The 57,171-nt window shown below is 72.2% G+C and carries 52 protein-coding genes and 1 tRNA gene (1 of these 53 only partly in view); 22 read left to right on the top strand and 31 right to left on the bottom strand.

What is annotated here, in order from left to right; genetic code table 11:
- On the bottom strand, window positions 1-943 hold the 5' portion of the coding sequence (locus JL106_RS11570; RefSeq protein WP_205261015.1) for a SulP family inorganic anion transporter. It extends 599 nt beyond the left edge of the window; the window shows 943 of its 1,542 coding nt (coding positions 1-943); its start codon is at window positions 941-943; its stop codon lies off the left edge, out of view.
- A gap of 230 nt (window positions 944-1,173) precedes the next feature.
- Between JL106_RS11570 and JL106_RS11565 the strand changes: the two genes are divergently transcribed.
- A complete protein-coding gene (locus JL106_RS11565) occupies window positions 1,174-1,590 on the top strand; it encodes a MerR family transcriptional regulator (RefSeq protein WP_205260879.1) in 417 nt (138 codons plus the stop codon).
- A 111-nt stretch (window positions 1,591-1,701) separates the two neighbouring features.
- Here JL106_RS11565 and arsM read toward each other — a convergent pair whose 3' ends face one another.
- Window positions 1,702-2,649 (bottom strand): arsenite methyltransferase, encoded by a 948-nt coding sequence (arsM, locus tag JL106_RS11560; protein ID WP_205260878.1) that lies wholly within the window; start codon window positions 2,647-2,649, stop codon window positions 1,702-1,704.
- Window positions 2,650-2,733: 84 nt separating this feature from the next.
- On the opposite strand from arsM, the gene JL106_RS11555 reads away from it, so the two are divergent.
- Both JL106_RS11555 and JL106_RS11550 read left to right on the top strand, forming a co-directional pair.
- Window positions 2,734-3,096, top strand: coding sequence for an ArsR/SmtB family transcription factor (locus JL106_RS11555; protein WP_205260877.1), 363 nt, complete (start codon window positions 2,734-2,736; stop codon window positions 3,094-3,096).
- A gap of 158 nt (window positions 3,097-3,254) precedes the next feature.
- Window positions 3,255-3,626 carry a dihydrofolate reductase family protein gene (locus tag JL106_RS11550; protein ID WP_205260876.1) on the top strand — a complete coding sequence of 124 codons (372 nt, stop codon included), beginning with the start codon at window positions 3,255-3,257 and terminating at the stop codon, window positions 3,624-3,626.
- Here the strand turns inward: JL106_RS11550 and alc are convergent.
- From alc to aceB, 3 genes are read right to left on the bottom strand one after another with little or no spacing between them, the layout of a single operon-like run.
- Entirely contained in the window at window positions 3,596-4,687 is a 1,092-nt protein-coding gene (gene alc, locus JL106_RS11545) for an allantoicase (protein ID WP_205260875.1), read from the bottom strand. The genes JL106_RS11550 and alc overlap by 31 nt on opposite strands.
- Window positions 4,684-5,979 carry a DUF6986 family protein gene (locus JL106_RS11540; RefSeq protein WP_205260874.1) on the bottom strand — a complete coding sequence of 432 codons (1,296 nt, stop codon included), beginning with the start codon at window positions 5,977-5,979 and terminating at the stop codon, window positions 4,684-4,686. Before JL106_RS11540 ends, alc begins: the two co-directional genes overlap by 4 nt.
- Before the next feature lies 1 nt (window position 5,980).
- Window positions 5,981-7,615, bottom strand: a complete 1,635-nt coding sequence (gene aceB / locus JL106_RS11535) for a malate synthase A (RefSeq protein ID WP_205260873.1) — start codon at window positions 7,613-7,615, stop codon at window positions 5,981-5,983.
- A 137-nt stretch (window positions 7,616-7,752) separates the two neighbouring features.
- Here aceB and JL106_RS11530 point away from each other — a divergent pair, with 137 nt between their 5' ends.
- Window positions 7,753-8,553 (top strand): IclR family transcriptional regulator, encoded by an 801-nt coding sequence (locus tag JL106_RS11530; RefSeq protein WP_328842134.1) that lies wholly within the window; start codon window positions 7,753-7,755, stop codon window positions 8,551-8,553.
- Between the two features lie 207 nt (window positions 8,554-8,760).
- On the opposite strand, the gene JL106_RS11525 is transcribed toward JL106_RS11530, so the two are convergent.
- From JL106_RS11525 to JL106_RS11515, 3 genes are all read right to left on the bottom strand, one after another.
- Window positions 8,761-9,540: a sulfite exporter TauE/SafE family protein gene (locus JL106_RS11525; protein WP_328842132.1), complete on the bottom strand. Its 780-nt coding sequence runs from the start codon at window positions 9,538-9,540 to the stop codon at window positions 8,761-8,763.
- A gap of 59 nt (window positions 9,541-9,599) precedes the next feature.
- Entirely contained in the window at window positions 9,600-10,277 is a 678-nt protein-coding gene (locus JL106_RS11520; RefSeq protein WP_205260872.1) for an NAD(P)-dependent oxidoreductase, read from the bottom strand.
- Window positions 10,278-10,355: 78 nt separating this feature from the next.
- Window positions 10,356-10,443 (bottom strand) — tRNA-Ser (locus JL106_RS11515).
- A 289-nt stretch (window positions 10,444-10,732) separates the two neighbouring features.
- Here JL106_RS11515 and JL106_RS11510 point away from each other — a divergent pair.
- The 4 genes from JL106_RS11510 to JL106_RS11495 are packed head-to-tail and all read left to right on the top strand — an operon-like array spanning window position 10,733 to window position 13,282.
- Window positions 10,733-10,876, top strand: coding sequence for a hypothetical protein (locus JL106_RS11510; protein ID WP_205260871.1), 144 nt, complete (start codon window positions 10,733-10,735; stop codon window positions 10,874-10,876).
- A complete protein-coding gene (locus JL106_RS11505) occupies window positions 10,873-12,009 on the top strand; it encodes a PRC-barrel domain-containing protein (RefSeq protein WP_205260870.1) in 1,137 nt (378 codons plus the stop codon). The genes JL106_RS11510 and JL106_RS11505 overlap by 4 nt, the downstream gene beginning before the upstream one ends.
- The gene (locus JL106_RS11500; protein WP_205260869.1) at window positions 12,009-12,440 is read left to right on the top strand and encodes a PRC-barrel domain-containing protein; all 432 of its coding nucleotides are present in this window, start codon (window positions 12,009-12,011) and stop codon (window positions 12,438-12,440) included. Before JL106_RS11505 ends, JL106_RS11500 begins: the two co-directional genes overlap by 1 nt.
- Before the next feature lie 47 nt (window positions 12,441-12,487).
- Window positions 12,488-13,282, top strand: a complete 795-nt coding sequence (locus JL106_RS11495) for a glycosyltransferase family 2 protein (RefSeq protein ID WP_205260868.1) — start codon at window positions 12,488-12,490, stop codon at window positions 13,280-13,282.
- A 14-nt stretch (window positions 13,283-13,296) separates the two neighbouring features.
- Here JL106_RS11495 and larC read toward each other — a convergent pair whose 3' ends face one another.
- Both larC and JL106_RS11485 read right to left on the bottom strand, forming a co-directional pair.
- Entirely contained in the window at window positions 13,297-14,562 is a 1,266-nt protein-coding gene (gene larC, locus JL106_RS11490) for a nickel pincer cofactor biosynthesis protein LarC (protein ID WP_205260867.1), read from the bottom strand.
- Between the two features lie 95 nt (window positions 14,563-14,657).
- Window positions 14,658-15,683, bottom strand: coding sequence for an alpha/beta fold hydrolase (locus JL106_RS11485; protein ID WP_205260866.1), 1,026 nt, complete (start codon window positions 15,681-15,683; stop codon window positions 14,658-14,660).
- A 155-nt stretch (window positions 15,684-15,838) separates the two neighbouring features.
- Between JL106_RS11485 and JL106_RS11480 the strand changes: the two genes are divergently transcribed.
- The 4 genes from JL106_RS11480 (at window position 15,839) to JL106_RS11465 (ending at window position 19,387) form a co-directional block, all read left to right on the top strand.
- Complete coding sequence (locus JL106_RS11480) at window positions 15,839-16,423, top strand: ASCH domain-containing protein (RefSeq protein ID WP_205260865.1); 585 nt, start codon at window positions 15,839-15,841, stop codon at window positions 16,421-16,423.
- Window positions 16,424-16,473: 50 nt separating this feature from the next.
- Window positions 16,474-17,040: a hypothetical protein gene (locus JL106_RS11475; RefSeq protein WP_205260864.1), complete on the top strand. Its 567-nt coding sequence runs from the start codon at window positions 16,474-16,476 to the stop codon at window positions 17,038-17,040.
- A gap of 69 nt (window positions 17,041-17,109) precedes the next feature.
- A complete protein-coding gene (locus tag JL106_RS11470) occupies window positions 17,110-18,270 on the top strand; it encodes an epoxide hydrolase family protein (protein ID WP_205260863.1) in 1,161 nt (386 codons plus the stop codon).
- A gap of 91 nt (window positions 18,271-18,361) precedes the next feature.
- Window positions 18,362-19,387, top strand: a complete 1,026-nt coding sequence (locus JL106_RS11465) for an LLM class flavin-dependent oxidoreductase (protein ID WP_205260862.1) — start codon at window positions 18,362-18,364, stop codon at window positions 19,385-19,387.
- A gap of 178 nt (window positions 19,388-19,565) precedes the next feature.
- Here the strand turns inward: JL106_RS11465 and JL106_RS11460 are convergent, their stop codons facing one another.
- Both JL106_RS11460 and JL106_RS11455 read right to left on the bottom strand, forming a co-directional pair.
- Window positions 19,566-20,240: a zf-HC2 domain-containing protein gene (locus JL106_RS11460; RefSeq protein WP_205260861.1), complete on the bottom strand. Its 675-nt coding sequence runs from the start codon at window positions 20,238-20,240 to the stop codon at window positions 19,566-19,568.
- Window positions 20,237-20,800, bottom strand: a complete 564-nt coding sequence (locus JL106_RS11455) for a sigma-70 family RNA polymerase sigma factor (protein ID WP_205260860.1) — start codon at window positions 20,798-20,800, stop codon at window positions 20,237-20,239. The genes JL106_RS11460 and JL106_RS11455 overlap by 4 nt, the downstream gene beginning before the upstream one ends.
- Window positions 20,801-21,080: 280 nt before the next feature.
- Here JL106_RS11455 and JL106_RS11450 point away from each other — a divergent pair, with 280 nt between their 5' ends.
- Together JL106_RS11450 and JL106_RS11445 are read left to right on the top strand one after the other, a co-directional pair.
- Window positions 21,081-22,043, top strand: coding sequence for a DUF4394 domain-containing protein (locus JL106_RS11450; protein ID WP_205260859.1), 963 nt, complete (start codon window positions 21,081-21,083; stop codon window positions 22,041-22,043).
- Between the two features lie 122 nt (window positions 22,044-22,165).
- Entirely contained in the window at window positions 22,166-23,902 is a 1,737-nt protein-coding gene (locus JL106_RS11445) for a glycoside hydrolase family 13 protein (RefSeq protein WP_328842124.1), read from the top strand.
- Between the two features lie 303 nt (window positions 23,903-24,205).
- Here JL106_RS11445 and JL106_RS11440 read toward each other — a convergent pair whose 3' ends face one another.
- From JL106_RS11440 to JL106_RS11430, 3 genes are all read right to left on the bottom strand, one after another.
- A complete protein-coding gene (locus tag JL106_RS11440; protein WP_205260858.1) occupies window positions 24,206-26,668 on the bottom strand; it encodes an MMPL family transporter in 2,463 nt (820 codons plus the stop codon).
- Between the two features lie 64 nt (window positions 26,669-26,732).
- Window positions 26,733-27,353 (bottom strand): TetR/AcrR family transcriptional regulator, encoded by a 621-nt coding sequence (locus JL106_RS20975; RefSeq protein WP_328842122.1) that lies wholly within the window; start codon window positions 27,351-27,353, stop codon window positions 26,733-26,735.
- A gap of 212 nt (window positions 27,354-27,565) precedes the next feature.
- Window positions 27,566-28,309, bottom strand: a complete 744-nt coding sequence (locus JL106_RS11430; protein ID WP_205260857.1) for a GAF and ANTAR domain-containing protein — start codon at window positions 28,307-28,309, stop codon at window positions 27,566-27,568.
- Between the two features lie 186 nt (window positions 28,310-28,495).
- On the opposite strand from JL106_RS11430, the gene ypfJ reads away from it, so the two are divergent.
- The 4 genes from ypfJ (at window position 28,496) to JL106_RS11410 (ending at window position 32,015) form a co-directional block, all read left to right on the top strand.
- Window positions 28,496-29,476 (top strand): KPN_02809 family neutral zinc metallopeptidase, encoded by a 981-nt coding sequence (gene ypfJ, locus JL106_RS11425; protein ID WP_205260856.1) that lies wholly within the window; start codon window positions 28,496-28,498, stop codon window positions 29,474-29,476.
- 93 nt (window positions 29,477-29,569) lie between these two features.
- A complete protein-coding gene (locus tag JL106_RS11420; RefSeq protein ID WP_205260855.1) occupies window positions 29,570-30,586 on the top strand; it encodes an NAD(P)H-quinone oxidoreductase in 1,017 nt (338 codons plus the stop codon).
- Between the two features lie 29 nt (window positions 30,587-30,615).
- On the top strand, window positions 30,616-31,173 hold the full coding sequence (locus JL106_RS11415) for a bacterial proteasome activator family protein (RefSeq protein ID WP_205260854.1): 558 nt from the start codon (window positions 30,616-30,618) through the stop codon (window positions 31,171-31,173).
- An 80-nt stretch (window positions 31,174-31,253) separates the two neighbouring features.
- The gene (locus JL106_RS11410) at window positions 31,254-32,015 is read left to right on the top strand and encodes a DUF1345 domain-containing protein (RefSeq protein WP_205260853.1); all 762 of its coding nucleotides are present in this window, start codon (window positions 31,254-31,256) and stop codon (window positions 32,013-32,015) included.
- Between the two features lie 3 nt (window positions 32,016-32,018).
- Here the strand turns inward: JL106_RS11410 and JL106_RS22520 are convergent, their stop codons facing one another.
- Complete coding sequence (locus JL106_RS22520; RefSeq protein WP_205260852.1) at window positions 32,019-32,393, bottom strand: DUF3253 domain-containing protein; 375 nt, start codon at window positions 32,391-32,393, stop codon at window positions 32,019-32,021.
- 32 nt (window positions 32,394-32,425) lie between these two features.
- Window positions 32,426-33,919: an NAD(P)/FAD-dependent oxidoreductase gene (locus JL106_RS11400; RefSeq protein ID WP_205260851.1), complete on the bottom strand. Its 1,494-nt coding sequence runs from the start codon at window positions 33,917-33,919 to the stop codon at window positions 32,426-32,428.
- A gap of 46 nt (window positions 33,920-33,965) precedes the next feature.
- On the opposite strand from JL106_RS11400, the gene JL106_RS11395 reads away from it, so the two are divergent.
- On the top strand, window positions 33,966-34,724 hold the full coding sequence (locus JL106_RS11395) for a TMEM175 family protein (RefSeq protein WP_205260850.1): 759 nt from the start codon (window positions 33,966-33,968) through the stop codon (window positions 34,722-34,724).
- Between the two features lie 311 nt (window positions 34,725-35,035).
- On the opposite strand, the gene JL106_RS11390 is transcribed toward JL106_RS11395, so the two are convergent.
- The 7 genes from JL106_RS11390 to ureG all read right to left on the bottom strand — a co-directional run bounded on the left by JL106_RS11390 (window position 35,036) and on the right by ureG (window position 42,027).
- Complete coding sequence (locus tag JL106_RS11390; protein WP_205260849.1) at window positions 35,036-35,950, bottom strand: HAD family hydrolase; 915 nt, start codon at window positions 35,948-35,950, stop codon at window positions 35,036-35,038.
- Between the two features lie 154 nt (window positions 35,951-36,104).
- The gene (locus tag JL106_RS11385; RefSeq protein WP_205260848.1) at window positions 36,105-37,022 is read right to left on the bottom strand and encodes an ABC transporter permease; all 918 of its coding nucleotides are present in this window, start codon (window positions 37,020-37,022) and stop codon (window positions 36,105-36,107) included.
- Window positions 37,023-37,074: 52 nt separating this feature from the next.
- Window positions 37,075-37,947: an ABC transporter permease gene (locus JL106_RS11380; protein ID WP_205260847.1), complete on the bottom strand. Its 873-nt coding sequence runs from the start codon at window positions 37,945-37,947 to the stop codon at window positions 37,075-37,077.
- A complete protein-coding gene (locus JL106_RS11375; protein ID WP_407940153.1) occupies window positions 37,940-38,683 on the bottom strand; it encodes an ABC transporter ATP-binding protein in 744 nt (247 codons plus the stop codon). Before JL106_RS11375 ends, JL106_RS11380 begins: the two co-directional genes overlap by 8 nt.
- A 303-nt stretch (window positions 38,684-38,986) precedes the next feature.
- On the bottom strand, window positions 38,987-40,147 hold the full coding sequence (locus tag JL106_RS11370; RefSeq protein ID WP_205260845.1) for an ABC transporter substrate-binding protein: 1,161 nt from the start codon (window positions 40,145-40,147) through the stop codon (window positions 38,987-38,989).
- A 318-nt stretch (window positions 40,148-40,465) separates the two neighbouring features.
- Window positions 40,466-41,236 (bottom strand): urease accessory protein UreD, encoded by a 771-nt coding sequence (locus JL106_RS11365; protein WP_205260844.1) that lies wholly within the window; start codon window positions 41,234-41,236, stop codon window positions 40,466-40,468.
- On the bottom strand, window positions 41,233-42,027 hold the full coding sequence (gene ureG, locus JL106_RS11360; RefSeq protein WP_205260843.1) for an urease accessory protein UreG: 795 nt from the start codon (window positions 42,025-42,027) through the stop codon (window positions 41,233-41,235). The genes JL106_RS11365 and ureG overlap by 4 nt, the downstream gene beginning before the upstream one ends.
- Before the next feature lie 562 nt (window positions 42,028-42,589).
- Between ureG and JL106_RS20965 the strand changes: the two genes are divergently transcribed.
- On the top strand, window positions 42,590-43,591 hold the full coding sequence (locus tag JL106_RS20965; protein WP_205260842.1) for a glycoside hydrolase family 16 protein: 1,002 nt from the start codon (window positions 42,590-42,592) through the stop codon (window positions 43,589-43,591).
- 57 nt (window positions 43,592-43,648) lie between these two features.
- Here the strand turns inward: JL106_RS20965 and JL106_RS11350 are convergent, their stop codons facing one another.
- The 6 genes from JL106_RS11350 to JL106_RS11325 form a co-directional block, all read right to left on the bottom strand.
- Entirely contained in the window at window positions 43,649-46,966 is a 3,318-nt protein-coding gene (locus tag JL106_RS11350; protein WP_205260841.1) for an Ig-like domain-containing protein, read from the bottom strand.
- Between the two features lie 613 nt (window positions 46,967-47,579).
- Window positions 47,580-48,302: an urease accessory protein UreF gene (locus JL106_RS11345; protein ID WP_236007498.1), complete on the bottom strand. Its 723-nt coding sequence runs from the start codon at window positions 48,300-48,302 to the stop codon at window positions 47,580-47,582.
- On the bottom strand, window positions 48,299-49,654 hold the full coding sequence (gene allB, locus JL106_RS11340; protein WP_205260840.1) for an allantoinase AllB: 1,356 nt from the start codon (window positions 49,652-49,654) through the stop codon (window positions 48,299-48,301). The genes JL106_RS11345 and allB overlap by 4 nt, the downstream gene beginning before the upstream one ends.
- 11 nt (window positions 49,655-49,665) lie before the next feature.
- On the bottom strand, window positions 49,666-51,369 hold the full coding sequence (locus JL106_RS11335; RefSeq protein ID WP_205260839.1) for an urease subunit alpha: 1,704 nt from the start codon (window positions 51,367-51,369) through the stop codon (window positions 49,666-49,668).
- A complete protein-coding gene (gene ureB / locus JL106_RS11330; RefSeq protein WP_205260838.1) occupies window positions 51,370-51,720 on the bottom strand; it encodes an urease subunit beta in 351 nt (116 codons plus the stop codon). It abuts the gene before it with no gap.
- A 44-nt stretch (window positions 51,721-51,764) separates the two neighbouring features.
- The gene (locus JL106_RS11325; protein ID WP_205260837.1) at window positions 51,765-52,067 is read right to left on the bottom strand and encodes an urease subunit gamma; all 303 of its coding nucleotides are present in this window, start codon (window positions 52,065-52,067) and stop codon (window positions 51,765-51,767) included.
- 646 nt (window positions 52,068-52,713) lie between these two features.
- On the opposite strand from JL106_RS11325, the gene JL106_RS22050 reads away from it, so the two are divergent.
- The gene (locus tag JL106_RS22050; protein ID WP_205260836.1) at window positions 52,714-53,811 is read left to right on the top strand and encodes a glycoside hydrolase family 16 protein; all 1,098 of its coding nucleotides are present in this window, start codon (window positions 52,714-52,716) and stop codon (window positions 53,809-53,811) included.
- 73 nt (window positions 53,812-53,884) lie between these two features.
- On the opposite strand, the gene JL106_RS22045 is transcribed toward JL106_RS22050, so the two are convergent.
- Window positions 53,885-54,874: a glycoside hydrolase family 16 protein gene (locus JL106_RS22045; protein WP_205260835.1), complete on the bottom strand. Its 990-nt coding sequence runs from the start codon at window positions 54,872-54,874 to the stop codon at window positions 53,885-53,887.
- 998 nt (window positions 54,875-55,872) lie between these two features.
- On the opposite strand from JL106_RS22045, the gene JL106_RS11310 reads away from it, so the two are divergent.
- Complete coding sequence (locus JL106_RS11310; RefSeq protein ID WP_205260834.1) at window positions 55,873-57,060, top strand: glycoside hydrolase family 16 protein; 1,188 nt, start codon at window positions 55,873-55,875, stop codon at window positions 57,058-57,060.
- The last annotated feature ends 111 nt before the right edge of the window (window positions 57,061-57,171 follow it).

Below are 57,171 nucleotides of genomic sequence, written 5' to 3'. Positions count from 1 at the left end.
AGGTGGAGATCCGGGTCCGAGCCCCCGAGACCTTCACGTTGATCATCGTCTGGCCGATCATCGCGCAGCCGCCCATGCCGCCGAAGAACCCCGTGATGACGTTGGCCACGCCCTGACCCCACGCCTCGCGGGTCTTGTTCGAGTGGGTGTCGGTGACGTCGTCGACCAGCTTGGCCGTCAGCAGTGACTCCAGGATCCCGACCAGGGCCATGGCCAGGGCGAACGGCGCGATGATCCGCAGCGTCTCGAGATCCAGCGGCACGTCCGGGAACAGCAGCGACGGCAGCGACTCGGGAAGCGCCCCCTCGTCACCGACGGTCGGCACGGCGATCGCCGCGGTGACCGTCGCCGCGGTGAGCAGCACGATGGCCACCAGCGGCGCCGGCACCACCGTGGTCCACCGCGGCAGCATCACCATGATCGCGATGCCCACCGCGACCAGCGGATACACCGGCCAGGGCACGTCGATGAGGTGCGGCAGCTGCGAGGTGAAGATCAGGATGGCCAGGGCGTTGACGAACCCGACCATGACCGACCGCGGGATGAAGTGCATCAGCCTGGCCACGCCGAGGACACCCAGCAGCACCTGGATGACGCCGGCCAGGATGACGGTGGCGATGAGGTAGTCGACCCCGTGGTCGCGCACGACCGGGGCGACCACGAGCGCGACCGCGCCGGTGGCGGCCGAGATCATGGCCGGACGCCCGCCCAGGAAGGCGATCGAGACGGCCATGGTGAACGACGCGAACAGGCCCAGCCGCGGGTCGACGCCGGCGATGATCGAGAAGGCGATCGCCTCCGGGATGAGCGCCAGCGCCACCACCAGCCCGGCCAGCACCTCCGTCCGCAGCCGCCGCGGCGACCGCAGCGCGGCCAGCACGGAGAACGACCGGTCGGCCTCAGGGACGCTCGGCGAGGACGTCGCGGTGGCAGGGCGGCCCAGGGCCGGCCGATCAGCACGTCGAGACACGCGGTTCCTTCGTGGTTCGCAGCAGTCGGAGCCGTCGTGCGCCGGTGCGGCGGGGACGGCAGCAGGAAGCACGCGCGTCGGTGCGCGGGGCGGCGCGGCGCCGCATCGGCGATCACCACCGGACCGGAACCCTACCCTCACGTCAGGGTAGGGTCGAGGACACGAGGGCCAGGACACATCGCGACGCAGGGCACGATGTCGGCATGAGCGATCAGGGCGCTGTGCGGGCCGGCGAGCGCACCGGCGAGGTCACGATGCACATCGGGGCGGTCGCCGAACGCACCGCGCTGTCCCTGCGCACCCTGCGGCACTACGACGAGGTCGGGTTGCTGCCGCCGTCGGGACGCACCGACGGCGGGTTCCGCCTCTACACCGAGTCGGACGTCGACCGGCTGCTGCTCATCCGCCGGATGAAGCCGCTGGGCTTCACCCTCGAGGAGATGGGTGAGCTGCTGGTGTTGGTCGACCATCTCGCCGAGGACGACGCGGCGGCGGCCGACGCCCGGGAACGCCTGCGGCAGTACATCGTCCGCGCCGAGGAGCAGCGAGCGGATCTGGCCCGCAAGCTCGACATGGCCGACGAGTTCATCGACCTGCTGCGGGCCCGTTCTCCGGAGTGAGCTCGGCGATGAGCGCCTCCACCCTGGACCGGACCTCGTCCCGGATCGGCCGGACCGCGTCGAGCGGGAGTCGCCGCGCGACCGGCACCTCCGTGCCGTTCGGGGCGGGCGTCACCGGCACCCGCAGGAACCGGCAGGACCCGTCGAGCCGCCGCAGCACCCGTCCTCGGCCGACGCCCCGCAGCAGCTGCCCTGGTCGCCGCTCGAGCAGCACCCGCCGGCCGCGCCCACCTGACTCAGCGGCAGCAGTCCGCGCCACTCCGGTTCCGAGGCCGGACCGGCATCGGTCGTCGCCCGCGCGAGCGGCTTCACCCCGCGGATGATCGCGCCGTGCATGCCCGGTGCGACCTCGTGGGTGAACACCACGTCGGTGTCCACGAACCCGGCCGCCGCCAGACCGTCCAGGTACTCGGCCCGGGACAGCGCCCCGGCGATGCACTCGACGAACGAGCCGCGCTCGGCCCGCTGGGCCGGGGTGAGGTGGTTCTCGGCGACCACGTCGGCGATGCCGATGCGGCCGCCCGGCACCAGCACGCGGAACATCTCGGCCAGCACGGACGGCTTGTCGGTGGACAGGTTGATCACACAGTTGGAGATGACGACGTCGACCGCACCGTCCGGCAGCGGGACCGCCTCGATCCGGCCCTCCAGGAACTCGACGTTGCTCACGCCGGCCCGCGCCGCGTTGGCCCGGGCCAGAGTGAGCATCTCGGCGGTCATGTCGACCCCGAAGACGCGCCCGCTCGGCCCGACCCGGCCCGCCGACAGCAACACGTCGATGCCACCGCCCGACCCGAGGTCCAGCACCCGTTCGCCCTCGCGGAGTTCGGCCACCATGAGCGGGTTGCCGCAGCCCAGGCTGGCCAACACCGCCTCGTCCGGCAGGCCGGCGGTGACCGCCGGGTCGTACCGTCCGGCACCGAACACCCCGCGGTCGTCGAGTTCCCGCGCTGCGCACGTCGGCCCACAGCAGCCGGTCGCCGAGCTGTCCGAGACCGCGGCGGCCACGGCGGCGTACCGCTCGCGGACCGACCGCCGCACCGTGCCGACCTCAGTCATGTGCTTCGCCTCCATCGATGACCGTCGATGGGCGACCCTGCCCCATGCATAGACGGCTGTCAATGCGTCGGGCACACTGGCCCCATGGCCGGTCCGCGCTCGCTTCCGCTGCTCGGCCCGGCCTGCTGCGCGCCGCTGGTCCGGGCGCCGCTGGACGCCGCCACGGCGGCCGACCTGGCCCGCACACTCAAGGCGCTGGCCGACCCGGCCCGACTCCGATTGCTGTCGATGGTCGCCGCCCACGACGGTGGCGAGGCGTGCGTCTGCGACCTGACCGAGCCGCTCGGCCTGACCCAGCCCACGGTGTCGCACCACCTCAAGGTGCTGGTCGACGCCGGCCTGCTGACGCGGGACAAGCGCGGGGTGTGGGCGTACTACGCGCTCGTCCCCGGCGCCCTGGACGCCGTGGCCGCCGTGCTGAGCAGCCAGACCGCCCCGGTCGGCTGACCGGGACCCGATGAGTTCGGCGCGACCCGGCAGTCCGGGCAGAACGGGGTGCGGACCAGCCGTGCCCAGGACCCGCCGGGAGGCGTCGTGCGCAGGGTGGTGGTCAGCGAGTTCGTCTCGCTGGACGGCGTGATGCATGGCCGCAGCGCACCGGCGTGATGGCGGACACGATCAACTCGATCGACAAGGTCGTCGGCTCCACCACCCTCGGTGACCCGGAGTGGGCGAACACCACGGTGGTGCGGCATCTCGACGCGGTCCGCGCCCTGCACGAGTCCGACGACGGCGCGCCGATCCTGGTCGCGGGCAGCCGCACGCTGGTGCACGGACTGCTGCTCGCCTGGTCGGTCGACGAGCTGCGCCTGCAGGTGTTCCCGGTGGGTCCTGGGCTCGGGCGACCGGGTCTGGCCGGAGCGGCCGGACATGCTCGACCTGACCCTGGTCGACGCCGCCTCGCTGGCCTCCGGGGTGCTGCTGCTGGCCTACCGTCGCCGAGGCATCAGAAGCCGGTCGCGGCCGCCCGCAGGTGACCGGGCGGGCGACCGGCCTCGTACCGCTCATGCAGGGTGGCCATGGTCTGCGGGTCGACCTCGCCGAACACCCGCACCCGGGCCAGCCCGCCGTCCGGGTAGACGTCGACCCGGACGTGACTGACCGGCTCGTCGGAGTCTGCGCCGAACAGGTGGCGGGTGTCGATCTGCAGGGCCGTCCTCGGCACGATCGTGCGCCAGCAGCCGGGATCGGGGTCGGCCAGCGCCGCCGTCAGCGCCGGCCCGTCCAGCCCGGACAGGTCGGCCCCGCGCACCTGCGCCTCGCCGGGCGCGTTCCCGACGAACCACGACGTGTCCAGCTCGACCCGGCGGATCACGCCCCGCGCACCCAACCGCACGGTGACGTGGTCGTTGCCGTCGTCCCGGCGCCGCGAGTTCTCCCATCCCTCGCCCATGTGGCGAGGCCGGTCGGGCAGGAGCAGGTTGGCCGGCGACGAGTAGAACCGGTTCGAGCAGTCGACGACGGTGCCGCCGAGCTCCACACCGGCCAGGTCGACGGTGCCGGTGAGCAGCCGCGGATCGGGCACCGGCACGCCGTGCACGCGGAACCGGGCCACCCCGCCGTCCGGGTAGATGCGCAGCCGGATGTGCGTCCAGCGGTGCGGATCGGTGACGCTGAACTCGTTCTCGGTGTCGCCCTGCACCGGCGAGCGGGGCACCAGCGGCGTCCACGTCACCGTGTGCAGCTCGTCGACACTGGGGAACCCGGTGATCGAGGCGCCCTCCACCGAGACGGTCGGCGGGTAGTTGCCGGTGAACCAGGCGGTGTCCACGACCACGCCGTGCACGACTCCCGGGGTGCCCAGCCGGACGATGGCATGGTCGAACTGGTCGTGCCGTTCCGGACCGCCGCGCCGGCGCCGGGTCTCCCAGCCGTCGTAGATCTTGCCCTTGTGGCCGAACTCCGGCGAGAACGCCGACGGCGTCGGCTTGATCAGGTTCTCCTTCTCGGCGAACAGCTCGTCGTTGGCGTACACGACGCTGCCGGACAGCAACCGGGAGGCCAGATCCGGCAGCAACCGGAAGTCGGCGGAAGTCACGCGGGCGAAGACCTTTCCTCAGGGGTGGCCTCGGGCGCACGCCGGGCCAGTCGCAGCAATCCTGCCCGGTCCAGGCCGGTGGTGGTCTGGACGTGGGCGAGGTCGGTGGCGCCGCAGTCGACCGCGCGGGCCAGGAAGCCGGCCAGCGCGATCGCGGTGGCCGGCTCGTCCAGGAACCCGGAGTCCTGTCGGTCCAGCCAGGCCCGCACCCGGGTGGTGGCCTCAGGCAGTCCTTCGGCGAAGAACACGTGGTTGGCCGCGTACCGGGTGACCAGCTGTCCGGCGTGCAGGTCCCACCCCTGGTACAGACCGCGTTCCAGTGACCGGCGGACCAGCCGGGCGTGCAGCCGCCAGGCCCGGTGCACCGCGTCGCGGTCCCCCACCGGCAGCACGTTGCTGGACCCGTCACTGACCAGCACCCCGGTGCCGGCCGCGGCCACCTGCATGATCGACTTGGCGAAGTCGGCGGCCGGGTGCTCGAGACTCTGGTACTGGCCCGCGATCCCGCAGGACGCCGAGTAGTCGTAGGTGCCGTAGTGCAGACCGGTGACCCGGCCGTCCCCGGCGTGGATCATCCGCGCGACCAGTACTCCGCCGTCCGGTCCGATGACCGACTGCGGCGTCTCCACCTGGATCTCGAAGGTGATCGTGCCGTCCGCCAGCGCCAGTCGGGTCTCCAGATGGCGGCACACCTGCACCATGGCCTCGACCTGATCCACCGAGGTGACCTTGGGCAGGGTGATCCGCAGTCCGGCCGGCAACGGACCGGTGGCGGTCAGGGCGGTGACGAAGCCGACCAGGGTGCGGACGCCGCGGGCCCGGGTGGGCGCCTCGAAACTCTTGCACCGGATGCCCACGAACGGTGCGGCGGCGCCGGCGTCCAGGCTGGTCCGCAGCGCGGCCGCCGCCGCCTGCACCGCGGCGTCCTCCACCTCGTCGGGATGGTGGCCGTAGCCGTCCTCGAAGTCGATCCTCAGGTCCTCGATCGGCTCGGTGGTCAGCTTGGCCAGCACCCGCGGCAGCACGGCGGCCAGCAGCGGCTCCGGCAGCCCGGTCGCCGCCGCGAACACCGCCGGATCAGAAACGTACGGCTGCAACAGGTCTCGCGCCGCGCCCCCCCAGCTCGTGACCGTGTCTGCGTCGTAGCGGTCGGCCGGCACGTACACCGTGGACACCGGCTGTCGCTCGCCCCGGTGACCGGGGAAGCGGGCAGCCAGTTCGGCATCGGCGGCGGCCAGCCGCAGGTCGAGATGGGCCAGCAGCGCGCCCAGGTCCGCGTCGTCGAACGCCATCTCAGGACACCGCCCGGTAGGCCGGCAGGGTCAGGAAGTCGACGTACTCGTCGTCCAGCGCGACGGCCTGGAGGATCTCCGCCGCTGCGGCGAACCGGCCGGCGGTGAACGCAGCCTCGCCGACCTGCTCACGGATCGCCGCGAGTTCCTCGGTGATGGTGCGGCGCACCCGCTCGGTGGTGATGACCTCGCCGTCGTCCGTGGTCGAGCCGTTGTGCACCCACTGCCACAGCTGGGACCGGGAGATCTCGGCCGTCGCGGCGTCCTCCATCAGGTTGTGGATGCCGACCGCACCGGAGCCGCGCAACCACGACTCCAGGTACAGCAGCGCCACTTCCACGTTGGACCGCACGCCGGCGTCGGTGATCGCCCCCGGGGTGGACTTGATGTCCAGCAGGTCGGCCGCCGTGACCTGCACGTCGTCCCGCTGCCGCTCCACCTGGTTGGGCCGGTCGCCGAGCACCGCGTCGAACACCTCCCGGCACACCGGCACGAGATCAGGGTGGGCCACCCAGGAACCGTCGAAGCCCTGCCCCGCCTCCCGCTCCTTGTCCGCGCGCACCTGGGCGAACGCCCGGGCGTTCACCTCGGCGTCCTTGCGGCTCGGGATGAACGCACTCATGCCGCCGATGGCCATGGCCCCGCGCGCGTGACAGGTCTTCACCAGCAACTCGGCGTAGGCCTGCATGAAGGGCGCCGTCATCTTCACGACGTTGCGCTCGGGCAGCACGAAGTCGGGTCCGGAGTCGCGGAACACCTTGATGATGCTGAACAGGTAGTCCCACCGGCCGGCGTTCAGCCCCGAGCTGTGGTCGCGCAGCTCGTACAGGATCTCGTCCATCTCGAACGCCGCCGGGATGGTCTCGATGAGCACGGTGGCCCGGATGCTGCCGTACGGGATGCCGAGCTGCTCCTGCGCCCAGGTGAAGACGTCGTTCCACAGCCGCGCCTCGAGATGGCTCTCCATCTTGGGCAGGTAGAAGTACGGCCCGCTGCCGCGTTCGAGCAACTCGGCGGCGTTGTGGAAGCAGTACAGCCCGAAATCGACCAGAGCGCCGACCATCGGGGTGCCGTCGACGCGGATGTGCTCCTCGTCGAAGTGCCAGCCGCGGGGGCGCACCACGATGGTGGCCAGCGGCGCGTCGGTCCGCAGCCGGTACTCACGACCGGCCTCGTTGGTGAAGCTGATGTCCCGCCGGATCGCGTCGGCCAGGTTGACCTGCCCGCCGATGACGTTGTGCCAGTGCGGGGTGCTGGCGTCCTCCAGGTCGGCCAACCACACCTTCGCGCCGGAGTTCAGCGCGTTGATCGTCATCTTCCGGTCGGTCGGGCCGGTCATCTCGACCCGCCGGTCCTGCAGGTCGGCCGGGAACGGTGCGACGGTCCAGTCCCCTTCCCGGACAGCGGCGGTCTCGGGCAGGAAGTCGAGCCGCCCCGTGCGGGCCACCTCGGCCCGCCGGCGCGCCCGCGCGGCCAGCAGCTCGTCCCGGCGGGCGCCGAAAGCGCGCTGCAGTCCGGCCAGGAAGGCCAGCGCGTCCGGGGTGAGCACTCGCGGCAGGCCGGGCACCTCGGGGCCGGTGACCTGCACACCCCCGGTCGTGCCGCCGGCTCCTGCGTCGGGCTCGGTCCTGGTCATCTCGCTCCCCGCTTCCCTCGGCCGGCGTCCAGCCTGCCCGGACCGTGTGTCCGGCGCATGACGGCAGCGCCGACGCGGACCCGCTGACTGAGCTGATTCCACATCGTGGAATGTAGATTCTGCTTCGTGGAGTCTAGGTGGTCGACCGGATCGTCGACCAGGGGTGGTCAGTACCGGTGACCAGCGGCGTGCAGTCGCTGGCCCGGGCCTTCGCGCTGCTCGAGGCACTGGCGGCGTCCCCCGACCCGATGGGCGTGGCCGCGCTGGCCGAGGGCGTCGGTCTCCCGGTGCCGACGGTGCACCGGATGCTGCGCACCCTGGTCGATCTCGGCTACGCGCGGCAGGATCCCACCCGCCGGTACGGGTTGGGGCCGCGGGTCGCGCTGCTCGCCGAGGGGACCGGCGCCATGCTCGGTGCGCTGGCCCGGCCGCACCTGACCGCCCTGGTCGACGAGCTGGGTGAGACGGCCAACCTGGCCTCGCTGGACGGCGACCGCGTCGTCTACGTCGCGCAGGTGCCGTCCCGGCACTCGATGCGGATGTTCACCGAGGTGGGCCGAGCGGTGCTGCCGCACGCCACCGCGGTGGGCAAGGCGGTGCTGGCCGGCCACCCGCCGACCGAGGTGCTCACCCTGCTGACCCGCACCGGCATGCCCGGACACACCGAGCACACGCTGACCGATCCCACCGAGTTCGCCGTCCATCTCGAGCAGGTACGCCGGCAGGGCTGGGCGGTGGACGACGGCGAGCAGGAGCTCGGGGTGCGGTGCGTGGCCGTCGCGATCCCGTCCGGGCCGGCGCCGGCGCTGCCCCGGCTGGCCGTGTCGGTGTCCGGACCCACCGCCCGGATGACGACCGACCTGATCGACCGGGCCGTCCCCGCACTGCGGGCCGCTGCGGTCACGCTCGCCGCCGACCTGGCCGGGCCGGGTCGCTAGATCGGGCCGAGCCGCGGTCCGGCCACGGCGGCACATCCGGGTCGCGGCGGCACATCCGGGGCGCAGCGGCGGCGCCGGTCCCGACGCTGCGCGTCCGGTGCGCGGATGCGCCCGTGATCCCCGGCGCACCTGATCATCAGAGGCGCGGATCCCTGGATCACCGCATCGCCGCGCCCCGATTGCGCCGATGGGTACCCACCGGCGGGCTCAGACCAGCAGCCGCCACAGCGCGACCAGGCCGAGCGCCACGATGAACCCCCGCAGCACCACGGGCGGCAGCCGCCGGCCGACGCTCGCGCCGACGTACCCGCCGATCAGCGTGCCGACCGCGATGATCCCCGCGGCCGCCCAGTCGATGCGGTCGAACGCGACCAGCGTGTACGCCCCGGCGGCCACGATGTTGACCACCAGCGACAGCAGGTTCTTGGCTGCGTTCAGCCGCTGCACCGAGTCGGTCACCAGCGCACCCATCACCCCGACCAGCAGGATCCCCTGCGCGGCGGTGAAGTAGCCGCCGTAGACGCCGACCGCGAAGGTGCCGGCGACCAGGGCGATCATCCGGCCGCGGCCGACCACCGAGGCGTCCCGGCCGGCCGCCAGCGCCCGTCGCCGCAACCACCGCTGCAGCAGCGGCTGCACCACCACCAGCACCAGCGCGATCACCAGCAGCACCGGGACGACCGTGCGGAACGCCTGCTCCGGCAGGTGCAGCAGCAGCCAGGCGCCTCCCACCGCGCCGGTCAGCGACGCCGGCAGCTGCCAGCGCAGCCGAGGCCACTGCCCGGCCAGCTCCCGGCGGTAGCCCCAGGTGCTGGAGAACCCGCCCGGTACCTGCCCGATCGCGTTCGACATGGTGGCCACCACCGGTGGCACACCGAAGGCGATGAGCGTCGGGAAGGTGATCAGCGTGCCCGAACCGACCACGGCGTTGATCGCGCCGGAGGCGACGCCGGCCACGGCCAGCAGCAGGATCTCCGCCCAGCTCACCGGGTCGAGCCGGGATCAGGGGTGCGCACCGGAGACCCGCGCCGTGTCGAGGGCCCGCATCAGTAGCCGACGGTGAAGCGGCGCCGTGAGTGCGCCGGGTTCTCCAGCTCGTCGACCACGGCCACGGCCAGGTCCTGGACGGAGATGCGCGACCGGCCCTCGGCGTCCAGCACCGGCTCGTCGTCACCGAGCCGGTAGCTGCCCCGGCGCTCGCCCGGCGAGTGCGGGCCCATCTCGACCGCGGGCGAGACGTAGGTCCAGTCCAGGATCGGCTCGTCGGCCAGCTCAACCAGGTAGTCGCGGGCGGCCGTGGCGCCGGGCTTGATCGCCGCCGGGAAGTCCGGTCCGTCCACCAGCTGGGTACCGTCCGGCCCGCGCAGCGAACCGGCGCCGCCGATCACCACGTACCGGTCGACACCCGCCTCGGCCACGCCCTCGCCGATGGCCCTCGACCCGGCCAGGAAGTCGCGGTGGAGCTCGGGGTTGTCCCACCCGGCGTTGAAGGCCGACACCACGACATCGGTGCCGACCGCGGCGCGGGCCAGGTCCTGGGCGCTGGTCGCGTCCCCGGTGACCAGGGTCAGCGCGGACGGGAAGGCCTCCGCACCGAGCTGACTCGGCAACTGCACCCGGGCCGGGTCCCGGACCAGGGCGACGACGTCGTGCCCGCGGTCGAGCAGCTCGCCGAGCAGGTGGGAACCGACGAAGCCGGTGGCTCCGATGAGGGTGACGCGCATGGACTGCAGACCTCCGGGCACGGTACGGACGACGTTCGGTGCGACGGCAGCGCCGGTCGGGCACCACGTGGCCGCAGGTGGCGGAGGCGGAGGGATTCGAACCCCCGAGGCTGTTACACCTGGCCGCTTTCAAGGCGGCTTCCTTCGGCCACTCGGACACGCCTCCGCGTGGAAGGGTAACCAACCACCGGCTCCGTCCCCGCCACGTCGCGACCGACACCGCCGGACCGGAGCCGGGCGCCGAACGGGTGCCGGATCGGGACGTGGATCGGCGAGTGATCGGGGCCTTGGTTCAGTCGGGCGCCGACGGGTCACTGGTCATCTGTCGTCGGTGTCCGGTCTTGGTGGGCACCGAGGCCGGGCGCCTGTCCGGGGCGGCCGATAGAGTCGTGGACGGACCCGCCGATCATGGTCGGCCGGGCTGGTCGTGACGGATCGTTCGATCGGGGTGCGCCATGGAGTGGTGGGTCTGGCTGATCATCGTCGTGGTGGTCGTCGCGGCGATCGTGGGTGCGGTCGTGGCCGTGCAGGCCCGCCGGCGGGCGGGCGGCGTGATCATCGCCGACGACCGGAAGCCGCGGGGCGGTGGCGACCGATGACCGTGCTGCTGCGATCCAGCGAGATCGCCAAGAAGCCGGTGGTGACCTTCGCCGGTGAGGCGGTCGCGCAGGTCAAGGACATCGTCTACGGCACCACCGGGGACGTGCAGGGCTTCACCCTCGCCGGCCGCGGGCTGTTCGCCGGCCCGCTGAAGACCTCGGTGCCGTGGCCGGCGGTCGTCGGTCTGGGCCCCGACGCGGTGATGATCGCCGACGAGTCGGCGCTGGTGGACACGGCGGAACTGCTGGCCGGCGGATCCGGCGTCGCGGGCGGCGCGGCCGGGGCCGGCAATGTGCTCGACTCACAGGTGCTCACCGACGACGGCATGGCCCTGGGCCGGGTGGTCGACGTGGTCATCGAGGTCGGCGAGCCGACCGGGACCGGCGCCCCCACCGCCGAGGTCGTCGGCTACGAGATCGACCCCGCGGAAGCACTGGGCCGCGGCAAGAACCGGCTGCTCATCCCGCTGCCGGACACCCTGGCGGCCTCCGGCGAGCACCTCATCGTGCCCGCCGCGGCCCGGGAGTTCGTGCGGGAGGACCTGGCCGGGTTCGGGGCGGCCGTGGACGACTTCCGCGCCCGGCTCGGCCACGGTCCGGTCGGCGGTCAGCCGGCGACCGGAGCGGCACCGCCGACCAGTCCCGCACAGGTCGCGGCGCCTGCACCGGTCGCCGCCCCGGCTCCCGTTGCCGATCCCGCGCCCGTCGCCGATCCCGCGCCCGTCGCCACCCCGGCGCCGGTCGCCGCACCGGAGGCTCAGCCCGCTCCGGTGCCGGTCGACCCGGCCCCCAGCGCCGGAGGATCGTCGCCGGCCGGTTCGTCGCCGGCGAGCGGGCCCGCAACCTCGGGACCAGTGCCGGCCGCCCCCGTGCCGGTCCCGGAGACCGCCGGTGCGGACGAGCCGTCCCCGTTGAGCGCACCCGATCCCGCCGGTCAGCCGCGCAGCCTCAACGAGGTGTTCTTCCCGCCCGAGGGCGCCGCGCCGGCGCCGGGCGCGCCCGCCGAGCCGGCGCACCCCTCGTCCGGACGCTGGCGCCGCGCGGCCGACACCCCCGATGCCGGAGCGGTGGACCCGGTGCCCGACCCGGGCCTCCCCACCCGCACGGCCACCTCCGACGGACAGGACCGCTGATGCTGTTCTCCGAGGCCAAGGGCCACAAGGTCGTCGCCACCGACGCCGCCGCCACCGTGGGCCGGGTCGACGGGTTCATCGTCGACCCGGCCGCCCAGCAGATCATCGGCCTCGAGCTGGGCAGGACCCCTGGTGCGGGGGACACGTTGCCCTGGGCCAACATCCAGGGTTTCGGCCGGGACGCGGTGACTGTCGGTGCCGGCGCGATGATCGTGACGGCGGAGGGCCCGCTGGCCGAACAGGCCGGCAAGGACCATGCCCTGCTGCGCAAGCGGGTGCTCTCCACCGCCGGGGTCGAGTTGGGCATCCTGCGCGACGTGGAGTTCGACCCGGCCACCGGTCAGGTGCAGCAGCTGCTGTTGGACCAGGGCACCGTGGACGCGGCGCGGCTGATCGGCGCCGGCTCGTACGCTGTCGTGGTCCGCGCCTGAGCACTGGGCTCGCCGGCCGGCCCCGTCCCGACCGACCGGCCGCCGGCGTGTGCGTCGCGGTCGTCATCCCGGTCCTGGACGACGCCGACATGCTCCGGGCCTGCCTGGCCGCGCTAGCCCGGCAGACCCGGCCGCCGGACCGGATCGTGGTGGTCGACAACGGGTCGGTGGATGAGTCGGCGGCGGTCGCCCGCGCGGCCGGCGCGGTGGTGGTGCACGAACCCCGCCGCGGCATCCTGCCGGCCACCGTGCGCGGGTTCGACGCGCTCGACGACCCGCGAGGATCACCGCTGCCCGGGGTGGACGTGCTGGCCCGGATCGACGCGGACTCGCGTCCGGACCCCGACTGGCTGGCCCGGGTGGCGACCGCCTTCGCCGACGACCCGGAGCTGGTCGGGCTCACCGGGCCGGGCCGGTTCTACGGCGGACGGCGGATCGCCCGGGTGCTCGGCGAACGCCTCTACCTGGGTGGGTACTTCTGGTCGATGGGCCTGCTGCTCGGCCATCCCCCGTTGTTCGGCTCCAACTCAGCCGTCCGGGCCGCGGCCTGGCCACTGCTCCGTCCCGGCCTGCACCTCGACATCACCGGCGTGCACGACGATCTCGACATCAGCTTCCGGATCCGTCCCGGGATGCGGATCCGGTTCGACCCGACCCTGGCCATGCCGATCTCGGCCCGCCCGTTCGCGTCGGTGCGCGGCCTGGCCCGCCGGGTCGGCTGGGGCTTCGGCACCATCTGGGTCAACGTCCGCGGTGGCCGGGTGCTGCGGCGGCGGGCCGCGATCGTCGCGGCGCGGAACCGGACGTGCGCCGACCGGGGCCCGCGCTCGACCTCACCCTGACCGCCCCGGGACCGTCAGCGGGGGCGCTCGGCCGTCGCGCCGGCCGGCACCGGCTCGCCCGGCCGGAGACCGGCTGCCGATGCGGCCGTGACCGCCTCGGCCAGCACGGTGGCAACCGGCCGACCCGACCGTTCGGCGACCGCCGCGACATCGTCGAACTCCGGTGTGGCGCGTACGATCTCGCCGTTGCGGTGGGCGATCTTGACCGCCACCACCCCGTGGTCCAGCTGCACCGCGACGAAGGCCCGCGGGAGCGCGAACCGCTGCCAGTCCGCCTGCCGGATGCCGATCGTCGTCGTCTGCCGGAAGAGCTCGTCGCGCAGCGCCGGCGCCCGATCGGGCCGGCCGAGCACGGACACGGTGTGGGCGGGACGCCCCTTCTTCATCAGCATGGGGGTCAGCCAGGCGTCCAGGGCTCCGGCCCGCAGCAGCGCGGCCAGCACGCCCGGCCACAGCCGCGGATCCAGGTCGTCGACGTTGGCCTCCAGCACCACCGTGCGTTCACCGTCGTCCGTCGGGACGCCCCCGGTCTGCGGCACACCGAGCACCACCCGGACGACGTTGGGGCGGCCCGGGGTGTCGCGGGTCCCGGCGCCGATCCCGGTCCCCTGCACCGACATCGGTGGCAGTCCGGTGCAGGTCCTGGCCAGCGCGGTGACCAGCGCCATCCCGGTGGGCGTGGCCAGTTCGCCCTGTCCGCCGGCCCGGACCTGCCAGCCCGCGGACAGCTCCGCGACCGCCGGCACGGGAACGGGCAGGTCGCCGTGGGCGGCGGAGGTGCGGCCGGACCCGACCGCGACCACTCCGGCGGTCACCCCGCCGCCGGCCACGTCCACCCCGAGATCGTGCAGGGCGGCGCAGGTGCCGACCACGTCGGCGATCGAGTCCAACGCCCCCACTTCGTGGAAGTGCACCCGGTCGGCGGGGATCCCGTGCACCCGACCCTCGGCCTCGGCCAGCCTCGCGAACACCGCCAGGGCGGGATCGCGCACCGCGGCCGGCAGGTCGGCCCCGACCAGGCGGGCGCGGATGTCCCGCCAGGTGCGGTGCGGCGGGTCGTCGACCAGCACGTCGACGTCAGCCTTGGTCGCGCGCAGACCGGCGCGGGTGACCGGACCGGCGCTGATCCGCACGGAACCCGGCAGCACGGCGTCGATGTGGCGCTGCACCGCGTCCCGATCGGCGCCGACGTCGAGCAGGGCGCCGAGCAGCATGTCCCCGGCCACACCCGCGGACGCGTCGATCCAGGCGTGCACCGGAGCCGTTCCTGGATCAACCACGGATCGGCTCCGTGCGGGTGGTGGACGACCTGCTGTTCATGCCTGCTCCTGCTGAGAGATGGGGGATCCGACCGCGCCACCCATGATGACGGTCGTCAGGCCGCGCGCCGCTCCGCCGCGGCGAACAGGCGCAGCAGGTCGGCCACGAGCTGGTGCGGCGTGGTCTCGCACGGGCTGTGGCCGGTCGGGTAGGCGACGAACTCGGCGCCGATCGACCCGGCGAAGCCGGCGTGCCGACCGACCGACCACAGGTCCCCGGTGCCCGTCGCGACCAGCATCGGCAGATCCGTGGCATGCAGCGCCGCTCGCAGGTCCGGCACGTGCGACAGCAGGACCATCACGTCGGCCACACTGCTCCGCCGGGTCACCGACAGCCGGCTCCGCACGAACGCCTGACGGGTCGGCACGACCCGCGTCACGTTCAGTCGCAGTCCCCAGATCATCACCCGCGCGGCCAGTCCCGGGTTCGCATGCCCGATGAGCGGACCCACCAGCTTGAAGGCGCCCAGCGACCGACCCGGGACCGGGGGCGCACTGAGCAGGGTCAGACTGGCGAACAGCTCGGGCCGGCGGACGGCCAGCGCCGCGGTCACCGTGCCGGCGAACGAGTAGCCCAGCACGTGTGCCGGGGTGGCGCCGTCGGCGAGCACGGCGAGCAGGTCGTCGACGAACAGCTCCAGTGAGTAGTGCCGCTCCGGCGGCCGCCGGTGCTCAGGACCGGCCCCCGCCGATTCGTACTGCCCGGCCATGTCGTACGCCTCGACCCGGTACCCGGCCGCCGCGAGCAGCGGGAACATGATCAGGAAGTCCTCCTTGGACCCGGTCACGCCGGGCACCAGCACGATCCGCCGCCCGTCGACCGGGCCCAGTGAGATCCGGGCCAGGGCACCGCTGGGCGCGTCGAACCGATCACGCACCGTACCGCCCGGCAACCGGGCCCAGTCGATCTCCACCAGCCGCGCGTCCAGCACCGCGGGGTCGACGATCGGGCCGGCAGCGGCGTCCGGTGCGGTCGGGGCCGACGGACCGAGCCGGGCGGTGACCACCGGCATCCCGGCCGACCGGCGCAGCCGTCGTCGCGCGTCGTCGATCCGCGCACGCACCCGGAGCTTCACCCGCATGGGGCACCATGATGCGCGCGGTGATCCAACCGGGCACGGCCGCCTCCCCGGAGATGATCGCCGGCCTGGACCGGCGACCCGGCTGGTGGGACAGTCCTGCCCGGATCCGCGGACCCGTCGATCGGGCCTCGGAACGGCCGACCGCTGGAGGTTCCGTGCAGATCAGACCGGCGGAACTCGACGCCATCCGAGCCGGCACGATCGACCTGGCCTTCCGGCGGTGGGACCGTCCCCGGTTGCTGGTGGGCACCCGGATGCGCACCCGGGTCGGCCTGCTCGAGGTCACCTCGGTGGACCGGGTGGACCTGGAGGCCATCACCGACGCGGAGGCGTCCCGGGCCGGTGCGACCCGCGCGGCGCTGCTGGACCTGCTGGCTCGCCGCCCGGAGCACCCCGTTTACCGGATCGGGCTGCGCTGGGCGGGCGAGGATCCCCGGATCGCGCTGCGCGCTGATGACCGTCTCTCACCCGGGGACCTGGCGGCACTCCGCTCGCGGCTGGAGCGATTGGACCGCAGCTCGCCGCGCGGCCCGTGGACCCGCACCGTGCTGGCCCTCATCGCCGACCAGCCCGAGGTGCGGGCCCCGGACCTGGCCGCCGGGCTGGGCCGGGACACCGTGACGTTCAAGCGCGACGTCCGCAAGCTCAAGGAGCTCGGGCTGACCGAGTCGCTGGCCGTGGGCTACCGGATCTCGCCGCGCGGGCGGGCCGTGCTGGACGCCTGGCCGGCCGACGGCTGATCGCCGGCGACCGACCGCTCGTCCGCCGCCCTGCTCTGCCACAGTGAGGCATGGAGGAGCACGCGCCCGGACCGAGCGGTGACGCCCCGGCGTCCGCCGAAGCGGAGCAGCTCGCCCGGCGGCGGACCGCCGACGCCAGGGACCGTCGCGCGGACGACCGTGACCTGGTCGCCGACGAACGCGACCGCCGGGCCGATCAACGGGAACGGCGCGCCGACGAACGGGAACGGCGGGCCGACCGGCGCGAACGGGAGGCTGACGCCCGCGAGGAGCAGGCTGATCGGCGCGAGCAGGCCGCCGACCACCGGGACCGGCGACTCGGTCGGCGGGCGACCGGGCCCGACCCCGACCCCGACGACGGGGTCGGTGACGACGACCAGGCGATGTCGGTCCATCTCGTCGACGAGCTCGACCGGGTCGCCGACATGCTCCGCCGCAGTGCCGAACGCATCGAGCGGTCCCGCGCTGCGCTGCAGCGGGCGGTGGACCTGATCGGTCGACAGCACGCCGGTCTCGACCGGCAGCGTTCCGCCGCCGCGGCGCCTCCGCACCGTCCGGACGCCACCTCGCCGACGCCGCCGTCCGGCGAGTCACCGGCGGATCCACCGCGCGAATGACCCGATCGGCGCCGATCTCCCGGCGTCCAGCGGACCGGATCCGACCGGTGCGCGGACCACGCTGGCGTCATGACCGACGCCCTCCCCGCACCCACCGGCACCGAGATCGCGCCGTTCACCGTCGAGCACCCCGAGGCCGACCTGGACGACCTGCAGGACCGGCTCGTCCGCACCCGCTGGCCCGGCCAGCTCCCGGGGGCCGGTTGGGACTACGGCGTCGAGCAGGATTCCCTGGTCGACCTGGTCGAGCACTGGCGCACCGGCTTCGACTGGCGGGCTCAGGAACGTCGGCTCAACGCCCGCCCGCAGTTCGTCACCGCCATCGACGGACAGCGGGTCCACTTCCTGCACGTGCCGTCCGCGCGGCCGGACGCGATCCCGCTGCTGATCACCCATGGCTGGCCGTCCACCGTCACCGACTTCCTGCCGATCCTGGACGCGCTCACCGACCCACCGGCCGACCGGCCGGCCTTCTCCGTGGTGGCCCCGTCGGTGCCCGGGTTCGCGTGGTCGGGTCCGACCACCGAGCGGGGATGGAGCACCGGGCGGATCGCCCGGGCCTGGATCGAACTGATGGGCCGGCTCGGGTACGACCGGTTCGGCGTGCAGGGCGGCGACTTCGGCGCCCTGGTCTCCCCTGAGATCAGCCGGATGGCCCCGGACCGGGTGATCGGTGTGCACGTCAACGCACTGGCCGACGCGGCCACGGTGACCGACCCGTCCGAGCTGGACCTGCTGGGCGAGGCCGACCGGGCCAAGGCCCAGGAGAACGAGTCCTGGTGGTACGGCCACTCCGGCTACGCCACCCAGATGAGCACCCGGCCGCAGACCCTGGCGTACGCCCTGAACGACTCCCCGGCCGGCCAGCTGGCCTGGAACCTCGAGTGGCTGGTCGACTGGGACCCGACCACCAGCCGGCAGACCCCCGTCGACCGCGACGCCATCCTCACCGACGTCACCGCGTTGTGGCTGACCGGGACGGCGGGCTCCGCGGCCCGGCTCTACCTGGAGGCCGGCGCCGACGCCTGGGGCGTCCGCCCGGCACCGTCCGGGGTGCCGACCGCGGTGCTCACCCTGACCGGCGACCGCGCCGTCCGCGGCCTGGCCGAGCGGTCCCACCACGTCGTGCGGTGGACCGAGCTGGACACCGGCGGCCACTTCGCCTCGTTGCAGGCCCCGGACGCGCTGGTGGACGACGTCCGCGCGTTCTTCGCCTCGCTGCGGACCTGACCCGACCAGCCTCCGGGAACAGGGTGACTCGTCAACTTGTTCCCGTACGGTGGAGGCCGGCAGCATCGCCGACCGGGTCAAGGAGTGGGTCATGAAGCGCATCGGCTTCCTCAGTTTCGGTCACCATCAGGCGGTCCCCGGATCGAAGACCCGCACCGCCCGGGACGCCCTGGTGCAGACGGTCGAGCTGGCCGTCGCGGCCGAGGAGCTGGGGGTGGACGGCGCCTTCGTCCGCGTGCACCACTTCGCCCGCCAGCAGGCCACGCCGTTCCCGCTGCTCGCGGCCATGGCCGCGAGGACCTCGCGCATCGAGCTGGGCACCGGCGTCATCGACATGCGCTACGAGAACCCGCTGGCCATGGCCGAGCAGGCGGCGCAGGCCGACCTGCTGAGCGCGACCGAGTCCGGCGAGGGCCGGTTGCAACTGGGACTGAGCCGCGGGTCGCCGGAGACGGCCCTGCGTGGCTACGAGTCGTTCGGGTACCGCCCCGCCGACGGTGAGACCGACGCCGACATGGCCCGCCGGCACACCGAGGTGTTCCGCGCCGCCATCGCCGGCGCGCCGGTGGCCCAGGCCAATCCGCAGATGGTCGGCAACCGCAGCCCGCTGGCCATCGAGCCTCGATCGGCCGGCCTGCCCGACCGCATCTGGTGGGGCGCCGGCAGCCGGGCCACCGCCGAGTGGGCGGCCGAGCAGGGCATGAACCTGATGAGCTCCACGCTGCTCACCGAGGACACCGGCGTGCCGTTCGACGAGCTCCAGGCCGAGCAGATCCAGCGGTTCCGCGACGCCTGGGCCAGGGCCGGCTGGGACCGGGAGCCGCGGGTGTCGGTGAGCCGCAGCGTGCTGCCCCTGATCGACGACGAGACCCGCCGGTACTTCGGGCGGCGCAGCGAGCACGACGACGAGCAGGTCGGCTGGATCGACGGCGGGATCGCCCGGTTCGGCCGCAGCTACATCGGCGAGCCGGACATCATCGCCAAGGAACTGACCGCGGACGAAGCCGTGCGTGCCGCGGACACCCTGCTCGTCACCGTCCCCAACCAGCTGGGCGTGGACTTCAACGCCAGACTGTTGGCGTCGGTCGTGCAGGACATGGCCCCGGCGCTGGACTGAACCCGGGCCGGATCACGGATCGGTCGCGATCGGCGACCCATCCGGCCACCGACAGGCGCCGAACGACCGGCAGCAGACCCACCGCGGCCCCCCGACCCGCGGTGGGTCTGTCCGCCTCCTCCGTCCGCTACCAGGGCGATGCGTCGATGACCCGCTGCCTCGCTCAGCCGGTGGCCGGTCAGACCGGGACGGCGTCCAGGACCAGCTCCCCGGCCGCATCGGTCACGATGATCTCGGCCGTCTGGTCCAACGGCAGGGCGCCGTTGAGACTGCACGTCAGCGTGTTGTCGCCCGTCCCCAGGAACGTCCCGCCCGGCACCGTGCTGCCGTCGGCCCGGACGAAGGTGACGGTGTACGCACCGCCGTCGTCCAGCCCCGTGGCCGTGAGCTTGAGCTCGGTCCCCCAGGTGTGGCGCACCAGGCCCGCGCCTGCCTGCACCCCGGTCGCCAGCTGCTGCACGGCCATCGGGACCACCGGCGGAGGCGTGGGCGTCGAGGGAGCCGGACGCAGCTGCAGTCCGAGCACGAACACGCCCACCACGATCGCCGCCGCCAGCAGACCGGTCCCGGCCCGGCGCAGCAGCCGAGACCGGGCACGCTGCCGCAGCTCCGCTCGCACCGACGTCAGGACGGCTTCCTCCAGCTGGGCCGGCGGTCGAGCCGGCGCTCCGAGGGAGTCGGGGTCGAGACCGGAGAGTGCGGCCACCACCGGCTGCAGCTCCGCCAGCTCGGCCCGGCACTCGGCGCAGCCGTCCAGGTGGGCCTGCACGGCGAGCCGTTCGCCGTCACTGAGCTGACCGAGCGCGAAGGCGCCGAGCAGTTCGCGCAGCGTGCGGTGGTCATCGGAACTCACAAGGTCACCCCCATCTCGTCCATGGCCACCCGCAGGGCCTTGAGCGCATAGAAGGAACGACTGCGCAGGGTGCCCACCGGGACACCGCGTTCCGCGGCGAGTTCCTCGTAGGACCGGCCGCGCAGGTACGTCTCCACGATCACATACCGGTGATCGACGCTGATCCGGCCCAGGGCCTCGGCCACCACCCACCGGTCGACCATGATCGCGGTGTCATCCGGGACCGGGGCCAGGGCCGCCACGACCTCGTCGTCGCCCCCGGTCGGCACCTTGGCCCACGAGCCGGCAGACCGGCGCCGGGTCTGGTCGACGACCACGTTCCGCACGATCGCGAAGAGCCACACCCGAAGACTGGCCAGCTCGGGATCGAACCGGTCGGCCGATCGCCAGGCCCGCAGGAACGTCTCCTGGACGGCGTCCTGCGCTGCGCCCGGATCATCCAGTGCTCGCAATGCGAACCGGTACAGCTCGGCGCCGTGCGCGGCGTAGGCGGCCTTGACCGCCGCCTCGTCGCCCAACCCGGCCGACCGTGCGGCGCGTCGCCGCGTCAGTGCGGGCACCGGCCACCACCTCCTCGTCGCGGGTCCCTACGCAGCGCGGCGGGTCCGCGTTCAGCGGGGTGAGCCACGTCTCGTCGTGCACCCTCGAGTGAACGGAAACGATCCCGACGGGCTCGATCGGGCGACATCCCGATGGCCCCGTCGGAGATTTCTCCCGGACGGGTGAACGTGGTCCGGTCCAAGTGCGTACCCATGATGACCGCCCCACCCCCGTGCTGCGGACGGCCCGTCGTCCAGGCCGACCCGGAGCGGCAGCACGACCCGAACGAAAGGTCCCCTCATGCGCATGCGCACGCTCGGCACGACCGGCATGCTGGCCGCGATCCTGGCGGCCGGACTGGCACTCCCGTCGGCCGCGACCGCGGCCCCGGCAACCGCGGGTCGAACCGCAGAGGTGTCGACGAACGCCCTGGCCGGAGTGGGCGGTTCCGTGCAGACCGCCCTGTTCGGCAAGGGCGACCAGCACTCCCGCGGCAAGTCCGGCGGACTGTCCGCCGTCGGACTCACCGACGGCGGCCGGGCCTTGGTGGTCTTCTCGGTGGACAAGCCGGGCCGCACCGGCCAGCCCATGACCGTCACCGGGCTCGCCGGCGACCGCATCCTGATCGGCATCGACCACCGGGTCCAGAACGGCAAGCTGTACGCGGTCGGGAACGCCGGCGGCATCTACCTGATCGGTGACAGGGCTGCGGCGGCCAAGGTCGGGCAGCTGAGCGTCGCCCTGTCCGGGACCCAGTTCGGCGTCGACTTCAACCCCGCCGCCAACGCGCTGCGGGTGGTCAGCGACACCGGGCAGAACCTGCGGCAGCCGTTCGGGACCGGCGACGCCCCGAACGGAGCCACCGTGGCCGACACCCCGCTGTCCAACGCCGGCGCCCCGGCCACCGGCATCAGCGCCGCGGCGTACACCAACAACGACCTGAGCGCGGCCACCGCCACCACGCTGTTCGACCTCGACACCGTGGCCGACCAGGTGGTCCTGCAGTCCCCGGCCAACGCCGGCACGCTGGTGCCGACCGGCTCCTACGGGGTCGACGCGGACCGCGACGCCGGGTTCGACATCTACTCGACCCTGCGGGACGACCGCGCGGTCGAGAACACCGGATTCGCCACGATCACGATCAAGGGGCGCTCGACGCTGGTCGAGATCGACCTGCTCACCGGCAGTGCCGAATCCAAGGGCGTCTTCAGCCAGCGGATCGTGACCGACATCGCGGTGCTGCTGAACCAGCGCGGACGCTGATCCCCGGGGCGGCCCGCCCGGGCGGCCGCCCCGACCGGAACTCCGTCGGCGGGCCCCTGTGGACCCCGACCCACAGCGGGTCCGCCGGCGGGTCACCGGCGATCCGGCGGCAGGATGGAACGGTGACCGATCAGACCGACAGCCCGCCCCTGCCCGACCCGGTCACGGACGCGCCCTGGTGGCGCTCCGCGGTCGTCTACCAGGTCTATCCGCGCAGCTTCGCCGACTCGGACGGCGACGGCATCGGCGACCTGCGCGGCGTCATCGACCGGCTGCCGTATCTGGCCGAGCTGGGGGTCGACGTGTTGTGGCTGTCGCCGGTCTACCCGTCGCCGCAGGACGACAACGGCTACGACATCAGCGATTACCAGGGCATCGACCCGGCCTTCGGCACCCTCGACGAGCTGGACGAGCTGATCGCGGCGCTGCACGCCCGCGGCATGAAGCTGGTCATGGACCTCGTCGTCAACCACACCTCCGACGAGCATCCGTGGTTCGTCGCCTCCCGCTCGAGCGCGGACGACCCCAAGCGGGACTGGTACTGGTGGCAGCCGGCCCGGGAGGGCATGACGCCGGGCGCCCCGGGGGCGGAGCCGACCAACTGGGCGTCCTTCTTCAGCGGACCGGCCTGGGAGTTCGACGAGGCCTCCGGCGAGTACTTCCTGCACCTGTTCTCCCGCAAGCAGCCCGACCTGAACTGGGAGAACCCGGAGGTCCGGGCGGCGGTGCACGCCATGATGCGGTGGTGGCTGGACCGCGGCGTGGACGGCTTCCGGATGGACGTCATCAACCTGATCTCCAAGCGCACCCCGCTGGCCGACGGCCGGCCCGGCCCCGGAGGTCTCGGTGACGGCTCCGCGGAGTACGTCTGCGGGCCGCGGATCCACGAGTTCCTGCAGGCGCTGCACGAGGAGGTGTTCGCCGGCCGGACCGGGGCGTTCATCACCGTGGGCGAGATGCCCGGCGTCACGGTCGACGAGGCGGTGCTGTTCACCGATCCCGAGCGCCGGGAGGTCGACATGGTCTTCCAGTTCGAACACGTCGGGCTGGACCAGGGTGAGAGCAAGTGGGACGTACGGCCGTTCGACCTGCGCGCGCTCAAGGCGTCGTTCGGCCGCTGGCAGGCCGGGCTGGCCGAGCGCGGCTGGAACAGCCTGTACTGGAACAACCACGACCAGCCGCGGGTGGTGTCCCGGTTCGGCGACGACACCCGCTGGCGGGTCGAGTCGGCCAAGCTGCTGGGCACCGTGCTGCACCTGCACCGCGGCACGCCGTACGTCTACCAGGGCGAGGAGCTGGGCATGACGAACGCCCCGTTCGTCCGGGCCGGCGACTTCCTGGACATCGAGTCGGTGAACCACTACGCCGCGGCCATCGCGCTGGGCGCCGAGTCGGAGTCCGTGCTGGCCGCGCTGCGGGTGATGAGCCGGGACAACGCCCGCACCCCGATGCAGTGGGGCGACGGACATGCCGGCGGCTTCACCACCGGGACCCCCTGGGCGCCGGTCAATCCCAACCACACCGAGATCAACGCGGCCGCCGCGGTGGCCGACCCGGACTCGGTGTTCCACCACTACCGCCGGCTCATCGAGCTGCGGCACATCGAGCCCGTCGTCGCGCACGGCGACTTCACCATGCTGCTGCCGGACGATCCGACCGTCTACGCGTTCACCCGCACCCTCGGGCCGCGACAATTGCTGGTGGTGGCCAACTTCAGCGGGGAGGATGCGCTCGCCGAGGTGCAGGACGCGGCGGCCTGGGCGGGCGCCGAGCTGGTCCTCGGCAATTGGCCGGACCCGGACCCCGTCGAGGCGATCGTGTTGCGGCCGTGGGAGGCCCGGGTGTACCGGCGCGGCTGATCGTCAGAAGTCGCCGGCCAACCGCTCGACGGACTGGCCGGTCACCTCGGCGATCAGGTCGACGAGCCAGCGGCTCACCGCCACGCCCGCTCCATCGCCTCGTCGTCGGCCACATCGGCGAAGATCTCTGCCGCACGTTCCAGGTCCTCGACCGTGCCAGATCCTCGACCGTGATCTTCCGGTCTGACTGCGGCGCGCAGTCGACCCACGTCACGACACAGGTACTCGGTCCGCGACAGACCGACCCGGTCAGCGGCGGCGTCGATGCGCCGACCGACTTCGTCGTCGTCCGGCACCGAGCACTCAGTCCTCGGGGGCGCGATGCCGGCCGCCGGTCCGGACCTGGGCCACATCCGAGATCCCGTCGGCACCGTTGCCCGACGCGGTACCCGACCCGTTGTCCGGCGCCGCGTGCTCGGGCGCCGCATGGGACCCGACATGCGCCAACCGATCGACGTGCCCGTTCGCGGAGCCGTCCGCCCCGTCGTCGGCCCGGCTGTGCGCGCCGACCGCGGCCGGCACCGCATCGGTGCGCTCGTCCGGGGATCCGCTGGCTCCCTGCTCGCGCGCCGCCAGCTGCTTGAGCAACTGCTCGCCCTCGATGTCCACCCGCGGCAGGATCCGGCCCAGCCACTTCGGCAGGTACCAGGCCTTGTCGCCGAGCAGCGTCATGGCCGCCGGCACCAGCGTCATCCGGACGACGAAGGCGTCGACCAGCACGCCCAGGCCGAGCGCGAAGCCGATCGAGGCGATGATCGTGTCGGGCGCCAGGATGAAGCCGGCGAACACGCTGGTCATGATGATCGCGGCCGCGGTGACCACCCGGGACGCGGCACTGAACCCGCCGACCACGGCCCGCTCGGCCGGCGATCCGTGCACGTAGGCCTCGCGCATGCCGGCGACCAGGAACACCTCGTAGTCCATCGCCAGCCCGAACAGCACACCGATGAGCAGGATGGGCAGGAACGAGATGATCGGCGCCGGGGTGTCCACCCCGAAGATGCCGCCCAGCCAGCCCCACTGGTAGACCGCGACCACCGCGCCGAACGACACCCCGATGGTGAGCAGGAAGCCGATCACCGCCTTCAGCGGCACCACGATCGACCGGAAGATCAACAGCAGCAGGATCAGCGCCAGACCCACCACGATGATCAGGTAGATCGGCAGCGCATCGGCCAGCTTGCTCGACACGTCGATGGCCACCGCGGTGAAGCCGGTGACGGCGATGGTGGCGCCGATCCGCTCCCCCAGGTTCCCCGCGTCCGCGCGCAGGTCGTTGACCAGCTCGTCGGTGGCCTCGTCGGTCTGGCCGGTGGTCGGGATGACGGTCAGGAAGGCGAAGGTGCCGTCCGCGTTCGCCCCGCCCGGCGCCACGAAGGCGATCGAGCCGGGGAAGTCGGCCTGGATGCCCTGGCCCAGCTCGGCCAGCTCCTGCTGCAGCTGCGGCTGCGGGCTGTCGAACTCCGCGGTGATGAGCAGCGGGTTGTTGAAGCCCGGCCCGAACTCCCGGCTGATCAGGTCGTAGGCCTTGCGCTGGGTGGTGTCGGTGCCGGCCACCCCGTCGCTGGGCAGGCCCAGGTGCAGCGAGCCGAACGGTACGGCAAGCACGCCCAGCCCGAGCACGCCGACGATGAGCACCAGCGCCGGCCGGCGACTGACGAACCGGATCCACCGGTTGGACCGCTCCGCATGGTCGACCACGCCGTGGTGCCCGCCGCCCGCCGCCAGCTCGGCCCGGACCGCGGCCACCCGGGCGCGGTCCTTCTTGCGGACGACCCGCTCCCCGGCGAAGGCCAGCAGCGCGGGCAGCAGGGTGATGGCGATGACCACCGCCACCGCGACGGTGCCGGCCGCGGCCAGGCCCATCACGGTCAGGAACGGGATGCCCACCACCGACAGGCCGGCCAGCGCGATGAGCACGGTGGTGCCGGCGAACACCACGGCGGTGCCGGCGGTGGCCACCGCCCGGGCGATCGACTCGCGGACCGGCATCCCGTCCATCAGCTGCGACCGGTGCCGGGACACGATGAACAGCGCATAGTCGATGCCCACGGCCAGGCCCAGCATGAGGGCCAGGATCGGCGCGGTGTTCGACATCTCCACGGCCCCGGACACCCAGAGGATGCCGGCCATGCCGACGGCCACCCCGATCAACGCAGTGATCATCGGCATCGCCGCGGCGACCAGGGAGCCGAAGGTGATGAGCAGCACCACCATGGCCACGACGACACCGAGCGCCTCGGTCGACCCGATGGCCGGGGTCTGCTTGACCGCTCCACCGGACAGCTCGATCTCCAGCCCGTCCACCCGGTGCTCGGCCACGACGGTGGCGATCTCGTCCTGGGTGGCCTCGGGGATCTCGGTGAGCTGCCCGGCGAACTGCACCGTCGCGTAGCCCACCGTGCCGGTCGGCGCGATGGTCTGCGCGGTCTGCGGATCGACCACCCCGGTCACGCCGTCCAGCGGGGCGATCTCCTGCAGCGTCTCGGCGATCGCCTGCTGGTACTCCGGATCGGCCAGGGTCGACCCCTGCGGCGCGGCGAACACGATCCGTCCGGTGGTGGCCCCGGCGCCGGGGATCTCGGACTGCAGCGTGTTGAGCGCCTCCTGACCGGCCGTGCCAGGGATGGAGAACGACGACGTGAGGGTGCCGGAGAAGACCAGCGCGGCGCCGCCCATGCCACCGAGCAGCACGAGCCAGACCACGAGCACCGCCCAGCGCAGGCGGGTGGCGCCGTGCGCCAATCGGTAGAGCAGAGTGGACATGGCCGACGGAACTCCTCGCTGGATGGGGGCTGCTGGATCGGAACTGCTCGATCGGAACTGCGGGTCAGGACTGCGGGTCGGACCCGCCCGGCTGCTGGAGCGCGGTGAGGTCGAGCAACGAGAAGCTCAGGTCGAGCAGGCGGAACAGGCCCTCGGTGCCGTCGCGCCGACCGGCCGCCACCCAGCGCTGGGCGGCACGTCGACAGGCCAGCAGCGCGAACTGCACGACGAGCTCGACCCGGATGTCGTCGAGGTCGAGACCGACGCGCTCGGCGACGAGCTGGGAGACGTGCTCGCCGACCTCCTCGTCGGCCTGCAACTCGGCTGCCTGCAGCTCGGGCTCGTCCGGCGCCATCAGCAGGAACACGCCAGGTGTCCCCCCGAACTGGACCGCCACCTGGCGCAGTGCCGAGCGGACCAGCTGATCCAGTGGCAGCGCCGGGTCCGCCGCCCGTACCTGGTCGAGCAGGTCGGCCGCCAGCGCCGGACCGGCCGCGGCGACGCAGTCGGCCTTGCTGGTGAAGTAGTTGGAGAAGGTGCGGCGGGAGACGCCGGCCGCCTCGGTGATGTCCGCGATCGTCACCTGCTGGTATCCGCGTGCGGCGACCAGATCCCGGGCCGCGTCGACCAGAGCACGGCGGGTCGCGTCCTTCTTGCGCTCGCGCAGCCCCACCCCCGATGTCACGGGCACGACGCTACGGAACTGGATGCGCAGTGCGCAAGATTGCCCACTGCGCAGTCATCCGGACGGGTGAGCGAGCGCCCGATGAGGTCGGGCCGGGCAGCACCACGGCTGAACTGCCCGGCCCTGAGCGCCCTCCGGTCCGCGGCTCGGCCGGCGCCTGGAGAACCGGTGACCGGAAGCGGCCGGAATGAAACGGTCGTGTCCCGATCCGATCAACCCCGGTCGGGCAGTGCCCCCGTCTCGGTGACCCGCCGCGCCACCTCGGCCATCTTCAGATTGCCGTCCTGCGAGGCGCGGACCAGCAGCGCGAACGCGCGGTCGGCGGTGATCCGATATCGCTCCATCAGCACGCCCTTGGCCTGGCCGATGAGGTCCCGGTTGGCCAGGGCGACCTCGAGGTGGTGCTGCTGCTGGGCACCGACCATGGCGATGGCCGCATGGCTGGCCATCAGCAGACCGACCTGCTCGGCGGCGTGGTCGAACGCGTCGGGCACTGAGGAGTACAGGCTCAGCGCCCCGAGTTCCCGGTCACGCACGAAGAGCTGGAGCGACAGCATGGACCGGACCTCGAGTTCCGCAGCGCGGGTGGTGAAGGCCGGCCAGCGGCGGTCGCCCTGCAGGTCGTCGATCCGCACGGTGACGTGATCGCGCAGACCGCTCCAGAACGGGCCCTGCCCGGTCTCGGCCTGGATGCGGTCCACCTGGCCGACCAGATCATCGCTGGACGCCACCGTCCGGATCTCCCGCCGGGACAGCACGGCGATCCCGGCGTGCTCGGCGTTGGGGATGCCGTCCACGGCAGCGGCCTGCACGATCGCCGCGAGCGTCGGCGCGACCCCGTCCTCGGCCTGCAGGCTCCGGGCGTACTCACTGAACCGCAGTGCGGGACCGTCCTCCACGACCTTGCCCTCGCTGGTCCGCGACCGGCCCTCACGGGCCGCGAACTGGTCAACCACCGATCTCCCCTTCGGCACCGCGTGCGTGCTGACGGCATCCTCGTCCGGGGGTTCCGGACGGCCGTCGACCGACGGTGAGCCCGGAGCATTTTACGGCGTAAGTTGCTCGGTTGGATCAGTTCCGCTCCGTCCGGTTCACGACTGTCGGAACCGGGCACCAGGTGCCCACCGACCCGGGAGGCCACCGTGAGGTTCAACGATCGCGCCAAGCTCGACACCTCGCAGGTCCGCGACCGTCGCGCGTCCCGCGGCGGTGGGGGCGGGCTACGGATCCCCAACCTGGGCGGCGGCTCCGGCGGCGGGATGAGCCGGGGCGGCGGCATGGCGGTGGGCGGCGGCGCACTCGGCGTGATCGTGGTGCTGGCCATCCTGGCGTTCACCGTCTTCGGTGGTGGTGGCGGGTCGACCGACCAGGGCGGCGGGCTCCCGGCCGGCCTCGGCCAGCTCGGCGCCGGCCAGGCGGCGAGTGACACCGATCTGGCCGACCGCTGCCGGACCGGCGCGGACGCCTCGACGAACGAAGACTGCGCTGCGGTCGCGGTGATCAACTCGGTGCAGGCCTACTGGCAGGACGCGCTGGCCGCCAGCGGCGGCACCTATCAGCAGGCGCCCACCGTCTTCTACAGCGGCAGCACGTCCACCGCGTGCGGCCAGGGCAGCGCCGGGATGGGCCCCTTCTACTGCCCCGCCGACGCCACCGTCTACATCGACCTGAGCTTCTGGCAGGACCTGCGCACCCAGTTCGGCGCGGACAGCGGCCCGTTCAGCCAGGCGTACGTCCTGGCCCACGAGTACGGCCACCACGTGCAGCACCTGCTGGGCACGGCGGACCGGGTCGGCACCGAGTCCGGCCCGGAGTCCGGGTCCGTGCGGCTCGAACTGCAGGCCGACTGCTACGCCGGGGTCTGGGCCGACCACGCCAGCACCACGCCGGGGTCCGACGGGCAGGTGCTGATCACCGACATCACCGACGCCGACATCGCCGCCGCCGTGGACACCGCCGGGCGGATCGGCGATGACGCGATCATGGCCCGCAGCGGCGGGGCGGTGGACGAGTCGCGGTTCACCCACGGCAGCTCCGACCAGCGGGAGCGCTGGCTGACCATCGGCCTGCAGACCGGCGACCCGGCCACCTGCAACACCTTCGACACCGCCGACCTGGGCTGAGCCCGGACGCGGGGAACGGACTTCGCAGCGGCGCGTCGGGGTGCGGCCTCCCTCGTGTCCGGCCCGTCCGACCCCTTCCGTAACCTCGGGGCCATGCGTGCCGTGACCATCGTTGCCGGAGACACACCGTCGTTGACCTGGACCGAGGTTCCCGATCCCGTGGCCGGACCGGACGAGGTGGTCATCCGGGTGGCGGCATCCGCGGTCAACCGGGCCGACCTCATGCAGGTGCAGGGCCACTACCCACCGCCGCCCGGCGCGTCGGACATCCTCGGTCTGGAGTGCTCGGGCGTGATCGAGTCCGTCGGCTCGGCCGTCACCGGGTGGGCGGTGGGTCAACCGGTGTGCGCGCTGCTGGCCGGCGGTGGCTACGCCGAGAAGGTCGCCGTGCCCGCGGTGCAGCTGCTGCCCATCCCCGAAGGCGTCGATCTGATCGACGCGGCCGGCCTGCCCGAGGTGGCATGCACCGTGTGGTCGAACCTGGTCACGCTGGCCGGCCTGTCCGCCGGCCAGACCCTCCTCGTGCACGGCGGGGCGTCCGGCATCGGGACCATGGCCATCCAGATCGGCCGCGCCCTCGGCGCCACGGTGGCCGTCACCGCCTCGCGGGCCTCTTCCCTCGAGTCCTGCGGCGCCCTCGGCGCCGACGTCCTCATCAACTACGCCGAGGAGGACTTTGTCGAGCGGATCCGGACCGCGACCGCCGACGCCGGTCGCCGGGCCGGGGCCGACGTCATCCTGGACGTGGTCGGCGCCAAGTACCTGGCCCGCAACGTCGCGGCGCTGGCCCCGGACGGCACCCTGGTCGTCATCGGGATGATGGGCGGCACCAAGGCGGAGATCGACCTCGGGGCGCTGCTGGCCAAGCGCGGCCGGGTGGCGGCCACCTCGCTGCGTGGGCGCCCGGTGATCGGGCCTCACTCCAAGCAGGAGGTCGTCGCAGCCGTGACGACGCACCTGTGGCCGATGATCGCGGCCGGCACGGTCCGGCCGGTCATCGACGAGGTGGTGCCGATGCCGGAGGCGGGCCTCGCCCACGAACGTATGGCCGCCGGTGGCCATCTCGGCAAGATCGTGTTGCAGGTTCCGGGGCAGGGAACCGGTTCCTGACCGGGCCTGGCGGCGATCGAGGAGAACTGATGAGCGAAGCGGAGCAGCAGCAGATCATGGTCATCGGCCCGGACGGGCAACCCGTCGCCGTGCAGATGCCGACCGGTCGAACCCGGACGGACGGCCAGGACGACGGTGACGGTGACCAGCGCAGCGTCACCGCCGGTATGAGCGAGCCGGCCAAGGTGATGCGCGTCGGCACCATGATCAAGCAGCTGCTCGAGGAGGTCCGGGCCGCGCCACTCGACGAGGCCAGCCGGGCCCGGCTCAAGGAGATCCACCAGCAGTCGATCAAGGAGCTGGAGAGCGGTCTGACCCCGGAGCTGCGGGACGAGCTGGAGCGGCTCGCCCTGCCGTTCGAGGACGACGGGGTGCCGTCCGAGAGCGAGCTGCGGATCGCCCAGGCCCAGCTGGTCGGCTGGCTGGAGGGCGTCTTCCACGGCCTGCAGACGGCACTGTTCGCGCAGCAGATGGCCGCACGGGCCCAGCTGGAGCAGATGCGGCGCGGGGCCCTGCCGCCCGGCATGGGCGGTGGAGCGCCCGACCACGGCATCGCACCCGGGGGCGGCACCGGCCAGTACCTGTAGCGCGGGCGGGTCCGGGGTCGGAGCACCGGCCCGGCGCGTCGTCGGGCCGGCCTGCGGCCAGGCGGGCACCATGCGATCCGATGGACACCCGACCGGACGGCCGCCCACCTGCGGTGACCAAGGTCGTCCGCCACTCGACCCGGACCCGTCAGCGGTGGGCTCGAGCCGCCGTCCTGGCCGTCGAGCTGGCCCTGATCGTCCTGACCTTCTGGTTCAACGAGGTCGAGATGTCCATCGGCGACGACGCACCGCCGCCGGTCGATCCGAACGGGGTGACCGCGGACGAGTCCGCCGTGCTGGCGCTGGCGCTGTGGAACCTGCTCGCCTTCGGGTACGTGGTGGTCGGCGCGGTGGTGGTCCGGCGGGCGGAGACCACGACGTCACTGGTGGCCACCGGCCGGGTCCGCCGTACCATCGACGTGCTGTTCTCGGTGGCCGCCGGGCTGACCGGGCTGGGGACGGGCACCGTCATCGCCGCTCGGGACCTGGACCCGGACGTGGAGAGCGCGCTGCGGGCGCTCGGCGTGACCACCGTCCTGTTGTCCTGGATGTTGATGCACGCCGGCTTCGCCCGGCGCTACCGGCGGCTCACCGCCGTGCACGGTGGGCTGCGCTTCCCGGTCCCCGACGGATACGCCGACGTCGGTCCGGACGCGCCCCCGCGGCCCGTGGCCGACTTCTACTACTACGCGTTCACCCTGGGCACGGCGTTCGGCGCCACCGACGTCCAGGTCACCACCAGCCGGATGCGCTGGAACAGCATGATGCACTCGATCATCGCGTTCTTCTTCAACGCGGCCGTGGTCGCGTTCGCCATCAACGTGCTGGCCGGCAGCGAGTAGCCCTCACCGCGTCCGGCGGATGCGGATGGGACCCGTCGCGGTGCTCGGGTCGACGACCCGGCCGCCCTGCGTCACCTCGACCTCCCCGGCCGCGACGAGCCGGCGGGCTGCCTGCCGCGCCGGTTCCATCTGCTTCCGCCAGTCGTGCCCACCGACAGCACGGGCCGCCTCGCTCGGACAGATCGTCGCCCCGGCTGCCCGCTGCCCGAGAAGCTCCAGGATCGTCGCCTCGAGATCGATGTCCATGAGCCCCAGTCTGTGCCGTCGGCACCGTTGGGAGCAGGACCGCACCGCATCCCAGTCCCGTGCCCACCGCTCCCGCCAGGTGATGGTGCGCCCACCGACGGCGCACGTCTTGGTCGGCGACGGTCGGGGCACTCGTCCAGTGTCCCGATGCGCCTCGGTGACCCTCAGGAGTCGAACCCCAACCCGAACCGGTCCAGGCTGCGCAGCCAGAGATTGCGGTGTCCCTCGTGGGTGTCGGCCCGGGCCATCGACCAGCGGGTGGTGTGGATGACCGCTGACCGCAGTGGCTCCGGTGGGAACGGCAGCGGCTTGTCCCGGATCGTGGTCAGCTCGGTCAGTTCCGTGCGCCGGCCGGTGAGCAGGTCGAGCATCACCTGCGCGCCGAACCGGGTGGATCCGACGCCCAACCCGGTGTACCCGACCGCATAGGCCACCCGCCCGCCGTACCCGGTGCCGAAGAACGGGAAGAACCGCGAGCACGTGTCGATCACCCCGCCCCAGGTGTGGGTGAACCGCAGCCCGGCGAGCTGCGGGAAGGTGGTGAAGAAGTGCTCGGCCAGGGTGCGGAAGGTGCGCGGCCGCTGGTCCAGGGCCGGGTCGATCTTGCTGCCGTAGTGGTAGACGACGTCGTAGCCGCCCCACAGGATGGTGTTCTCCTCGGTGAGCCGGGAGTAGTGGAACTGGTTCCCGGCGTCCCACAGGCCCTGACGGTTCCGCCAGCCGATCGAGTCCAGCTGGGCCTCGGTGAGCGGCTCGGTCATCATCGCGTAGTCGTAGACCGGCACGACGTACGCGTTGATCCGCTTCAGCAACGGCGGGAACGCATTCGTCGCCAGCGCCACCCGCCGCGCCGTCACGGTCGCCTCGGTCGGGGCCTGGGAGCCGGTGGCGTCGGTGGCACCGCCGGCCACCCGCAGCACCATGGCGTCGGCGCGGCCGGCCCGGGACAGGTCCACCACCCGGGAGTGCTCGTAGATGCGGACCCCGAGCGCCTCGCAGGCCGCGGCCAGCCCCCAGGCCAGCCGGGCCGGGTCCAGGATCACCGTCTTGTTCCTGCTCCACAGCCCGCCCAGGTAGGTGGGCGACCGGACCTCGGCCTGCGTCTGTTCCCGGTCCAGCAGCACCGCGTCGTCGCCGAAGTCGAGCATCCGCTCGTGGTCGGCGTGCAGGTCCTCCAGCTGGTACGGCTTGGTCGCCACCAGCAGCTCGCCGGTCTGTTCGAGCTTGCAGTCGATGGCGAACTCCTGGACGGTCTTCACGATCCCGGCCAGGTTGTCCCGGCCCAGCCGTTCCAGCCGCGGCATGTCCGCCGGGTACCAGTCCATCCCGTTGGCCTGCCCGTGGGTCAGCGACGCCGAGCAGAAGCCACCGTTGCGCCCGGACGCGGCCCATCCGATCCGCCGTGACTCCAGCAGCACGACGTCCCGATCGGGGTCGGCCTGCTTGGCCAGCAGCGCCGTCCACAGTCCCGAGTACCCTGCGCCGACCACGGCCAGGTCGGCGCTGATCGACCGGGTGACCGCCTCCCGCGGCGGCGGCGCGTCGACGTCGTCCAGCCACCAGCACAGCGGCTCGGCGTCGGCCAGCGAGGTGTCGATGACGGAGCGCGGAACGCCGCCAGGCCGACGGGACCTGGATCGCGGGCGGGCGAAGGCCATGCCCCATCGTTCCTGGCCCACGGACCTCGGGCAATGATCACACCGGATGACGAGCGATCGGCGGCAGCGCCGCACCGCCCTGGCGCCGCTCGTCGGTGCGACACTGCGCGCCATGGGGAAGGAACGGACCCGGCGCACCCGACGCGGGTGGCTGACCGAGAAGGACAACGACCGGGTCGGCGCGCTGACCGACGGCACGGTGGCCATCGCGCTCACCGTCCTGGTCCTGGAGCTGCCCGTCCCGGACGGGGCCGACTCCCCCGGCGGACTATGGTCGGCGTTGCAGGACCACGCGCGGGAGTACGTGACGTTCCTGTTCGCCTTCTGGCTGATCGCGATCTTCTGGGTTGCCCATCGGCAGGAGTTCCGCCGCGTGCGGATCGCCACCGAGCGGGTGGTCTGGGCGAACTTCCTCTACCTGGCCGCGGTCGTGCTCATCCCGTTCTCGTCCCAGCTGCTCAGCGGGCACGGCGGCAACGCCCTCGCGATCACCGTCTTCGCCGGCAACCTGCTGCTGGTCTCGGTCTCGCTGGTGCTCATCCAGATCGCCGCCCGGGCCGACGAGGTGGCCACCGCGGAGGGCCAGCAGGAATGGATCACGTCGATGGTCCGGTCGTGCGTGCTCATCGCGATCGACGTGCTGGTCATCGCGGTGAGCTGGATCCGGCCGAACGTGGCCGAACTGCTGTTCCTGGTGCTGATCGTCAACGAGCCGATCGCCCGGGTGATCCAGCGCCGGATCCTGGCGGGCCGGGTCTCCGACCGCCGCTCGGTGGCCGACGACCCGACGCCGCCTGCCGGGTGACGCCCTACAGCGGCAGCCGGCCGGGATCGGCCGGGCCGGGTCCCGGCGCGGGCGGAGCCGTCGGGTCCGGCTCCGGCACGGTCGGGTCCGGGAACGGCTGACCGGGGTCCGGTTCCACCGGGTGCGGAGTCCCCGGCTCCGGTGGCAACGGCACCGGCGGCCGGTCCGGGGGCGGCCCCGGGCGGGTCGGCTCGGGTCCGGGACCGGGGGTCGGCGCCGGCCCGGGGATGTCCGGGTTCGGAGGCTGGGGGATGGTCATGTCCCCAGTGTTCCCCAGCCGTCGCCGCTCAGCAGACCAGCCCGTCAGCGGATCAGAACCAGCGCTCCAGCACGACGGCCACGCCGTCGCGGTGGTGCTCCGGGGCGACCTCGTCGGCCACGGCCACCACGTCGGGGTGCCCGTTGCCCATGGCCACCCCGCGCCCGGCCCAGGTCAGCATCTCCAGGTCGTTGGGCATGTCACCGAACGCGACGGCCTCGGCCGGGGTGACGCCCCACTCGCGGGCCAGTCGGTCCAGGGTCGCGCCCTTGTCGACGCCGGCCGCGGCCACCTCCAGCAGGCCGTCGTCGGTCGAGTAGGTGACGTGCACCTGGTCGTCGGCCATGGCGCGGGCGGCCGTGGCCAGGCTGGCCGAGCCCTGGCCGGCGCGGATCAGCAACTTGGCCGCCGGCTGGTCCAGCACCTGGTCGCGCGAGCCACGGGCGAACCGGGCCTCGCCCCACGGGTGGGCGTAGTCGTACTCGGCCCAACAGCAGCTCTCGTCGGTGCCGAACCGCTCGACCGCGACGGTGAAGTCGACGCGATCCTCGAGCGCACTGACGAACCGGCGCATGGCGGACGGGGTCAGCGGCGAGGTGGCCACGATGTCGTCGGCCCCGGCGTCGTAGACGACCGCGCCGTTCAGGCAGACCGCGGTGCCGGTGAAGCCGGCGTCGAGCACCGGGCCGAGCCACCACACCGGACGGCCGGTGGCGATGACGACGCGGGCGCCGGCCGCCGCCGCGCGCCGCAGCGCGCCGGCGTTGCGGGCACTGACCTGCCCGTGCTCGTCGAGCAGCGTGCCGTCGAGGTCGGTGACGATCAGGCGCGGGGCGGCGGCCCGGCCGGTGCGGTGCGAGGCGGAGCTGTCGACGTCCTTGTCGATGGCGATGCTGCTGGTGGCGGCGAAGGCGGTGGTGAACGCGTCGAAGGACAGGACAGCACGGTCGGACAGGATCGGACTCACCCCTCCATTGTCCAGGCGAGGTCCGACACCGCACGGCTGCGCGGGCAGGCGCTTGCGCGAACCCGATCACAGCGGGTGTGACCGCTGTCGCCGGGAACCGGCGCAACCTTGCCGCAACGCCCACCAGCGCGCCACCCTGGTGAGGATCCGTCCGTCAGCGGCGACCGGCCTCCGGTCCCCAGGCGGCCAGCACCGCGGTCTCGATCACTGCGGCCACCGCGTACAGCACGATCGAGGCGACCACGGCGAACACCACGACGGTCCAGACGCCGCCGTAGTTGCCCTGCCCCTTGTAGGTGGACAGCACCCCACCCAGCCCGGTGAAGCCCGACAACCACTCGGCCAGCATCGCGCCGACGATCGCGCCGGGCACGGAGATCCGCACCGAGGCCAGGAACTGCGGCAGCGCCGACGGGATGCGCACCTTGAGCATGGCGGTGAGGGCCGAGCCGCCGTTGACCCGGATGACGTCCAGCGCCTGCGGAGACGCGGAGCGCAGCCCCAGCGTGATGTTCACCAGGGCCGGGAAGAGCACGACGATGGCCGCGATGGCCGCGATGCCGACCTTGCCCTGGCCGAAGATCAGCAGCAGCACCGGCGCCATGGCCACCAGCGGCACCGACCGCAGCAGCATGGCGATCGGCATGAACGCCACCTCGACCGGCTTGAGCAGCACGAACAGCGCGGCGACGACCGTCGCGAACACCATGCCGGTGACGAAGCCGATCGCCGCGTCGACCAGCGTGGTGCCCAGCGCGCTGAACGCCTGGTCGCGGGCCGCCTCGGCGGTCAATGAGGTCGGCCGGATGCCGGACTCCGGGGCCGCGGTGAACAGGTAGTGGAAGACGTCCATCGGGCCCTTGCCGACGAACGCGGAGACGTCGAACAGGCGCAGCAGCCCGACCCAGAGCAGGCACAGCGCGACCAGCGACACCACGATGGTGATGACCGACGTGGCGATCCGTCGGCCGATCGCGCCGGCCGCCGACCGGGTGCTGATCCGTTCCTCGGCGCCCGGCCCGGACGGCGCGGCCGCCGGCCCGGTGACGGCAGCGGCTTCCGTGGTGGTCATCGAGCGTTCCTCCGCGGTCCGGACAGCGGGTGGGGGCGTGCCGGGGTCGGGGTCATGTGGCCCGTCCCGCGGCCCACGGCGTGACGAACCGGCCGACCAGCCCGACCAGGGCGTACCCGGCGCCGGCGATGAGCCCGCTGGCCAGGGCCAGGTACCACAGCTGCGGCGCGTCCGATTGGGTCTGGGCGGCGATGAGCGCCCGGCCCAGGCTGGCGTCGCCGCCGCTGCCCAGGTACTCGGCCAGCACGGCGCCCAGGAACGCCGCCGGGGCGGAGATCTTCAGCGCGGCCACGAGGTTCGGCAAGGCCGCGATGACCTGCACCTTGCGCAACTGCGTCCACCTGCCGCCGCCGTAGGCGCGGACCAGGTCCATGCTGGTGCGCGGCGCGGCCCGGAACCCGAGCAGGCAGCCCACCACCGTGGTGAAGAAGACGCTCAACGCGGCCAGCACGATCGAAGCTCCCTGCGGGGAGTCACGACCGGCGACGATGACGCAGATCGGCCCGATGGCCACCAGCGGGATGCAGTAGGTGGTGATGGCGATCTGGGTGACGATGCCCTCGAGCACGGGGATCAGCAGCACCACGGTGGCCAGGGCGATGGCGGCCAGGTTGCCCCACAACGCGCCCCAGAGCGCCGCCGAGATGGTGCCCTGCGCGTTCGTCCAGAGCCGGGACCACTCGTCCCCGTCGAAGAACTTGGCGAAGACCTCGACGGGCGTGGGGATGGAGTTGCTGGACTGCCACAGGGTGATCGAGGCGACCCACCACACGGCCAGGATGATCAGTACGCCGATGACGCCACCGGCCCAACCGGGCAGCTTGAACCGGGTGCCGCCGGCACCGGCCGGGGTGGCGGACGCGATCGCCGACACGTCACCCGACGGGCTGCCCGGCGACGGCGACGCCACCTGGGTGTCAGTCATCGCCCGCCGCCCCGCCGGTGCCGTTGCGACCGAAGAGGATCTCGGAGATCTGGTCGACGTAGGCGTGGAACTCGTGGCTGCGCATCATGTCCGGCGTCCGCGGCCGGGGCAGGTCGATGGTGACGACCTCGGCGATCCGGCCGGGCCGCGGGCTCATCACCGCCACCACGTCGGACAGGAACACCGCCTCGCTGATGCCGTGGGTCACCATCAGCGTCGTCGCCGGCTTCTCCGTCCAGATCCGCAGCAGCTCGACATTCAGCCGCTGCCGGGTCATGTCGTCGAGCGCGCCGAACGGCTCGTCCAGCAGCATCACGGTCGGCTGCACCACCAGGCAGCGGGCGATGGCCACCCGCTGCCGCATGCCGCCGGACAGCTGGGCCGGCTTGGCGTGCTCGAACCCGGTCAGCCCGACCAGCTTGATCAGGTCGTCGATCAGGCCCGGCTCGGGCTTGATCCCGGCGACCTCCAGGGGCAGCCGGATGTTGGTGGCCACCGACCGCCACGGCAGCAGGGCCGCCTCCTGGAACGCGATGCCGAGCTCGTGGTTGCGCTGGATCTCGGCCGTGGACTGGCCGTTGATCAGGGCGGTGCCGGCGGTCGGGGTCTCGAGTCCGGCCAGGATCCGCAGGATCGTCGACTTGCCGCAGCCGGACGGCCCGATGAGGGACAGGAACGAGTTCCGCTTGGTACCCAACGACGTGTCGGTGAGCGCGGTGACCGCCTTGCGCCCCATGCTGAACTGCTTGGTCAGCCCCTGGATGTTGATGCCGGTGGCCGCCCACGGCTCGGTCTGCGGGCTGGTGGTGCTGAGCACCTCGTCGGACGGTGCTGCGCGGTCGTGCACCCGTGCCGAACCACCGGGTCCTCCGGCCAGCTCCACCGGTGTCTGTCCTGCCTGGGCCATGCTGGCCACCTTCCGTACTGGGCCTTCGGTGCGGCCGCAGCGAGGCGGCGCGGGTGGCCGGATCGCGCCGGCCCGTCATCCATGGTCGGGAGGCGCGGTCCGCCGGTGCCCGACGGACCGCGTCCTGGCCGGTCAGCCGACGATCAGGTCGGGGTTCTCGGCGTAGACCTCCTCCAGCAGGCTGAGGTCGAACAGCTGGTCGGCGGTGATCTCGATGCCGACCTCGCCCATCGCACCGATGATGTCCGTCAGCAACGCGTCGGTCAGCGTGAACAGGCCGTTGGCCTTGGTGTCCTCGGTGACGACCAGGTCGTTCTGGGCGATCATCTGCTCGGTCTGGCCCGGCAGGTCCAGACCCAGACTGGATCCGTACACCTCCACCGCCAGTCGTGCCGACTCCTCCGGATCCGCGACCGCGTCGTTCCATCCCTGGATCTCGGCCTTGAGGAACGCCTTGAGCATGTCGCGGTTGTCGTCGATGGTGCTCTGCAGCACGGTGAAGGTCTCCGCGGTCAGCGGCAGGCCGTTGTTGGCGAAGCCGAGGGTGACCGGGGTGAACCCCTCGGCGGCGACGATGAACGGCTCGTTGGTCAGGTACGACATGAAGCCGTCCACCGCCTTCTCGGTCAGCGGCGTCGGCTCGTACTGCACGACCTGCTGGGTGACCTCGGACGGATCGATGCCATTGGCTCGCAGGAAGCCCTCGAAGATCGTCTGGTTCGTCCCCGCCTGGATGCCCAGGGTCTTGCCCTTGAGGTCCTCGACCGTGCGGATCGGCGTGCCCTCCTCGATCGACAGGATGCAGAAGGGGTTCTTCTGGAAGGTGCTCCCGATGATCTTGAGTGGGGCACCCTGCTCCACGATGAACCGGGCGGTGGCGTCGGGCGCGGACAGCCCGATGTCGACCGTCTCGGCCAGCACCAGGGCGTCCGCACTGTCCACCGGGCCGGTGACCAGATCGACCGAGCCGAAGCCGGCAGCGGTGTAGTAGCCCTTGCTGTCCGCCATGAACTCGCCGGCGAACTCGATGTTCTTGATCCAGGACAGCTGCAGGGAGATGTCGCCGTAGGCGCCCGGCTCGACCGCCGCGGCCGACGACGACCCGCTGGTCGCGGCGCCGCTGGAAGCCGCGCTGCTGGACGACGACGAGGACGAACCTCCGCTGCCGGAGTCGGAACCACAGGCGACGAGTCCGCCCAGGCCCACGGCGCTGAGGCCGGCCAGGCGCAGGAAGTTGCGACGGTCGGTGGCGCGGGCGAGGGCGGACGCGCGGAACGGCTTGCTGGTCGTCATAGGGGAAGGCTCCCGGCCTGATCGGGCAACGACACGGCGACTCCCGGCCGGGAGACCCGCTCGATGCGGCACAACAGCTCTGGACGGATCAACGGGTGGGGCTCAAGGACTGACACTCGACTGCGGACGGTGATCGGCTGGGCATCGTGTCATCGGTGCTGTGGGGGATCCGGTCGCTGCTCCGGCGACGCCCCGGTCGGTGCCCGCAAGGGCTCCTGGTCGGGCTCGCCGAAGTCCGAATCTAGGAACGGCATGAAGCCACCGCGTGTCCCCCAGGTAACGGGCGTGTTGCACGGCGGCGGTCCGGCGTTGCGCCGGTCACGCCGGTCCCGCCACCGGGATCGGCGGCCTCGCCAACTGTCGCAGCTCCGGCCACCACTGGTGCAGGCGCGACGACGCAGTGTCGTCGACCAGGTCGCGGACCACCGTGCCCGGCCCGGCCAGGTCGAACCAGGACCCGGGCGGCGCCCCGGCCCGCACACCGTCCTGGAGCGCGCGGTCGCCAAGCACGAGGGCACTGTCGACCACCCGGTACCCGCCCAGGAGTCCCGGACGCCGGCGGTGCCCGGGATCGGTCAGATCGAGCTCCTCGACCAGCAGCGGCCGCCCGCTCATCCGCACGTCCGTCCGGGACCGCAGGGCCCCGCCCACCTCGCCGTGCCGGCCGAGCACCAGGACGTCCCGCACCACGGCCACCGCCCCGGGGCCCAGGTCGATGGTGTGCGACCGGGTGGTGGCGGCACCGTCGGCGACCACGAACGGCTCACCGTCCCAGAGCAGCCGGCCGCCGGCACCGACCCGCGCCTCGACGGAGTACGACGACGGCACCCCACCGGCGTCGTAGGCCACCGTGCCGGCGATCTCCCGGACCTCGAGCCACGCTCCCGGACCCACGTCCACCTGCACGCGAAGATGGTCACCGCCGAGCAGCAGCGCACCGGTGGCGACCATCGTCATCACGGCGCCGGCGTCGGCGACCCGGAGCACCCGCGGGCTCAATCGGGCGCCCGACGCGGTGACCCGCGCCCGACCCGGCGCCACCTGGACGCCCAGCCGGATCGCGCCGTGGTCGGTCGTGGCCTCGATCAATGCGAGTGGGGCTCGTCGTGACTGTGCACGGAGCCCCCGCCGGGCGCTGCCTCATCGGCGTGACTGTGCACGTACCCACCGCCTTCGGCGTGGAAGTGGGGTGCCATCGGACCCGGGTCGACGGCGACGTGCTTCCCGGAGCGGAACGAGGCCAGGGTCGCCCGCACCCAGTCCTTGAGGCCCTCGACCGACGCCGCGTCGGTGCGTGACAGCGCGAGCACCGGGCGGCCGTCCCGGGCGTGCTCGGCGTCGTGCACCATCTGCGGCACGTCGACCCCGACGTGAGGCGCCAGGTCGGTCTTGTTGACCACCAGCAGGTCGGCGCGCCCGATACCGGGCCCGCCCTTGCGGGCCACGTCGCCGCCCCCGGCCACGTCCAGCACGAACAGCTGGGCGTCGACCAGGGCCGGGGAGAACGTCGCCGTCAGGTTGTCGCCACCGGACTCCACCAGCACGACGTCCAGCGGCGCGAAGTCGGACTCCAGGTCCTCGACGGCCAGCAGGTTGGCGGTGACGTCGTCGCGGATGGCGGTGTGCGGGCAGGCGCCGGTCTCCACCGCCCGGATGCGGGCCGGATCCAGCACCCCGGCCGACCGCAGGAACCGCGCGTCCTCATCGGTGTAGATGTCGTTGGTGATGACGCCGAGCTGCAGTTCGGCCGCCAGTTCACGGCAGATCAGCGCGATGATCGACGACTTGCCGGTGCCGACCGGTCCGGCGACGCCCAGTCGCAGGGATCGGGTCCGAGCCGGGTCGGACTGGCCGGGGACGGTCGGGGCGGGGACGGACACGGCGCCACCTTGTCGGGTCGGGACTGCTGCGGATGTCTGCACACGATCGGCCTGCTCCGCGACGCTGCGGCGCCCCGTTCCGGCGGACGACCGGTCGATCGGGGCGCCTGCACCCTACGCGGTCGCGGCCGCGGCCGCGTGCCATCGTCCGGATCGGGCATTTCCGAACAACGGAAGAAATCACCGTCGCGCACACCGGAAATCGGCCGTGATTGTCCCGTGATGCTTGAGTCGGACTGCCGTGATCACTTACCGTGAGCGCCGCCCACCGACCGGAACATGCATTCCGGGTCGGCCCACGGCGGCGTCACCGCGCATTCCCTGGCCCGGTCACCACCTTGCCCTCGATTCCCACGGCGGTCACCCCGTGACCGCCGCGGCCATGCCTGCTTCCGAACGGAGCGACGTGAGATCTCCTGCTGAACGACGACCGACCGGGCGACGCCGTCGGCGCGCCGGTCGTACCGGATCCGTCCTCGCCGCCATCGCGGCCCTGGTGCTCCCGGTCGCGACGGCGCCTGCCGCGGCCGCCGCCCCGTCCCGCGCGACGCTCAGCGCGTCGGTGAGCGGGAGCACCGTCCAGATCACCACCTCACTGATCGCGACACCGTCCATCACCGCCGAACTGGCTGGGATCTGCGTCCGGAGCGCATCCGGCGCCGACCTCGACCTCCCCTTCTCGACGAACGTGCGGCTCAGCTCCCGGGCCGTGACACTCACCAAGCAGCAGACGTTCAGCCCCGGCACGTACACGTACTGGGCCTGTGTCCAGGACGACCGGCGCTGGTACGACCTGGGGGCCAAGCAGACCTTCACTGTCCGCGGCGCGACGGCGGCGCCGCCGTCGGGCGGGTCCTCGTCCAGTGGTGAGGCGATGCCGACCGGCAACATCGGCTCGTGGCGGCAGGTGCTGGCCGAAGATTTCAACACCCCGCTGGCGCGCGGTCAGTTCCCGGGGCCGTACAGCACGAAATGGCGCAGTTATGACGGTTTCGCCAACTCCAACGGCCTTTCTTGGTACAACCAGGACATCATCTCGATGCACGACGGGGTGATGGACCTCTGGCTGCACCAGGAGAACGGGATGCGCCAGTCCGCGGCGCCGACACCGTTCCATTCCCAGCCATGGGTGGGGATGAAGTACGGCAAGTACACCGTGAGGTTCAAGGCGGACAGGCTCCCGGGCTACAAGATGGCGTTCCTGCTCTGGCCGGACAGCGACAACTGGAACCAGGGCGAGATCGACTGGCCCGAGGGCGGCCTCGGCAGCTCGTTCATGGGGTTCAACCACTGCATCAACAACCCGTCGAACAACTGCTACTGGGTCGACCCGAACACCACCTCGTCGATCTGGCACACCGCCAGCCTGGAGTGGAAGCCCGGATCGATCTCGTACCTGCTGGACGGTCGGGTGATCGGCACGACCACGAACAACATCCCCAGCGTGCCGATGCACCTCATGCTGCAGGTCGAGGCAGATCCGGACGGCGTCTCGTCGAGCAACCTCAACCAGTCCGGCAGCCTGCTCGTCGACTGGGTGACGCTCTACACCTGGGCCGGCTGACCCACCCGTCCCCCCGAGCCCGTCGGGACCGCGACCCCGGTCCCGACGGGCTCCCGGTCACCCACCCGCGACGGGCCGCAGCAACGTGATCTTCTGCCCGCCGAGCTCGGTGACGTACAGGATGCCGTTGCCGCTGGGGTGCTCGGCGATGTCGAGCGGCTCGGTGAAGCCGCTCATCCCGGTGACACCGGTGGTGATCCCGGTGACGGAGCCGTCCGGCCCGGACGGGTCGACGACCATGACGTCCTTGCCGGCGCTGTACCGGACGACCAGCAGCTTGCCCTTGAGCTTGCCGCCGAAGGCGTTGCTCCGGTACTCGATCGTTCCGTTGGCCGAGGCGTGCAACCCGGCGTCGTAGATGTCACCGGACCGGAAGTTGCGGTCCGGCTGGACCCCCACCGGGTACTGCGCCTCCTCCCAGGGCGTTCCCTGCGCGGCCGTGGGATTGCCGCCGTACGAGATGAACTCGCACCGGGACGGGTTCGGGTGACCGTAGTAGCCGCCCTGGGTGATCTCGTGGATGAAGTCGGTCTGCGCCACCGGGTTGCCGAAGATGGTGTTGAACGCCGGGCCGGTGTAGGTGTACGGCCCGCTGGCCGCGTCGATCCGGCGGTTGCACGACGCCGGCAACGGATCCGACACCATCGGGATGTTGGCGCCGGCCGCCGAGCCGTTGGTGGGCGCGTAGAGGTGACCGTTGCTGTGCCAGGCCAAGTCGTAGGCGTTGCGGACGCCGGTGGCGTACAGGGTCAGCGGTGCCCCCGGCGCATACGGGTCGTAGCTGCCGCCGCCGTCGGTGGTCTTGACGTCCAACGGCAGCGACGCGGGCAGCGCGCCCGTGTCCAGCCGCAGCACCGCGCCGGCCAGTTGGACCTCCGGCCGGTTGCCCCAGGCGATGTCCTGGTAGCCCATGCCGGTGTTGGAGCCCATCGAGAAGTACAGCGCCCCATCGGGACCGAAGGCGATGGAGTTCGCCTCGTGGTCGTGCGCCGACCGCGGCAGGTTGGTCAGCACGGTCTGCCCGCTCTCCAGGTTCGCCCCGGTGAGCCGGACCAGCTTGCTGGACCAGTCGGGCACGTTGTCGTTGCCGACGTACATGAAGTTGTCGGTCACCCAGAGGATCAGGTTGCTGGCGGTGGAGGACGGGTCGAACGCCAGACCCACCATGGTGCGGTTCTGCCCCGAGTTCATCGTCCGCACGGTGTTGATCTGTCGCTCGTTGGCCAGCGTGCCGTCGGGTGCGACGTCGTACCGGAACAGGTAGCCGTTCAGCGTGGCCGCATACAGCTTGCCGTCCGGCCCGGTGGTGACGCTGGTGTAGAGGTGGTTGGTCGCGACCGTCGCCTGCTGGGTGAAGCCGACGCCGGCGATGCCGGTGCCGGACACCAGGGTGCCGGTGGTGAACAGGCTCTCGAACGGCAGGAACTTGTTGCCGGCCACGTCGGTGACGCCGTCGGTCACCATGAACTGGTACTGGGTGTTGGCCTCCAGCACCGACTTCGGCGTCAGCACCAGCACGTCGCCGCCACCGCTGGTGTTGGCCGAGGACTCGATCACCGCCCCGGTGCTGACCTTGACCAGCTTGACCGTGCCGGCCGTCACCGTGTTCGGGTCGATCGCGCCGGCCGGCAGGGAGAGCTCGGTGGTGACGGACAGATCCCGCACCACGTTGGTCTCGTCACCGCCCGGGGCGACCATGGCCACCCGCGGCCGGGTCGGGTCGACGTACTCGACGGTCAGGTAGTCGATCTTGGTGTTGACCCCGCCGGTCGGGGCGACGGTCAGCCGCCCGTCGATGACGCTGACCGTGACGGTGCCGGTGGTGAACCGGGTGGTGGCCGTCGGCTTGAACGGGCCGACCGCCACGACGTTCTCGACCTCGACCAGGTGGGTCGAGTCGTACACCGCAGACGCGTCACCGACCGCCACGGTGACCTTGTAGGTCCCGTTCGGCACGGCCAGCTCCCACTGCGCCGGCGTCGTCACACCGGAGGCCGACTGCATCTGGATCAGGCCGAGCAGGCGCGGATCCGTGGTCACCCCGGCCGGGCGCTGCCGGGCGTTGGCGGACACGTCCAGCGGGGTGTCGGTGCCCGCGGCCTCCCAGCCGTAGGTGTAGCCGGCCTGCTTCGGGCCGAACCGCGCTCCCGAGTCCAGCTGGTAGCCGGCCGCAGGCGTGCTGGACGGGGTGCCGAAGTCGATGTACGCCGGGAACGGCGGCGGCGACGGATCGGTCCACTGCTCGACGTCCAGGAAGTCGATCTTGGTGTTGGTGCCGCCGGCCGCGCTGACCACCAGGCGGCCGTCGGTGACGTCCACGTCGACCACGCCGATGCGGAACTTCGACGAGAAGGTCGGCACGTACGGGTCGATGGCGACCCGGCCGTTGACCTGGATCCGGTGGGTGCTGTCGTACACGTTGTTCGGGTCACCGGTCCCGACCGTCACCCGGTAGGCGCCGTTGGGCACCACCATCGTCCAGTCACCGGCCGTGGTGTTGGCGCCGCTGCTGGGCACCGCCTGCATCTGCATGAAGTTGACCTGCCGCGGGTCGGCCAGCCCCGAGGCCGTCCGCTGCCGACCGTTGTTGCTCAGGTTGAGCGGGGTCCGGCTCCCGGCGACCACCCACCCGTAGGTGGCATACCCCTTGGGACCGTAGGAGCCGCCGGAGTCGAGCACGTTGCCCGGCACGGGCACGCTGGTGCCCGCTCCGAAGTCGACCCGGAACGGGAAGGTGGGGTCGCCGGCCGGCGGCGGGACCGCGGTCGCGGTCAGGAAGGTGATCTTGGCGTTGGTGCCGGCCTCCGGGCGGACGGTGAGCCGGCCGTCGGTGACCTGCACCGTCGCGGTGCCGGTCGTGAGCCGCGTGTACTGGGTCGGCACGTACGGCTCGACCGCGCGGATGCCCTCGACGGTGGCGGCGTGCGTGCTGTCGTACGTGGTGGAGGCATCGCCCACCCCGACCGTCACCGTGTACCAGCCGTCGGCCACCTGGATCTCGAACGCACCGGCCGGCTTGCCGGCCAGTTGCATGTGCATCAGCGTCGTCTGTTTGGCGTCGACGCCGCTGACGTACCGGATGCGGCCGTTCCCGGTCAGGTCGACCGGGGTGGTGCTGCCGTCGGTCACCCAGCCGTACGTCAGGTTGCTGCCCTGGTTGGCGCCGGTGCGGGCACCGTACGGCTGGCCCCAGTCCAGGACGTACCCCGCCACGGGAACCGTGGTCTGCGACCCGAAATCGACCTGGATCGGGGAGCCCGCGGGGGCGGGCGCCGCGAGCTGGGGGGCCGACGCGGCGAACGCGGTCGACACGACACCACCGACCACGGCCAGCAGCAGGGTGAGCACCGCGCCGAGTGAGACGGCCCGGGTCATGGAATGGACGGCGCCGGAGCGGGACGGTCGGTACGACCCGCACCGCCGACGGGACGGGACGGCACTCCGGTGCGGTCGGTGCATGAGGACCATCCAGGAACGTTCGGCTCCCGGGCGGAGCTGCCGGGCGGCCCGGGATCTGAGGACAGTGCATGAGGAACGGGGGTCCCGGACGGATCACGGGCGCGGCTGAGTGGGGAGTCCTGGCGAAGAGTAGCCCCCGGATGACCGTTCTGAACAGTCCTGCTACCCGAGAATGATCGCGCCCGAACCGGTCTCGCAGTCGTTCGCCGCCACGTGGGACCGACCGTTCACTCGTTCAGCGGTGCACCGCTGAGGTCGGAGCGACTCGACCGCAGTGGCGACTGGGCCGACCGGGGAACCTGCTGTTCCGCGCCGGCTTCTCCGATCTCAGCTGGCCGGGCACCGCCTGTCGATCACCGAGGTGGCCGGCTTCGGGGCCGGGCCATTCCCGGTTGGGCCGTCGGCGCGATCCCCCACGTCGTCGACCTGACCGCGCCGCACACGCCGGACGACGATGTCCGCTCCGAGGCCGTCGGGTGACCGCGCCCGATGCCGTCGCTCCACCGGGTCGCGGACGACCCGGCCGGGTTCAGGCGCGGAACAGCCGGTGCGTGGCGGCAGCGTGCTGCTGCGACCATTGCTCGAGCAGCGGCGCACCGCCCGAGGGGATCTCGTCCGGGTCCTGCAGACCGACCAGCGGAGCCACCATCCGCTCGATGAGCGGCTGGCTGGCCAGCGCCCAGGAGGTGGCCTGCACGGGGTCCCCCGGCTCGACCTTGAGCGCCGCGGCGCACACGGTCTGCACCTCGTCGTAGCCGATCAGCCGGATGAGCGCGGCATCGTCCAGGCCGACCAGCGCGGCGATGCCGCCGAGGACGACCGCGCGGCTCGGGCGCTGGACCCGACCCAGCGCGGCCACCACCGTGGACGAGGGCCAGAGCCGTCCGGCCAACCGGAGGTAGCCACGCCCGAGCAACGCGGCCGTCTCCCGCAATGCCGGGCCGACCGTCCGCGCCCGCCATGCCTGCTCGACGGCGTCGAGATCGTGTGCCGAATCGCCGATGTCACGGTGACCTCGGCCGGCGACCGCACGGGCGACCACGGCCGCCCCGGCCTCGACCAGGGTGACGGTGGCCAACCGGACGGCCAGGTAGTCGGGCACCTCGCGCACCGGCATGCCGCCGCGGACGGCCGGCTCGAGCCCAGCGGACTGCGTGTGGGCACCGGTCGGAAGTCGGTTGTCCGCCAGCAGCATCGTCATGAACTGGGCGACACCGGTCTGGTGGCCGGGGATCTGGACCGTCGCGGTCATGCCGATCCCGCCGACAGCAGCCGACCGGCCGGCGCGGGATCGTCGGGGCGCAGCTCGGCTCCGCCCAGCCACCGGTGCCGGACGACCCCCCGCAGCGTCCGGCCCAGGTACGGCGTCACCGGATGGCGATGGCGGATGAGATCTGCCGTCACGATGAAGGTCTCGTCCACGGCCAGCGCGATCAGGTCGGCGTCGGCGCCCACCTCGAGTCGGCCCTTGTGGTGCAGCCCGGCCAGATCAGAGGGTCCGGTGGACATCCAGCGCAGGACGTCCGCCAGCGCCGACCCTCGGTCCAGCGCCTCGGCCAGCACCGCCGCGAAGCCGAACTGCAGTGACGCGATCCCACCCCAGGCCAGGCCCAGGTCCCCCACCGCGAGCTGCTTCATCTCGGGGGTGGACGGCGAGTGGTCGGTCACCACGATGTCGATGGTGCCGTCGGACAGTGCCTCCCACAACGCGTCCCGGTCCGCGGTGCCTCGGATGGGCGGACAGCACTTGAACTGCGGTGAGCCGTCCGGGATGGTGCCGGCGTCGAGGGTCAGGTAGTGCGGGCAGGTCTCGGCCGTGATCGGGACACCGTCGGCCTTGGCCCGGCGGATCAGCTCGGCCCCCGCGCCCGACGACAGGTGCACGATGTGGGTGCGGCAGCCGGTCGCCGCGGCCGCCGCGATCGCCGTCCCGATGGCCGTGGTCTCCGCACTGACCGGTCGGGACGCCACGAAGGCCCGGTAGTCCGGTCCCTGCGGGGCGGGGGCTCCGTGCAGCACGGCCGGGTCCTCGGCGTGGACCAGCAACAGCCCGCCCAGCCCGGCGATGATCTCCATGCCGGCCCGCAGCACCTCGGCCGAGACGGGCGGGAACTCGGGGACTCCGGAGTCCTGCAGGAAGCACTTCACCCCCAGGACGCCCGCCGCGAACAGGCCCGGCAACTCGTCCAGGTTGTCCGGCACCAGCCCACCCCAGAACCCGGTGTCGACCCGGACCCGCCCGCGCGCAGCGACCTGCTTGGCGGCCAACGCGGACGCGGACAGGGTGGGCGGCAACGAGTTCAACGGCATGTCCACGATGGTGGTGACGCCGGCGACGGCCGCGGCCCGCGTGGCGGTGTCGAACCCCTCCCACTCCGTGCGCCCGGGTTCGTTGACGTGCACGTGGGTGTCGACGATCCCGGGGACCAGCACGGCGTCCTCGTCCAGGGTGACCTGCTGCCCACCCGGCCCGGCCGCGCCGAACTCGTCGATCGCCACGATCCGCCCCAGCCGCACCGACACCGACGCCGCCTGCTCGGCCCCGTCGATCAGCGCCCGCGACGCGTGGATGACCAGGTCGACCGGGTGACGATCAGCGCGCATGAGGTGACCTCTCAGAACAGGTTGTAGAGCTGAGCGAGCGGGAGCCGCTCCGCCGGGGCCGGCTCGACCAGGTCGCCGTCGATGGTGATGGCGAAGGTCTCGGGATTGATCTCGATGCGGGGCAGGGCATCGTTGTTGATCATCTGCGCCTTGCCGACATCCCGAGTGGGCTTGACGCCCACCAGTTTCCGCCGGAGCCCGAGCCGATCGGCCAGACCGTCGTCGAGGGCCCGCGGCGCCACGAACGAGACCGACAGGTCGGCCCCGATCGCGTCGGTGAGCGCCGGGCGCATCAGCACCGGCTGCGGGGTCGGGATGGACGCGTTGGGGTCCCCCAGTGCGCCCCACACCAGACCGCCACCCTTGATGACCACCGACGGCCGGGTGCCGAAGAACTTCGGCTCCCAGAGCACCAGGTCGGCCAGTTTGCCCGGCTCGACCGAGCCCACCTCGTCGTCGATGCCGTGCGCGATCGCCGGGTTGATCGTGTACTTGGCCACGTAGCGCCGGGCGCGCTCGTTGTCGGCCGGCATCCCGGAACCGAGCGGACCGCGGCGTGCCTTCATCACGTGCGCGACCTGCCAGGTCCGGGCGATGACCTCGCCGATCCGGCCCATCGCCTGCGCGTCCGACGACGTCAACGAGATGGCGCCCATGTCGTGCAGGACGTCCTCGGCCGCGATCGTGGTGGCCCGGATCCGGGACTCGGCGAAAGCCAGGTCCTCGGGCACCGCCGGGTTCAGGTGGTGGCAGACCAGCAGCATGTCGAGGTGCTCGTCCACCGTGTTGACGGTGTGCGGCAGCGTCGGGTTGGTCGATCCGGGGATGACGTTCGGCAGGCCGGCGATGGTCAGGATGTCCGGGGCATGCCCGCCGCCGGCGCCCTCGACGTGGAAGGCGCTGATCGACCGGCCGTTGATCGCGGCCACCGTCGACGCCACGTATCCGGCCTCGTTCAGGGAGTCCGAGTGCAGCGCCACCTGCAGCCCCCACTCGTCGGCCGCGGTGAGCGCGGCGTCGACGGCGGCCGGGGTGGAGCCCCAGTCCTCGTGCACCTTGTACCCACCCGCACCGGCCAGCGCCTGCTCGGCCAGTCCGGCCACCGAGGTGGTGTTGCCCTTGGCCAGCAGCAGCAGGTTGATCGGCAACGGGTCGATGGCCCGGTGGATCTGCCGCAGGTGCCACGGGCCCGGGGTCACCGTGGTCGCCTTGGTGCCTTCCGACGGCCCGGTGCCGCCGCCGGCCAGCGTGGTGAGCCCGGTCGCCAGGGCCTCGACGATCTGGGACGGGGAGATGAGGTGCACGTGGGTGTCGATGCCACCGGCGGTGAGGATCTTGCCCTCGCCGCTGATCACGTCGGTGCCCGGCCCGATCACCAGTTGCGGGTGCACCCCGTCGGCGATGTCGGGGTTGCCGGACCGGCCGAGCGCGACGATGCGACCGCCGCGGATCCCGACGTCGGCGCGGACGATGCCCCAGTGGTCCAGCACGATGGCGTTGGTGATGACGGTGTCGAGCGCGCCGTCGGCCGAGGTGGCCTCGCCCTGGGCCATCGACTCACGGATCGACTTGCCGCCGCCGAACACGGCCTCCTCACCTCCGGCGGTGAGGTCCTGCTCCACCTCGATCCACAGATCGGTGTCGCCCAGCCGGATCTGGTCGCCGACGGTCGGCCCGTACAGGGCGGCGTACTCGTCGCGGGAGATCTGCACCATCTACTCGTTCCCGTCCAGCTCGATCCGATCGGCGTCCTTGATCTGCAGACCCGGTACCCGGCGGGCGCCGCGCAGTGCGACTGCGCCGACCGTCCGGGACGCCCCCGGTTCGAACCGGCGGGACGTGCCGGAGGGGATGTCGAGGCGGAAGCCGTGGGCCGCCGCGCGGTCGAACTCCAGAGCGCTGTTGGCATCCGGCAGGTGCAGGTGCGATCCGATCTGCACGGGGCGGTCGCCGGTGTTCAGGATGGTCAGCTCGATCCGCTCGTCCGGGCTCCGGTCGGCGTTCAGCTCGATGGTGCCGGGCGCGACCCGGACGGCCCCCGGGCCGGTGGTGGCAGTGCCAGCCATGGTGGTGCTCCTCGGTGTCGGTCGGGCTGTCGTCCAGGACCGGTTCAGGCGATGGGCTGATGGATGGTGACGAGCTTGCGCCCGTCGGGGAAGGTGGCCTCGACCTGGACGTCGGGCAGCATCTCGGCCACCCCGTCCATCACCTGGTCCCGGGTGAGCACCTCGCGACCGGCCACCATCAGGTCGGCCACCGAGCGGCCGTCCCGGGCCCGTTCGATGACCCAGGTGCTCAGCAGCGCGACGGTCTCCGGGTAGTTCAGCTTCACACCGCGGGCCAGTCGGTCGCGCGCCACCATGCCGGCCACCGACAGCAGCAGCTTCTCGGTGTCCGAGGGGGTCAGATGCATCGGGAACCTCCGCACGACGATGGCAGCCGGGTCGACGCTGTCCGGCAGGAACGACGCCACACCGGCGGCGCAGGGAGCACCGTATCCGGCGCCGTGTTGCCGCCGGATGACGACGAGCGGACCGCCGCCCGGAGCGCACCGACGGACGGCCTCCGGCCGCGCCGGGCAGGCCGATGAACACCCGTTCGCCGATGATCGAGATCGGTGACGGAGCGTGATCCATGATCATTCCGGTCACGCTGGAGCAACCTCGAGGGCCCATGATCGTTCACCAGGCGAAACGCATTCCGGCACACCGGGACCGTGCCCGATTCGTCGGGAAGCGACCCTTCGCAACGACCGTGTCCGTTACCTGGACGGGTGAGACCGTGACCAGCGCGTGATGTAGTTCTCATGAACTGTCCACGATCCGACACGCAGTGTTAGCTTCGCGCCGTTCTTTCGGGGGTCCGGCCGGATCCCCCGGACCATTCTCCGGTGGCGTGCCACCGGGCGGCCCGGCGATCAGACGTCCTGGCCGGATCATCACGAAATGGGGACCACCGTGGCTTCACGGAACGTTCCGTCAGCCCTGCGCCGGCGTGGCAGACGGACGCTGCTGGGCGCGACGATCACCACCTGTGCTGCCGCACTGATGCTCGGGCCGGTGTCGCCGGCCTCGGCCGCCGAGTACGCCCCGAGCGACTTCGACGTCACCGTCTCGGGCAACACCCTCACCGCGACCGCCACCGTCTCGGCCTCCGCGGGCACCACCTCCGACATGGTCGGCGTCTGCGCCCGCGACGAGGACGACGCCAACGTCGACTTCCCGTTCGACTACGGCACCTGGATCGGTCGCACCGGCACCGACGTCACCACGTCCCGCCGACTGCCGGCCGGTGACTACTGGGTCTGGCCGTGCGTCAAGGTGGACGGCACCTGGAACGACCTGCCCGGCGGGCACATCGTGACCGTCTCCGCCGCGGCCGCGCCGGCCCCGGCGCCCGCCCCCGTCCCGGCGGCGGCCCCGGCCCCCGCGCCCGCGGCGCCGTCCGGCGGCAACGGCACCAGCGGCGAGGCCATGCCCACCGGCAACCTGGCCAACTGGACGCAGATCTTCGCCGAGGACTTCACCACCGACGTGGCCCGCGGCGGCTTCGCCGACGCCTACGCCGACCGCTGGACCGGGTACGACGGGTTCACCGAGACGGCCGGCAACGCCCGCTACAACGACGACATCATCTCCGTGGACAACGGCGTGATGGACATGTACGTGCACTACCAGAACGGCCAGCGGCAGGCCGCGGCGCCGATCCCGCTCATCAACGGCGAGTGGGGCGGCACCACCTACGGGCGCTACAGCATCCGGTACCGCTCCGACTACGTCGAGGGCTTCAAGCAGTCGTTCATGCTGTGGCCGGACACCGAGAACTGGAACGACGGCGAGATCAACTTCCCTGAGGGTGGTCTCGGTCAGGAGTTCTACGGGTTCAACCACTGCATCGGCAACCCGGCCAACAACTGCTTCTGGGTCAAGCACACCGAGAACACCACCGACTGGCACACCGCCACCGTCGAGTGGACCCCGAGCTCGATCAGCTTCATCCTCGACGGGCGGACCCTGGGCACCACCTACGACAACATCCCGCGGGTGCCGATGCACCTGATCCTGCAGCTGCAGGGCGACAACTGGTACGGCACCAACACCACCGGCACCGGTTCGGTGGAGGTCGACTGGGTGACCCTGTACAGCTGGAACGGCTGATCCACCTCCGCACCACCAGCGCGCGACCCGGGCTCTGTCGCCGACAGGCCTCGTCGTCCAGCCGGCGCGCGGCTCAGGCCTGCTCCCAGACGCTGACCCAATCGATGTAGACGGAGCCGCGGACTTCGGGACCGGGGGGATACACCCAGGTCTCGGTCTGCAGGACCCAGTGCATCGGGACCTGCGTGATGTTGTCGGTGACCCGCCCGATGACCACCCCGTCGAGCTGGAACACCACCTCGGTCGACGTCCACGTCGTGGTGGCCACGTGCCAGTCGTCGAACCCGACCCCGGTGTCGAACGTCCCGCAGTGGAACGCCGCCCGCCCCGGACAGTGGTTGTAGGCCTTGATGCCGCTGTTGAACTCCCCTTCGGGGAAATCGATCTCGCCGTCGTCCCATCGGTCCGAGTCCGGCCACAGCAGCCACGCCGCCCCGTACCCGGGGATGGGATCCGCGCGGAAGCGGATGCTGTACCGGCCGAAGGTCGTCCCACCCCACTCACCGTCGAGCAGAGGAACGAGTGCCGCGGTCAACCGCCGGCCGTCCGCTCCGGTGTGCAGGTCCATCCGGAGCGCCCCGTTCTGCACCGACAGGATGTCGTCGTCGTACCACCCCGTCTTGCGGGTGTCCTGGAACCCGTCGTAGGTCGACCAGCGTCCTTCGTACGGTCCGGGGAACTGGCCGGGCGCCAGGTCCTCGGTGAAGTCGTCGCTGAACACCTGACGCCAACCCGGCAGGTCGCCGCGCGGCATCGATTCGTCCGCGGTGTCGACGGGCGGCACCGCGGGCGCCGGCGTCTGCGGTGGCACTCCGGCGGCGCCGCTGGCCGCCCCGGGCGGGGTCACCTGGACCGAGCCGCTGTCCGCGGCGGCAGTGCGCAGCGCGGCGGGCGGCGGGCCATCGGGTCCACCACCGGTGTCCGTCCGCCCGGCCAGCCAGCCGGCGGTCGCGGCCACGGCACCGACGACGATCAGCGCAGCGAGTGTCTGCCAGGCGCGGTGACCACTGCGCATCCGTCGCCCCTGCGGCCGCCGGGGCGGCGTGGTCGCCTGGAACGGCACCGCCGTGATGGTCGTGGACGGGCGCGCAGACCCATCGGACGGTGACCGATCGTCGCGTCCCGTCCCAGCGTCGCCCACCGTGGTCACGTTCCTCGTCCGTCGCCGTTCGCCACTGGCGACCGTTCCGGCCACGGATGCCCCGGACGGAGCAACACTGATGGCCGGCGATTGATCATAGTGTTTCCTCCGCGACTCCCGCTCGCCTCGTCCGAGTGAACGAGCCGGTCGGGCCGCCGATCGATCACGGCATCCGCGGTCGATCGTGATCTCCGGTCGCGCGGCCGTGCCCACCGGTCGCCCCGGAAGACGCTCGGTACCGAGGTGCGTTCCCGGGTCGCCGGCTCCACGCGTGGTCCGCAGGGGTCGGTCCCGCCGCCACACGCCGGGGTGACCGTCCGCCACGACGAGACCGGACCTGCGTCATCCAGTGGAGATACATTGTGCGACAACATTTCTGATCGTCGTCCGGACCGGTGGGGGCATCGGCTCCCCGGCGGTGCTCACCGAGCGCAGCGACCACGATCCCCGACCGCGGACGGCGGTCCCCGCAGCGGGTGACCGATCCGACGGTCGGTCACCGCCCTGCGCAGTGACCGTGCCCCACCCGGCGATGCCTGCTCCACGATCGACGGACAACGGCTCGGAAACCTTGCCGGCCCGCCAGTCGCTGCTACTGTTGGTGTCAGCACCGGAACAGAGCGTCACAGCGAGCGGTGGTCAGGGTTCTCCTGGCTCTTCACCGCCAGCTCTGTGCATGGCGATTCGGTGGTCCGCCACGTTGGCCCCACCGCGACTCCCAGCGAATGCATCCCGTTCGTCGTGCTCGTACCCGTCAGGGCTGTCCGCGATGCCTCAGTGCTCGCCCGACCTACGCCCCGGGCCCTTCCCGAGAGCGGCTCCGTCCGCCCCTCCGCGCCGTGGTCGACGGCGCACCTCCAAGCACGTCCCGCTCTGCCTCCCGCGCCGTCCACGTCAACTTCCGAGGTGTTGAGAAAGCCATGTCCGCCACCACTCCTGCCGCTCCGCAGCGCAACCGAAAGTCTCTTCTCCACAAGCTTTCTCGCGTCGGCATCGTCGCCACGACCGCCGCCGTGCTCGGTACCACCGCGATCGCCACCGCCCCGCTGGCCTCGGCGGCCCCGGCCTACAGCGCCTCGAACGTGACCGCCGCCGTCAAGGGCAGCTCGGTCACGGTGTCGGCGAACGTCCGCTCGAGCGAGACGGTCAACGCCTCGATGATCGGCATCTGCGCCCGGACCGCCTCCGGCTCCAACATCGACTTCGCCTTCGACTCCGGCCAGCTCACCAAGTCGGGTCGGACCGTGAGCAAGACCAAGACGCTGGCCAAGGGCACCTACAGCTACTGGCCGTGCGTGAAGGTCGGCAACCAGTGGTCCGACGTCGGCGCCAAGCAGACCTTCCGCGTCACCGGCATCGAGCTCGGTGACGCCACCAAGAACAGCGCCTCCGCGCCGAACACCAACGGTGGCACCACCGGCACGGCGATGCCGGTCGGCGACCAGCCCGGCTGGAAGCAGGTCTTCGCCGACGACTTCACCGCCGGTGACGTGGCCCAGGGCGGGTTCCCCGGCGTCTACAAGAACAAGTGGATGTCCTACGACGGGTTCGCCGACACCTACCGGACCGGCACCTACAACCAGGACATCATCTCGGTCTCCGGTGGCGTCATGGACATCAACCTGCAGAGCATGAACGGCCGGCCCCAGGTCGCCGCCCCGGTGCCGATGGTGGCCGGCAAGTGGGGAGGCCAGAAGTACGGCAAGTTCAGCGTCCGCTTCCGCGCCGACGCCCTGCCCGGCTACAAGACCGCCTGGCTGCTGTGGCCGGACAGCGACAACTGGAACCAGGGCGAGATCGACTGGCCCGAGGGTGATCTGACCGGCAACATGTGGGGCTTCAACCACTGCATCGGCAACCCGTCGCAGAACTGCGGCTGGACCGACAGCAAGAAGACCTTCACCGACTGGCACATCGCCACCGTCGAGTGGACCCCGTCCGCGGTGAAGCTGATCATGGACGGCCAGGTCATGCTGAACCAGACCACCGATGTCCCGCAGAACCCGATGCACTGGGTCCTGCAGACCGAGACCAACGGCAAGCCCAACACCAGCGTCTCGGGCAAGGTCCAGATCGACTGGGCGACCATCTACACCTACAACCCGTGATCCAGCGCGGGGGGGGCCCGCCCCCGGCGCCCCCCCCCCCCCCCCCCCCCCCCCCCCCCCCCCCCCCCCCCCCCCCCCCCCCCCGGCCGCGCCGGCCCGGGGGGGGGGGGG

Origin of the sequence: Nakamurella leprariae (assembly GCF_016918035.1) — a bacterium.
Lineage (GTDB): Bacteria > Actinomycetota > Actinomycetes > Mycobacteriales > Nakamurellaceae > Nakamurella > Nakamurella leprariae.
This window is presented reverse-complemented; position numbering and strand designations above follow the sequence as displayed.

What these genes read in the sequence shown, in the direction of transcription:
- JL106_RS11350 (WP_205260841.1), bottom strand. Translation starts at nt 46,966, where the DNA reads ATGACCCGGGCCGTCTCACTCGGCGCGGTGCTCACCCTGCTGCTGGCC.
- JL106_RS11325 (WP_205260837.1), bottom strand. Translation starts at nt 52,067, where the DNA reads ATGCATCTGACCCCCTCGGACACCGAGAAGCTGCTGCTGTCGGTGGCC.
- arsM (WP_205260878.1), bottom strand. Translation starts at nt 2,649, where the DNA reads ATGACTGAGGTCGGCACGGTGCGGCGGTCGGTCCGCGAGCGGTACGCC.
- JL106_RS11520 (WP_205260872.1), bottom strand. Translation starts at nt 10,277, where the DNA reads ATGCGCGTCACCCTCATCGGAGCCACCGGCTTCGTCGGTTCCCACCTG.
- JL106_RS11395 (WP_205260850.1), top strand. Translation starts at nt 33,966, where the DNA reads ATGACGAGCGATCGGCGGCAGCGCCGCACCGCCCTGGCGCCGCTCGTC.
- JL106_RS11380 (WP_205260847.1), bottom strand. Translation starts at nt 37,947, where the DNA reads ATGACTGACACCCAGGTGGCGTCGCCGTCGCCGGGCAGCCCGTCGGGT.
- JL106_RS11420 (WP_205260855.1), top strand. Translation starts at nt 29,570, where the DNA reads ATGCGTGCCGTGACCATCGTTGCCGGAGACACACCGTCGTTGACCTGG.
- JL106_RS11310 (WP_205260834.1), top strand. Translation starts at nt 55,873, where the DNA reads ATGTCCGCCACCACTCCTGCCGCTCCGCAGCGCAACCGAAAGTCTCTT.
- JL106_RS11465 (WP_205260862.1), top strand. Translation starts at nt 18,362, where the DNA reads ATGAAGCGCATCGGCTTCCTCAGTTTCGGTCACCATCAGGCGGTCCCC.
- JL106_RS11400 (WP_205260851.1), bottom strand. Translation starts at nt 33,919, where the DNA reads ATGGCCTTCGCCCGCCCGCGATCCAGGTCCCGTCGGCCTGGCGGCGTT.
- JL106_RS11510 (WP_205260871.1), top strand. Translation starts at nt 10,733, where the DNA reads ATGGAGTGGTGGGTCTGGCTGATCATCGTCGTGGTGGTCGTCGCGGCG.
- JL106_RS11470 (WP_205260863.1), top strand. Translation starts at nt 17,110, where the DNA reads ATGACCGACGCCCTCCCCGCACCCACCGGCACCGAGATCGCGCCGTTC.
- JL106_RS11370 (WP_205260845.1), bottom strand. Translation starts at nt 40,147, where the DNA reads ATGACGACCAGCAAGCCGTTCCGCGCGTCCGCCCTCGCCCGCGCCACC.
- JL106_RS11450 (WP_205260859.1), top strand. Translation starts at nt 21,081, where the DNA reads ATGCGCATGCGCACGCTCGGCACGACCGGCATGCTGGCCGCGATCCTG.
- JL106_RS11540 (WP_205260874.1), bottom strand. Translation starts at nt 5,979, where the DNA reads ATGGCGTTCGACGACGCGGACCTGGGCGCGCTGCTGGCCCATCTCGAC.
- JL106_RS11550 (WP_205260876.1), top strand. Translation starts at nt 3,255, where the DNA reads ATGGCGGACACGATCAACTCGATCGACAAGGTCGTCGGCTCCACCACC.
- JL106_RS11505 (WP_205260870.1), top strand. Translation starts at nt 10,873, where the DNA reads ATGACCGTGCTGCTGCGATCCAGCGAGATCGCCAAGAAGCCGGTGGTG.
- JL106_RS11485 (WP_205260866.1), bottom strand. Translation starts at nt 15,683, where the DNA reads ATGCGGGTGAAGCTCCGGGTGCGTGCGCGGATCGACGACGCGCGACGA.
- JL106_RS11385 (WP_205260848.1), bottom strand. Translation starts at nt 37,022, where the DNA reads ATGACCACCACGGAAGCCGCTGCCGTCACCGGGCCGGCGGCCGCGCCG.
- JL106_RS11440 (WP_205260858.1), bottom strand. Translation starts at nt 26,668, where the DNA reads ATGTCCACTCTGCTCTACCGATTGGCGCACGGCGCCACCCGCCTGCGC.
- JL106_RS11475 (WP_205260864.1), top strand. Translation starts at nt 16,474, where the DNA reads ATGGAGGAGCACGCGCCCGGACCGAGCGGTGACGCCCCGGCGTCCGCC.
- JL106_RS11410 (WP_205260853.1), top strand. Translation starts at nt 31,254, where the DNA reads ATGGACACCCGACCGGACGGCCGCCCACCTGCGGTGACCAAGGTCGTC.
- JL106_RS11555 (WP_205260877.1), top strand. Translation starts at nt 2,734, where the DNA reads ATGGCCGGTCCGCGCTCGCTTCCGCTGCTCGGCCCGGCCTGCTGCGCG.
- JL106_RS11375 (WP_407940153.1), bottom strand. Translation starts at nt 38,683, where the DNA reads ATGGGGCGCAAGGCGGTCACCGCGCTCACCGACACGTCGTTGGGTACC.
- ureB (WP_205260838.1), bottom strand. Translation starts at nt 51,720, where the DNA reads ATGGCTGGCACTGCCACCACCGGCCCGGGGGCCGTCCGGGTCGCGCCC.
- JL106_RS11500 (WP_205260869.1), top strand. Translation starts at nt 12,009, where the DNA reads ATGCTGTTCTCCGAGGCCAAGGGCCACAAGGTCGTCGCCACCGACGCC.
- allB (WP_205260840.1), bottom strand. Translation starts at nt 49,654, where the DNA reads ATGCGCGCTGATCGTCACCCGGTCGACCTGGTCATCCACGCGTCGCGG.
- JL106_RS11415 (WP_205260854.1), top strand. Translation starts at nt 30,616, where the DNA reads ATGAGCGAAGCGGAGCAGCAGCAGATCATGGTCATCGGCCCGGACGGG.
- JL106_RS11565 (WP_205260879.1), top strand. Translation starts at nt 1,174, where the DNA reads ATGAGCGATCAGGGCGCTGTGCGGGCCGGCGAGCGCACCGGCGAGGTC.
- aceB (WP_205260873.1), bottom strand. Translation starts at nt 7,615, where the DNA reads ATGACCAGGACCGAGCCCGACGCAGGAGCCGGCGGCACGACCGGGGGT.
- JL106_RS11335 (WP_205260839.1), bottom strand. Translation starts at nt 51,369, where the DNA reads ATGGTGCAGATCTCCCGCGACGAGTACGCCGCCCTGTACGGGCCGACC.
- JL106_RS11345 (WP_236007498.1), bottom strand. Translation starts at nt 48,302, where the DNA reads ATGACCGCGACGGTCCAGATCCCCGGCCACCAGACCGGTGTCGCCCAG.